Annotated in this window: 47 protein-coding genes, 1 pseudogene and 1 other annotated feature (2 of these 49 running past the window's edge); of the genes and pseudogenes, 17 read left to right on the top strand and 31 right to left on the bottom strand. The window is 34.5% G+C overall.

Going from position 1 to position 57,671, the window contains the following annotated elements; genetic code table 11:
- A protein-coding gene (locus H0I41_RS08115; protein ID WP_135014656.1) for a mucin-binding protein crosses the window boundary here: on the top strand, positions 1-3,355 show its 3' portion. 1,457 nt of this gene lie to the left of the window's left edge; 3,355 of the gene's 4,812 nt are visible here — the last part of the coding sequence; its start codon lies off the left edge, out of view; its stop codon occupies positions 3,353-3,355.
- Between the two features lie 122 nt (positions 3,356-3,477).
- Positions 3,478-3,852, top strand: a complete 375-nt coding sequence (gene mscL / locus H0I41_RS08120) for a large-conductance mechanosensitive channel protein MscL (RefSeq protein ID WP_004897950.1) — start codon at positions 3,478-3,480, stop codon at positions 3,850-3,852.
- A 188-nt stretch (positions 3,853-4,040) separates the two neighbouring features.
- On the opposite strand, the gene H0I41_RS08125 is transcribed toward mscL, so the two are convergent.
- From H0I41_RS08125 to H0I41_RS08150, 6 genes are all read right to left on the bottom strand, one after another.
- Positions 4,041-4,469 carry a PTS sugar transporter subunit IIA domain-containing protein gene (locus H0I41_RS08125; protein WP_086875157.1) on the bottom strand — a complete coding sequence of 143 codons (429 nt, stop codon included), beginning with the start codon at positions 4,467-4,469 and terminating at the stop codon, positions 4,041-4,043.
- Position 4,470: 1 nt separating this feature from the next.
- Complete coding sequence (agaD, locus tag H0I41_RS08130; protein WP_086875158.1) at positions 4,471-5,289, bottom strand: PTS galactosamine transporter subunit IID; 819 nt, start codon at positions 5,287-5,289, stop codon at positions 4,471-4,473.
- On the bottom strand, positions 5,279-6,088 hold the full coding sequence (agaC, locus tag H0I41_RS08135; RefSeq protein WP_135014658.1) for a PTS galactosamine transporter subunit IIC: 810 nt from the start codon (positions 6,086-6,088) through the stop codon (positions 5,279-5,281). The genes agaD and agaC overlap by 11 nt, the downstream gene beginning before the upstream one ends.
- Before the next feature lie 20 nt (positions 6,089-6,108).
- A complete protein-coding gene (gene agaB / locus H0I41_RS08140) occupies positions 6,109-6,588 on the bottom strand; it encodes a PTS galactosamine transporter subunit IIB (RefSeq protein WP_086875160.1) in 480 nt (159 codons plus the stop codon).
- Between the two features lie 11 nt (positions 6,589-6,599).
- Positions 6,600-7,328, bottom strand: a complete 729-nt coding sequence (locus H0I41_RS08145; protein WP_086875161.1) for a GntR family transcriptional regulator — start codon at positions 7,326-7,328, stop codon at positions 6,600-6,602.
- Between the two features lie 202 nt (positions 7,329-7,530).
- A complete protein-coding gene (locus H0I41_RS08150; RefSeq protein WP_061400226.1) occupies positions 7,531-8,265 on the bottom strand; it encodes a PAS domain-containing protein in 735 nt (244 codons plus the stop codon).
- Positions 8,266-8,501: 236 nt separating this feature from the next.
- Between H0I41_RS08150 and H0I41_RS08155 the strand changes: the two genes are divergently transcribed.
- The 4 genes from H0I41_RS08155 to H0I41_RS08170 all read left to right on the top strand — a co-directional run bounded on the left by H0I41_RS08155 (position 8,502) and on the right by H0I41_RS08170 (position 13,392).
- On the top strand, positions 8,502-9,551 hold the full coding sequence (locus tag H0I41_RS08155; protein ID WP_011161461.1) for an IS30-like element ISLjo1 family transposase: 1,050 nt from the start codon (positions 8,502-8,504) through the stop codon (positions 9,549-9,551).
- A gap of 325 nt (positions 9,552-9,876) precedes the next feature.
- Positions 9,877-11,265, top strand: coding sequence for an L-cystine transporter (locus H0I41_RS08160; RefSeq protein WP_023599949.1), 1,389 nt, complete (start codon positions 9,877-9,879; stop codon positions 11,263-11,265).
- Between the two features lie 62 nt (positions 11,266-11,327).
- Positions 11,328-11,580, top strand: a binding site (T-box leader).
- Between the two features lie 211 nt (positions 11,581-11,791).
- Positions 11,792-12,901, top strand: coding sequence for a vitamin B12 independent methionine synthase (locus tag H0I41_RS08165; RefSeq protein ID WP_086875163.1), 1,110 nt, complete (start codon positions 11,792-11,794; stop codon positions 12,899-12,901).
- A 14-nt stretch (positions 12,902-12,915) separates the two neighbouring features.
- Positions 12,916-13,392 carry an S-ribosylhomocysteine lyase gene (locus H0I41_RS08170; protein ID WP_086875164.1) on the top strand — a complete coding sequence of 159 codons (477 nt, stop codon included), beginning with the start codon at positions 12,916-12,918 and terminating at the stop codon, positions 13,390-13,392.
- 60 nt (positions 13,393-13,452) lie between these two features.
- Here the strand turns inward: H0I41_RS08170 and H0I41_RS08175 are convergent, their stop codons facing one another.
- The 10 genes and pseudogenes from H0I41_RS08175 to coaA all read right to left on the bottom strand — a co-directional run bounded on the left by H0I41_RS08175 (position 13,453) and on the right by coaA (position 29,304).
- A complete protein-coding gene (locus tag H0I41_RS08175; RefSeq protein WP_086875165.1) occupies positions 13,453-13,848 on the bottom strand; it encodes a hypothetical protein in 396 nt (131 codons plus the stop codon).
- Between the two features lie 84 nt (positions 13,849-13,932).
- Positions 13,933-14,736 carry a PTS system mannose/fructose/sorbose family transporter subunit IID gene (locus H0I41_RS08180; RefSeq protein ID WP_086875166.1) on the bottom strand — a complete coding sequence of 268 codons (804 nt, stop codon included), beginning with the start codon at positions 14,734-14,736 and terminating at the stop codon, positions 13,933-13,935.
- The gene (locus tag H0I41_RS08185) at positions 14,726-15,535 is read right to left on the bottom strand and encodes a PTS mannose/fructose/sorbose/N-acetylgalactosamine transporter subunit IIC (protein ID WP_135014170.1); all 810 of its coding nucleotides are present in this window, start codon (positions 15,533-15,535) and stop codon (positions 14,726-14,728) included. The genes H0I41_RS08180 and H0I41_RS08185 overlap by 11 nt, the downstream gene beginning before the upstream one ends.
- A 15-nt stretch (positions 15,536-15,550) precedes the next feature.
- The gene (locus H0I41_RS08190; protein WP_135014171.1) at positions 15,551-16,471 is read right to left on the bottom strand and encodes a PTS sugar transporter subunit IIAB; all 921 of its coding nucleotides are present in this window, start codon (positions 16,469-16,471) and stop codon (positions 15,551-15,553) included.
- A 279-nt stretch (positions 16,472-16,750) separates the two neighbouring features.
- The gene (locus tag H0I41_RS08195; RefSeq protein ID WP_135014172.1) at positions 16,751-18,505 is read right to left on the bottom strand and encodes an oligopeptide ABC transporter substrate-binding protein; all 1,755 of its coding nucleotides are present in this window, start codon (positions 18,503-18,505) and stop codon (positions 16,751-16,753) included.
- A 255-nt stretch (positions 18,506-18,760) separates the two neighbouring features.
- Positions 18,761-19,675, bottom strand: coding sequence for an EamA family transporter (locus H0I41_RS08200; protein WP_135014173.1), 915 nt, complete (start codon positions 19,673-19,675; stop codon positions 18,761-18,763).
- A 119-nt stretch (positions 19,676-19,794) separates the two neighbouring features.
- Positions 19,795-20,253: pseudogene (locus tag H0I41_RS08205) on the bottom strand (family 1 glycosylhydrolase); the annotation flags it as partial.
- 202 nt (positions 20,254-20,455) lie between these two features.
- Positions 20,456-27,598: a Rib/alpha-like domain-containing protein gene (locus H0I41_RS08210; protein ID WP_228099710.1), complete on the bottom strand. Its 7,143-nt coding sequence runs from the start codon at positions 27,596-27,598 to the stop codon at positions 20,456-20,458.
- Positions 27,599-27,867: 269 nt separating this feature from the next.
- Entirely contained in the window at positions 27,868-28,440 is a 573-nt protein-coding gene (efp, locus tag H0I41_RS08215; protein WP_135014174.1) for an elongation factor P, read from the bottom strand.
- A 12-nt stretch (positions 28,441-28,452) separates the two neighbouring features.
- Positions 28,453-29,304, bottom strand: a complete 852-nt coding sequence (gene coaA / locus H0I41_RS08220; RefSeq protein ID WP_004897971.1) for a type I pantothenate kinase — start codon at positions 29,302-29,304, stop codon at positions 28,453-28,455.
- Positions 29,305-29,393: 89 nt separating this feature from the next.
- Here coaA and H0I41_RS08225 point away from each other — a divergent pair, with 89 nt between their 5' ends.
- Complete coding sequence (locus H0I41_RS08225; RefSeq protein WP_135014175.1) at positions 29,394-29,966, top strand: SGNH/GDSL hydrolase family protein; 573 nt, start codon at positions 29,394-29,396, stop codon at positions 29,964-29,966.
- 36 nt (positions 29,967-30,002) lie between these two features.
- Here the strand turns inward: H0I41_RS08225 and H0I41_RS08230 are convergent, their stop codons facing one another.
- A complete protein-coding gene (locus H0I41_RS08230; RefSeq protein ID WP_004897973.1) occupies positions 30,003-30,725 on the bottom strand; it encodes a C39 family peptidase in 723 nt (240 codons plus the stop codon).
- A gap of 152 nt (positions 30,726-30,877) precedes the next feature.
- Positions 30,878-33,196, bottom strand: a complete 2,319-nt coding sequence (helD, locus tag H0I41_RS08235; protein ID WP_265589548.1) for an RNA polymerase recycling motor HelD — start codon at positions 33,194-33,196, stop codon at positions 30,878-30,880.
- Positions 33,197-33,340: 144 nt separating this feature from the next.
- Here helD and H0I41_RS08240 point away from each other — a divergent pair, with 144 nt between their 5' ends.
- Entirely contained in the window at positions 33,341-33,985 is a 645-nt protein-coding gene (locus H0I41_RS08240) for a matrixin family metalloprotease (RefSeq protein WP_135014176.1), read from the top strand.
- Positions 33,986-34,011: 26 nt separating this feature from the next.
- Here the strand turns inward: H0I41_RS08240 and H0I41_RS08245 are convergent, their stop codons facing one another.
- Positions 34,012-34,194 (bottom strand): hypothetical protein, encoded by a 183-nt coding sequence (locus H0I41_RS08245; protein WP_135014177.1) that lies wholly within the window; start codon positions 34,192-34,194, stop codon positions 34,012-34,014.
- A 198-nt stretch (positions 34,195-34,392) separates the two neighbouring features.
- On the opposite strand from H0I41_RS08245, the gene H0I41_RS08250 reads away from it, so the two are divergent.
- Positions 34,393-37,077, top strand: coding sequence for a cation-translocating P-type ATPase (locus H0I41_RS08250; RefSeq protein WP_135014178.1), 2,685 nt, complete (start codon positions 34,393-34,395; stop codon positions 37,075-37,077).
- A gap of 220 nt (positions 37,078-37,297) precedes the next feature.
- Here the strand turns inward: H0I41_RS08250 and H0I41_RS08255 are convergent, their stop codons facing one another.
- Positions 37,298-38,116, bottom strand: coding sequence for a MurR/RpiR family transcriptional regulator (locus H0I41_RS08255; protein ID WP_004897981.1), 819 nt, complete (start codon positions 38,114-38,116; stop codon positions 37,298-37,300).
- Between the two features lie 128 nt (positions 38,117-38,244).
- Between H0I41_RS08255 and H0I41_RS08260 the strand changes: the two genes are divergently transcribed.
- Positions 38,245-38,937, top strand: a complete 693-nt coding sequence (locus H0I41_RS08260; protein WP_182094534.1) for an N-acetylmannosamine-6-phosphate 2-epimerase — start codon at positions 38,245-38,247, stop codon at positions 38,935-38,937.
- A 27-nt stretch (positions 38,938-38,964) separates the two neighbouring features.
- Positions 38,965-41,031 (top strand): PTS sugar transporter subunit IIABC, encoded by a 2,067-nt coding sequence (locus H0I41_RS08265; protein WP_182094536.1) that lies wholly within the window; start codon positions 38,965-38,967, stop codon positions 41,029-41,031.
- Positions 41,032-41,105: 74 nt separating this feature from the next.
- Here H0I41_RS08265 and H0I41_RS08270 read toward each other — a convergent pair whose 3' ends face one another.
- Positions 41,106-41,870, bottom strand: a complete 765-nt coding sequence (locus tag H0I41_RS08270; RefSeq protein WP_004897983.1) for an exodeoxyribonuclease III — start codon at positions 41,868-41,870, stop codon at positions 41,106-41,108.
- 126 nt (positions 41,871-41,996) lie between these two features.
- On the bottom strand, positions 41,997-42,341 hold the full coding sequence (locus H0I41_RS08275) for a hypothetical protein (RefSeq protein ID WP_011162488.1): 345 nt from the start codon (positions 42,339-42,341) through the stop codon (positions 41,997-41,999).
- A gap of 103 nt (positions 42,342-42,444) precedes the next feature.
- Here H0I41_RS08275 and H0I41_RS09440 point away from each other — a divergent pair, with 103 nt between their 5' ends.
- Positions 42,445-42,660, top strand: coding sequence for a hypothetical protein (locus H0I41_RS09440; protein ID WP_012846669.1), 216 nt, complete (start codon positions 42,445-42,447; stop codon positions 42,658-42,660).
- Between the two features lie 42 nt (positions 42,661-42,702).
- On the top strand, positions 42,703-43,353 hold the full coding sequence (locus H0I41_RS08280) for a histidine phosphatase family protein (protein WP_135014180.1): 651 nt from the start codon (positions 42,703-42,705) through the stop codon (positions 43,351-43,353).
- Positions 43,354-43,387: 34 nt separating this feature from the next.
- Here the strand turns inward: H0I41_RS08280 and H0I41_RS08285 are convergent, their stop codons facing one another.
- Both H0I41_RS08285 and H0I41_RS08290 read right to left on the bottom strand, forming a co-directional pair.
- The gene (locus H0I41_RS08285; protein WP_182094538.1) at positions 43,388-45,250 is read right to left on the bottom strand and encodes an ABC transporter permease; all 1,863 of its coding nucleotides are present in this window, start codon (positions 45,248-45,250) and stop codon (positions 43,388-43,390) included.
- A 19-nt stretch (positions 45,251-45,269) separates the two neighbouring features.
- The gene (locus H0I41_RS08290) at positions 45,270-46,016 is read right to left on the bottom strand and encodes an ABC transporter ATP-binding protein (protein ID WP_023599967.1); all 747 of its coding nucleotides are present in this window, start codon (positions 46,014-46,016) and stop codon (positions 45,270-45,272) included.
- Positions 46,017-46,255: 239 nt separating this feature from the next.
- Here H0I41_RS08290 and H0I41_RS08295 point away from each other — a divergent pair, with 239 nt between their 5' ends.
- A complete protein-coding gene (locus tag H0I41_RS08295) occupies positions 46,256-47,698 on the top strand; it encodes an APC family permease (RefSeq protein WP_135014182.1) in 1,443 nt (480 codons plus the stop codon).
- 75 nt (positions 47,699-47,773) lie between these two features.
- Here H0I41_RS08295 and H0I41_RS08300 read toward each other — a convergent pair whose 3' ends face one another.
- Genes H0I41_RS08300 through H0I41_RS08315 form a run of 4 tightly spaced genes read right to left on the bottom strand, consistent with a single transcriptional unit; the run spans position 47,774 to position 51,137 of the window.
- On the bottom strand, positions 47,774-48,493 hold the full coding sequence (locus H0I41_RS08300) for an ABC transporter permease (protein WP_135014183.1): 720 nt from the start codon (positions 48,491-48,493) through the stop codon (positions 47,774-47,776).
- Positions 48,490-49,224 carry an ABC transporter permease gene (locus H0I41_RS08305; RefSeq protein WP_135014184.1) on the bottom strand — a complete coding sequence of 245 codons (735 nt, stop codon included), beginning with the start codon at positions 49,222-49,224 and terminating at the stop codon, positions 48,490-48,492. Before H0I41_RS08305 ends, H0I41_RS08300 begins: the two co-directional genes overlap by 4 nt.
- Position 49,225: 1 nt before the next feature.
- Complete coding sequence (locus H0I41_RS08310) at positions 49,226-49,996, bottom strand: ABC transporter ATP-binding protein (protein ID WP_135014185.1); 771 nt, start codon at positions 49,994-49,996, stop codon at positions 49,226-49,228.
- A complete protein-coding gene (locus H0I41_RS08315) occupies positions 49,977-51,137 on the bottom strand; it encodes a tetratricopeptide repeat protein (protein ID WP_135014186.1) in 1,161 nt (386 codons plus the stop codon). Before H0I41_RS08315 ends, H0I41_RS08310 begins: the two co-directional genes overlap by 20 nt.
- Before the next feature lie 1,039 nt (positions 51,138-52,176).
- Between H0I41_RS08315 and hflX the strand changes: the two genes are divergently transcribed.
- A complete protein-coding gene (gene hflX, locus H0I41_RS08320; protein WP_135014187.1) occupies positions 52,177-53,457 on the top strand; it encodes a GTPase HflX in 1,281 nt (426 codons plus the stop codon).
- 44 nt (positions 53,458-53,501) lie between these two features.
- Here hflX and H0I41_RS08325 read toward each other — a convergent pair whose 3' ends face one another.
- The 3 genes from H0I41_RS08325 to H0I41_RS08335 all read right to left on the bottom strand — a co-directional run bounded on the left by H0I41_RS08325 (position 53,502) and on the right by H0I41_RS08335 (position 56,746).
- Positions 53,502-54,710, bottom strand: coding sequence for a L,D-transpeptidase family protein (locus H0I41_RS08325; RefSeq protein ID WP_135014188.1), 1,209 nt, complete (start codon positions 54,708-54,710; stop codon positions 53,502-53,504).
- A 103-nt stretch (positions 54,711-54,813) separates the two neighbouring features.
- Positions 54,814-55,995, bottom strand: a complete 1,182-nt coding sequence (locus tag H0I41_RS08330) for a C40 family peptidase (RefSeq protein WP_023599974.1) — start codon at positions 55,993-55,995, stop codon at positions 54,814-54,816.
- Between the two features lie 193 nt (positions 55,996-56,188).
- The gene (locus H0I41_RS08335; protein ID WP_135014189.1) at positions 56,189-56,746 is read right to left on the bottom strand and encodes a guanylate kinase; all 558 of its coding nucleotides are present in this window, start codon (positions 56,744-56,746) and stop codon (positions 56,189-56,191) included.
- A 90-nt stretch (positions 56,747-56,836) separates the two neighbouring features.
- On the opposite strand from H0I41_RS08335, the gene H0I41_RS08340 reads away from it, so the two are divergent.
- On the top strand, positions 56,837-57,130 hold the full coding sequence (locus tag H0I41_RS08340; RefSeq protein ID WP_004896564.1) for a hypothetical protein: 294 nt from the start codon (positions 56,837-56,839) through the stop codon (positions 57,128-57,130).
- Between the two features lie 49 nt (positions 57,131-57,179).
- A protein-coding gene (locus H0I41_RS08345; protein ID WP_135014190.1) for an O-antigen ligase family protein crosses the window boundary here: on the top strand, positions 57,180-57,671 show its 5' end (the start). The gene runs 1,038 nt beyond the window's last position; 492 of the gene's 1,530 nt are visible here — the first part of the coding sequence; the start codon lies at positions 57,180-57,182; its stop codon lies beyond the right edge, outside the window.

Below are 57,671 nucleotides of genomic sequence, written 5' to 3' on the forward strand. Positions count from 1 at the left end.
TTCTGGTAGTACTGCTAATACTTTTACGCAAACCTATACTAACTTTAAACTAGATCCGACAGTAGACAGAATTATTAAAATTCGTTTTATTGATGAAAACACTAATCAAGAAATTCCAAACAGCGCTAAAAATATAATTACTGCAACTAATAGTTCAGTTCCTAATCCTACAATGGACATTATTAAAGATCTTGAAGAAAGACATTATGTTTTAGATCAAGAAGCAACTGAAGGAAAAAATGGTAGCCATAGTGAAAATTTAACTAACTATAACATTGCTACTCAAAACTTTAAGCTTGATAGTTTGAACAATAGCTACAACAGTGAAGAAATCAACGTTAAAAATACTTCACCAAAGTATTACGTTTATCTTTATCATGAAACAAAACCTCAATCTCAAACTAGTTCAGTAACTGAAACTATTAATTATGTTTGTGCTAATGGAACAAAAAAGGGCGAACTAGCTGCTTTACCATATACTCATACAGTTACTTATACTCGTAATGGTATCGAAGATCTTGTTACTAATTACATAGACTGGAATAGTTGGATGCCTGATTCTACCTTTAACGCAGTTAATTCACCAATTGCTTCTGATTCCGCCTATAGTCTAATTGATCCTCTAGTAGTTCCAGCAATTGAGACCAATATTAGTGAAAATGGAGAAATTACTACTCAAAATAGCATTCCACTATCTTATACTGTTAACTACTACGCTCCCGAAAAGGCCACTCTCCACTTCTACGATGACACTGACAAACAAGACTTAACAGCATACTTACTTCAAAACAATCAAACAGCTGTAATAAATGATATTTATGATAAATCAGATAATAATTCAACTAAACAAGCAATTTCATTTGCAGGTGTAGATAAAGTTATTGACTTTTTAAACAGTAAACACTATGTATTCAGTGGAGTTAGTGGAATCGGATCAACTAGTAGTAGTGACTATTCAAAAATTTCCTATGGAAATTTTGATGACGATGAAACCCAAGATCAAAACTTTGTGCTTCATTTCAAACATGAGACTGAGCCGATTTCAGATACTAAAGAAGTAACAGAAACAATTCATTATCTGTATGAAGATAATTCACAAGCTGCTAATGACGTAAAACATTCAGTTACCTTTACAAAAATTGGTACTAAAGATTTGGTAACTGGTAAGGAAAACAGTAAATGGTCTGCCGTCCAAACATTTCCTGAAGTAGTATCACCAGTAATTTCTGGCTATACTCCAACTCAAAGTAAAATTGCTCCAATTAGCGTTGATCATACGTCTAATGATATAGATAAAACTGTCATTTATACTGCTAATAAACAACAAGCTACACTTAGATTTTATGATGATAGTAGTAAGAAATTTATTGATTTTGCTAAAGATTTAATTGTGACTGGATCAAGCAGCAGCCCTATTTTATTCACTATTCCGAAAAGTTATGACTTTTCAAATTATAACTTCGTTGCTGTCAACAAAGGTGATAACCCTACTCAAACTACTGATAGTTTATCGGGTACTGCATTAAATGATGTAACTTATGGCAAGTTTGATACAGATAATACAACGGATCAATATTTTATTGCTCACTTTACTCATAAGATCAGTCCAGCTAATGAAAATAAATCTATTTCGGAAAAAGCAATTCTATATGCAGAAAATGGCCCACGAAAAGATAATATTTTTAAGACCTTGAATTTAGGAAATATTAACTTTATTAGAACTGGTCAAAAAGACTTAGTTAATCAGCAAATTACGTGGGATGCTTGGAATGTTGAAAATAAAGCACAAAATATTTCCATTCCTGAAATAATTTTCAATGTTTATAAGCTCAATTCACAAAATATTTCACAGCCTTCTTCAACACTTAAAAAGTTTGAACTTAATGGTCATGAAATTTCACCTATCGAATTCGATAAAAAACAAGATCAAGCTTTAATTATTACTCTTCCAAATAACTTTGAATTCTTAATAAAGGTACCTTATGTTCTTACCGAAAATATAACTGTAATTTATAAGGATGATACAACTAATGAAATTTTAGAGCGCCAAGTGTTATCCGGCCAACCTGATACTAGTTCTCAATATTCTACTAAGAATACAATAACTAAGTATCTGGCTAAGAACTATTTACTAGTATCCGATCCAACTAACCAACAAACACTTTCATTCGATAACACAGAAGATCCAGACGATCAAACTTACGTGGTTCATTTTAAACATCAATTTGAAGAAATAAATAATTCGAAAAGTATTAAGGAAACAATTAACTATATTTATGATAATGGTACAGAAGCAGCCCCTAGCTACACTAATTCGATTCAATTTGTTCAATCTGGAGAAGTAGATTTAGTAACTAACATTAGAAAAATAAAAGATTGGACACCAAGTATAAGTAGTTTTTCTGCTGTTAAATCACCTATTATTAATGGTTATACTACCGATCACAAACAAATTGACCAACAATTTATTACTCCAAATAGTAAGGATTTAGTATTTAACGTAGTCTATACTGCTGAGCCGGTGAAACCTACTAAGCCGGTTGAACCTACCAAGCCTGTGCAACCTACCAAACCGGTCGAGCCTACCAAGCCTGTTCAACCTACCAAACCGGTCGAGCCTACCAAGCCTGTGCAACCTACTAAACCCGTTCAACCTACCAAGCCGGTCGAGCCTACCAAGCCTGTTCAACCTACTAAACCCGTTCAACCTACCAAGCCGGTCGAGCCTACCAAGCCTGTGCAACCTACTAAGCCGGTCGAGCCTACCAAACCCGTTCAACCTACCAAACCGGTTCAACCTACTAAGCCTGTTCAACCTACTAAACCCGTTGAGCCTACTAAGCCGGTCGAGCCTACCAAACCCGTTCAACCTACTAAACCGGTCGAGCCTACCAAACCCGTTCAACCTACCAAACCGGTTCAACCTACTAAGCCTGCTCAACCTACTAAACCCGTTGAGCCTACTAAGCCGGTCGAGCCTACCAAACCCGTTCAACCTACTAAGCCGGTCGAGCCTACCAAACCCGTTCAACCTACTAAACCGGTCGAGCCTACTAAGCCTGTTCAGCCTACCAAGCCAGTCGAACCTACTAAACCTGTTCAACCTACTAAACTTACTATCTCGACTTCACTCCATAAATCATCTGATAAACTTACTCAACTAACTCATCAATCTTATCAGAATTCTAAGGTGAGCCGTCAAAACACTAATAATGTATCAGTTCAAAAGAAAAAGATTTTACCTCAAACTGGTACAAAAACAACGGATATAGGTATTCTTGGTTTAGCCTTTGCTACTGCAGCCTCTCTACTTGGACTTATTAGCGATAAAGTTAACAGAAAAAAGCATAATTAATTATCTTAAAAAACGTTAGATTAATTTCTAACGTTTTTTCTATAGGCATTTTTCTAGCGTTATCATTTCTACTTTCGATATAATTTTTAATTAAGTAAGTATTTTTTGAAAGGAGATCAACCATGGTTAAAGAATTCAAAGAATTTATTTCTCGGGGTAACATGATGGATTTAGCTGTCGGGGTTATTATCGGGGCTGCTTTTACAGCAATTGTAAATTCTTTAGTCAAAGATTTAATTAATCCTCTAATTGGATTATTTATTGGAAAAATTGACCTTTCCAACTTAAAATTCACTATTGGTGAAGCTACATTTAAATATGGTAGCTTCTTAAATGCTGTTATTAACTTCTTAATTATTGCTCTAGTTGTCTTCTTCTTAATTAAATTAGTTAACAAAATTACACCTAAAAAAGAAGTTGAAGAAGATCCTGCACCAACTAACGAAGAAATATATCTTCGCCAAATTCGTGACTTATTGCAAGAAAAGAATAAGTAGATCTTGTATCCCTTACTCTATAGGGATGCTTTTATTTTTCAAAAATCATTCTATTTTTACACAGTTGTCTTAATTTACCAATAAACCAAAAATAGCCTATGTGTTTCTATTTAACACATAGACTATTTTAAATTCATATAAAATAAATGCTTTTTATCTTTCCTAAACAACTAAATTCAAGAGTTTGCTTAAATACCATCAGACAATTTTTCAGTAGCTGTAGAATGATTAGAAACACCAAATTGCCGTATTCCTTTTTTAGTTGACTCAATCAAAGCTTGGGCTAATTCCGTAGAATCGTTAAATTTGTCTAATCCAGTTAAACCATTCTCTAATAATGAACCCACATTACAACCACAAATTACAGAAATATCTTTTTTAGATTTTGTAGATAAAATAGCTGCTTGTTTATACGGAGTTCCTCCTAAAAGATCACAGAAGAAAACAATATGTTCATTTAATTTTATTGCTTCTTCAAATTTTTTCATCAAACTCTCTTCATTCATATCTTCTGTGAAATCGATATATTTGATATTTTTAATACTTCCAGCAAGTAGTTTTACAGTAGACTCAATGCCGCTTGCGAAGTTTCCATGTCCGGTAACAATAATTTGCATTTTAAAGCACTCCTAACCATGATAGCAAAATTGCTAATACAAAAGTAATGACAATTAGAATTACTGGACTAATATTCTTTTTCTTAACTAAATAATATAGTAAAAATGTATATCCTAATGGAAGAATATTAGGGAAAATATTATCAAAGAAAGCTTTTTGAATAGAAATTGACTTTGTTGCTGTAACTGGTATTTTCCACTTTACGGTAATTTGAACATAAGTAGCAATTAATCCACCAATTACAGTACATCCCAATACACTAGCCGCATGAGAAACAATAGCTGAATCTTTTCTAATTTTAGAAACTGCTTTTGTTCCTGCAGAGTAGCCTAATTGTGCAATAGGCATTCTTAGTAAAAACATACCAACATATACTAAGAAGAATAGTAATGGTCCTAAAATACTTCCTTCTTTAGCAAATGATGCAGTAATACCAGCTACAATTGGTAAAATTGTAAACCAAGTAATCGCATCTCCAATACCAGCTAATGGGCCGAATAATGCGACTCTTAATCCGTCAATAGTTGATCTACTTTCACCATTTTCTTCAAGAGACATTTCCAATCCCATTAACAATGGAGCAGCATAGTTATTAGTATTCATGAACTCAAGGTTACCTTTCATAGCAGCACTTAAGCCCTTTTTATCTTTTCCATAAATTTTCTTTAAAGCTGGGAGAATAGCTAGTGTCCACCCACCAGCCTGCATTAACTGATAATTCATCTGAGATTGGTTAAAAATTGACATTAAACCAATTTTTCTAACATCATGCTTCGTTAGCTTTCCTCTCTTAGATGGTTGCGAAATATTAGATTCCATCATTATCGCCTCCACTATTATTTGAATTTTGCTCAATTTCTCTTAATTTTTCATTAGTATCACGATCTTTTTTAGCTCTTGCAAATTCAATCATTGCTAATGCAACCCCGATTACAGCGACGGGCATTAAATTACCAAATTTAATGAAACAAGCTGCTGTAAATCCAAGTAACAAATAAGGAACATATTTGTTCTTTAGCATATTCTTTAGAAGCATAGCAAAACCAACAGCTGGTAAAATACCACCAGCAATTTCAAATCCATGACTTAACCAACCAGGCATCGCATTTACTAAATTGCTCATTGGTGCTTGAGCTGCATATACACATAAGAACGTAAAAATACCATATGTAAGAGCAACAATAAATGTTGGAGCTAGTACAATCCAAGTAAATTTTTTAGTTTCTGCTTTTCCCGCGTATTCAATTGTTTTTCTAGTTAACAATGAAAATGCTGAGTAATAGAACAAAACAATATACTGCATCAAAATTGAAAATGGAAGTGATAATCCAATTGCAGTAGCTGGATTATGTCCTGTAGTGTACGCTAAAACAACAGTCATAATTCCAGCCATAATTGGGTTAGGTGGCTGCGTCCCACCAACAGGAGTTAGTCCTGCAAACGCTAATTCAGTCAATCCACCAGCAATAATTCCTAACTTTAAGTCTCCAAGTAATAATCCAGTTATGGTACAAACAATCATTGGTCGGAAAATATAGAAACCTTCTAGCCAAAAATCCGCACCCGCGATAATTGCAAAGAGAGAAATAATTAAACCTTGACCTAAACTAACAGTCATAATGATTACCTCTCACCAATTTAAAACTTACTCAAAACATCCTTTTTATCTTCTGGAACATCTTGAATATAGCATTCAACACCTGCATCAATTAACTCATTAAATGCATTTTTATCTTCTTCATTAACAAACACTTTCTTGGAAATTTGTTCTTTTCCCTCTGAAAAATGCATATTACCTACATTTACTGACTTTATTGGTACTCCACCTTTAACTAGCTTTAATACATCTTCCGGGGTTTTAACAACTAGAAAAATATGTTGACGAGGACTAGCTTTAGAAATTGTAGAAATTGTTTTATCTAAAGTCCAAAATCTAATACCTACCCCAGAAGTTTCAGCAGTCGCAGTCATTAATTCTTGCTGAAGTGGATCATTTGCAGCTGCATCATTAGCAACCAACAATAAATTAGCTCCAATAGCTGAAGTCCATACAACTCCAACTTGACCATGAACTAAACGATTATCAATTCTTGTTAAAACAATGTCTGGTGTTGACATAATATTTCCTCCTAAAACGGTTGAACGTCAACCTCTAAATACATTGGTAAGAAGCCTACAACATGATCTTGTTCAAAAAATACTAGTCGATCTTTATCATATCCCTCAATATTTATTATTTCTTCTGCATCATGAATTTCTGCATCAAGATACTTATGATCATTTTTATCCACTAAAGCCGCTTGAGCTTTTGATTTAAAAACTCCATTTACAAAATTATATTTTCCATTAAGTAAAGGAATGATCTCCTCATGCTCTAATTCATCAAGTTTTATTTCTGGAAAACGATCAAAGGCAATAAAAATATGCCTATACATTATCTTTTGACCATCTCCAGAATAAATTTTTTTAATCTCGTATAAATAGTCAACAGGTGCTAGACCCATTTTTTCTTTAATTTCTAGGTAGCGTTCATCAGCAATGATATTGAATTCTAAAATTTGACTAGAAGGTTTTGCTCCCATTTCCCGAATTTTCTCTTCAATACGAAAATATCTATAATATTTATTTCTTTTGCTGCGTCCAAGGACAAATGAGCCCTGGCCTTGCTTTTTATAAATAAAGTTTCTATTTTGAAGTTCTTCTAAAGCTTTTCGGACAGTAATTCGACTAATATTAAATTGATTTCCAAGCTCTTGCTCAGAAGGTAACTTATCATTCTCCTTCAAAGCGCCTATTTCAATTTTATGGATTAAAACCTGCATCATTTTTTGATAAAGTGGTACCGTATTTGTCTCCATAAAGTTAATTCACGCCCTCCAACTTGTTATGCTGTTATAACAACAACACAAGTATATACCCTAAAAGGCAACTTTGTAAACGGTATCATATTATAAAAATTATTATTTTTAAAACTAAGATGGATATTAAGTAATAAAAAGCCGCTAAATCAAGGTTTTCTACCAAGATTTAACGGTATTTTTATTTTCAACTTCTATTCAATTAATACTCTGAAGCACCGGAACTTGTATCAGTTTCCTCTTGCTTCTTTTCCACATGTTCTTCATGCTTAGATGCACCAGTTGCAGTATCAACTTCATCCCTCTTATAAGTTGCACCCGTTGTAGCATCCGGATCATCTACTAGCTTTTGACCAGTAGTTTCACAGAAGTACTTCACAAATGGATAAATATCTTGTACCCATTCATAAGTTCCCACGTAATTTCCTTCATCATCTTCAATTCGCTTGTAGTCATGAAGAATCAACTTATGGCGATTGCCATTAGGTACGGGCATTTTCACTTCATCATGGCCATCTATCTTGTTTCTTAAAGCATAAATAACTTTCTTGGCTTCAGGAATAACATTACGAATATCTGGATGAACAGCGCCCATTGTATCACCAACTTGATCTGGCGTACGTTTAGCGAGCATTTTCTTATTTGGATCAGTTGGTCTGTTATACCACAAGAATTGATTATTATCATCTACATAAGTTAATTCACCAAATGCACGACGAAGCATCCAGTTAATTTGGTTAACGGTAAGAAGACCTGCATCAAGCTTTACATAATCGTCGCCTTCGGCTGCATGTACTTTTTTAGCAGCTTTATTTAACCAATCTGGATCATTTTTATCTACACCTTCGACTGTGTAGCGTGATTTACCAGTAGCATCAAAATCCTCTTTAATATAATCTTCTTCTTTTAAGTCTTGTAACCATTTAGGTTCTGCCATTTTATTTCACCTCATAAATCTACGTCTCTTCAACCTGATTATACCCACTAACGAAAGGGCTTGCAATGATTATATGCAGTATTTTATATATAAAGTTGGCATAATATATATTTATGGAATATAAATTATTCGCTGATTGTAAAATTAAATTGAACACTTGATAAAAAATAAAAAGTCCATTCGGACCTGTTTGATAGAATGTTAATAACCACAAAAACTTTCTATTGGAGGTCAAAATGGACTCTTTACATTCTACCATGAACCAGCACGTTAAAGGCAAGCATTTATCATTTGAAGAGCGAGTTATTATTCAATTGCGTTTGAAAGATGGCTATTCTTTGCGTGCAATTGCCCGTGAACTTAACTGTTCTCCTTCTACTATCAGCTATGAGGTTAAGCGTGGCACTGTAAAACTGTATCATGGTAAAGTCAAAAAATATAAGGCTACTCAAGGGCATGATGCATATAAAGCTCATCGTAAAAATTGTGGGCGCAAATCAGACTTTCTCAGGAAAGCTCAATTCATGCGCTATGTCCACAAGCATTTTTTTAAAGATGGCTGGTCGCTTGATGTGTGCAGTAATCGTGCTACTGCTGTTGGCGAATTCGCTAGCAGCGATGTTGTCTGCACCAAAACTCTTTATAATTACGTTGATCAAGGCTTATTAGGAATTTATAATTACGACTTGCCAGAGAAGCTTAAACGCAATACTAAGCTTCATCGTATTCGCAAAAATAAGAAAAAACTTGGCAGAAGCATTGAAGAACGTCCTAAAGAGATCAATAAACGTAATGAATTCGGTCATTGGGAATGCGATTTAGTTCTCGGACATAAGAGCAAAGATGATGAGGTACTGCTAACCTTATCTGAGCGTATGAGTCGTGAGTTTTTAATTCTTCGTATTCCTGACAAGACTTCTGTCAGTGTCATGCAGGCCTTTAAAGAACTCCAAAGGCAATACAGCGAACATTGGAATGATATTTTTAAAACCATTACCACTGATAATGGCTCAGAGTTTGCAGATCTTTCCAACCTAGAAAAAGTATCCAATACACTGGTTTACTATGCCCATCCTTACACTTCTTGTGATAAGGGAACAGTTGAAAGACACAATGGTCTTATTCGCAGATTCATTCCTAAGGGAGAAGCAATAGCTAACTATTCTTTACAAGACATCATTAATATTGAAACCTGGTGCAATTCTTTGCCAAGAAAGATACTGGCCTATCATACACCAGATGAAATCTTTGAAAGAGAATTAGATCTAATCTATCAAGCAGCTTAACTAAAAGTGTTCAATTTATTATTGCAATTTGCGAATATAAATTATTTTTAAAATTAGATGTTGACTAAAAGTAAGTTATACGATAATATAACTTGTGAAAAGTAAGAAAGGAGCTAATGATTATGTTTAATGTACGTCAAGCAAATTCTTGTTGTTGCAATTGTCAAAAAATTTGGCAATTATTTGGCGTACAGTCATTAGTTCATTCAAGAATTTCTCTAGTTAGAAACTAGCTTTTCAAAGTTATAACTATGGTTTTTCTCAAGAGCTGTTGGCATTAGGCCAATGGCTCTTTTTTGTTTGCTTAGAATTGGAGTTGAATATAGTGCAAACTACTCTCGTTGTTTTAGTGGCCATCGCGATTCTAGCTGGTATGGCTTACTTACATAAAAAGAATTGGGGATTTACTAAATTAGTATTCCTCTCCCTTATCGTCGGAATCGTCTTTGGAGTTTCCCTTCAATTAATGTTCGGTGCTAATAGTAATATTGTAAAAAATAGTATCGACTGGATTTCTATTGTTGGAGATGGCTATGTTTCCTTACTACAAATGCTAGTAATTCCTCTAATCTTTGTTTCTTTAGTTGGTGCATTCACTCAACTAAAAATGACTACTAAGATTAGAAAAATTGCTACCAGTGTTTTAGCTATTTTGTTAGGAACTACAGCTGTTGCTTCCTTCTTAGGTTTCAGTAGTGTAGCTATTTTTAATTTAGGTGGGGCTGGCTTTGCTAAAGGAATGTCTGCATCCTCCACTGCTCTTACCTCTATTAAAGATCATCAAGCTCAATTAAAAGGCTTGACCCTTCCTCAACAAATAACATCCTTCTTCCCACAAAATATTTTTGCAGATTTTGCTGGAATGCGCTCAACTAGCACAATTGCAGTAGTAATTTTTTCTATTTTTGTTGGAATCGCCTTCTTACAAATTAAGAAAGAAAAAGCAGATGTAGCTGCTACATTTGCACGCGGTATTCAAGCCTTACGTGCAGTTATCATGCGCATAGTTAAGATTGTACTTGAACTCACTCCTTATGGAATTTTTGCTTTGATTGCTAGAACCACTGCAACTAACAGTTTTGCAACAATGAGTAAACTACTTGTCTTTATCGTTGCTGCTTACCTTGCAATTGCTGTTATGTTCATTGTTCATGCAGTTCTACTTTTAATTAACGGAATTAATCCAATCACCTACTTCAAGAAGGCATGGCCTGTCTTAGTTTTTGCTTTCACTTCTAGAACTAGTGGTGGTAGTTTACCACTTAACGTACGTACTCAACGTGAATCAATGGGAGTAAGTGATACCATTGCCGACTTTGCCGCTAGCTTTGGTTTAACTATTGGTCAAAATGGATGTGCAGGTATTTATCCATCAATGGTAGCAGCAATCACTGCCCCACTTGTTGGAGTTAACATTTTCTCATGGCAATTTGTCTTAAGTTTAGTTGTAATTGACGTTATTTCTAGTTTCGGCGTTGCCGGTGTTGGTGGCGGTGCTACATTTACTACTCTAATGGTCTTAGGTGCTCTTAACCTACCAGTAACAGTTTTAGGTGTTTTAATTGCTATTGACCCAGTTGTTGATATGGCTAGAACTGCCCTTAACGTTAACGACTCAATGGTTGCTGGTGTTATCACTGCTAAGCGTACCGGAGAACTAAACTGGAATACTTTTAATAATGAAAAATCTGATGTAGATGCTGAAGTTGAATAGCTTACTAAAAATTTTTATTGACATTATTTTTTAAGCGTTGTAATATTATGACAACAAAATTAATTAAAGCTTAGAAAAGATGAGTAATTACTTAAAGCATCCCCCAGAGAGTCGGATTAGGTGCAAGTCGATGTTGCTGATGTAATGAAGATGGTCTTGGAGCTAAATTAAAGTGCAAGCTAATTTAAGTAAGCAATTTACGATTGACGTTCGTTATCATGTCCGAGTCTTCCAAATGTTGGAGTACTTAGTGAGGAATTAATTGTAAGATTAATTCGAATGCAGGGTGGTAACACGCTATTAAGCGTCCCTAGTGTAGTGTAATAACTATACTTGGGGCGCTTTTTCTTTTGCTTAGTTAGTTTATTAAATTCAAAGGAGGGATTATTTTGCATATCAAAAAAGAATATTTTAGTGAACAGGTATTTAATCGAATGTGCAGCTTACATTCTATGATCCCTCTTGTCAGCGGATCTTCAGATAATATTTAAAAGACATTTTTAGTTAGAATCAAGAGGTAGATTTGATGACAAAATTAGCACATTACGATATTGTTGGTAGTTTCTTAAGACCAGAAGAATTAAAAGAAGCAAGAAAGAATTTCAACCAGGAAAAGATCTCACAAGAAGAGTTAACTAAAATTGAAGATCAAGAAATTAAAAAGCTAATTCAAAAAGAAGAAGAATTAGGATTAACAGCAGTCACAGATGGTGAATTTCGTCGTAGTTGGTGGCATCTTGACTTCTTGTGGGGATTAAATGGCGTTGCCAAATATGATTACAAAGAGAGCTATAAGTTCTACGGAGCTAAAACTAGGACCGATAATGCAGAACTATCTGGAAAAATTGCCTATAATCCTGACCATCCATTTTTTGATGCATTTAAGTTTGTTAATGCTAATGTAAAAAATGCAATTGCTAAGCAAACTATTCCTTCCCCAACTCTCCTATTTAGGGACAATCGCTCTGATAATTGGCCTAACTTCTACGATAATAAAAAAGATTACTTGGACGACCTAGCTACAGCCTACAATAAAACAATCAAACATTTTTATGATTTAGGTTGTCGCTATATTCAAATTGATGATACTACCTGGGCTTTTTTGATCAGTAAATTAAATGAAACGCAAAATGATCCCAAAGAACATGAAAAATATGTTCAATTAGCAGAAGAGTCTGTTTATGTAATTAATAAGTCAATAGAAAATCTGCCTGCTGATCTAACAATTGCTACACATATTTGTCGTGGAAATTTCAAGTCTACTTTTCTTTTTTCTGGTGGATATGAACCAATTGCAAAATATCTTGGTCAGTTAAACTATGATCGCTTTTTCTTAGAATATGACAGTGATCGTGCTGGTGATTTGAAACCAATTAAGCGAATTTGGAATAATCGTGATAATGTCACCATTGTTCTTGGCTTGATTACTTCAAAAAATGGCGAATTAGAAGATCCAGTTGCAATCGCAAAACGCATCACGGAAGCCGGCCAATTAGTACCCTTGGATAATCTGGCTCTAAGTACCCAATGCGGCTTTGCTTCTACTGAAGAAGGAAACATTTTAAGTGAAGCTGATCAATGGAAAAAGATTAAATTTGTTGTTAAGATAGCAAATAATATTTGGAAAAGTTTTTAACGGAGGGAAATATTATGGGTAAAGTTGAAAGTTTTGAATTAGATCATACTAAAGTTAAGGCACCTTACGTTCGTTTAATTACTGTTGAAGAAGGACAAAAAGGCGATAAAATTAGTAATTTTGATCTTCGTTTGGTTCAGCCTAATGAAAATGCAATTCCTACTGGAGGCTTGCATACCATTGAACACCTATTAGCTGGATTATTACGTGACCGCATTGATGGTTATATTGATTGTTCACCATTTGGTTGTCGCACCGGCTTCCACCTCTTAGTTTGGGGTACTCCATCCACTACAGAGGTAGCTAAGGCACTTAAAGAATCGCTTGAAGAAATTCGCGATAATATTACCTGGGAAGATGTTCCAGGAACTACGATTGAATCTTGTGGTAATTACCGCGACCACTCCCTTTTCTCAGCTAAGCAATGGTCAAGAGATATTTTAGAAAAAGGTATTTCCGATGATCCATTTGAGAGACATGTTGTAGAATAATTTTTCTGAATAAATATAAAAATGCATTATTACTAATTCAAACTAGTAATAATGCATTTTTTAATTATTTTTCTTATATCTATTCCACAAAACTATGTTGCCAATTACTAGCATACATATCCAAATAGCTGCTAGAACTAGGTTGTTTTGGTAACTTTGTTTATTTTGAATATTACCCCAAATCACACCAATATATATTCCACTTAGAATTGCACTTAATGTAATGCTAGTTAAGATAACTACTAAATTTGGTATTTTTTTCTTATAGTTTAGCAACTGAAGCCAATTATAGACCATCTCACAAATTACGATTAATACTACCAGTAAGTCATACCACCATTCCTGCCGCTTAACAAACATATTTATCGTCTCAATGAAATAGTAGCCACAAATCATTGCAAATAAATCTAAAGTAAGCAATTGTCCTACAATGGTGTTCTTTTCTTTTTCTTTCATAAAAGTCCCTTTATCAATCTTATTGTCTCTTTTAATTATAGAACAATAGCCTCCATTTCAGCATTAAAAATATTAAAGCGGGCTTTAGGCACTTAAGATATGGAAGTAGCTTAAAACAATTCCTAAAATTAGAACAAACCAGATCATCTTAGTAGACGTTACGTGTTTCTTTCCTAACAACCAGTAAACTAAAGCAACGAGTAATACAGGTACTAAGGATGGCATAATTTGATTTAAAATTGTTTGCATCTTTAATGTTACTTTACCTGCTCGATATACAAATGGCACTTTAACATTCACTACTGTTGGTATTAAGGCACCAACGACGGTAACCCCAAGTAAGATAGCAGAGTCGGTAATTGCATTTAACTTACCTGAAGCAGAATCAATTAATTTTGCTCCCTGTGAATAACCGAGGTTTAAAAAGCTAAATCTTGTGAATAAAACAATTAAATTAACGATTATCCACAAAAAAGCTCCAAAAGGATTTCCTCGTAATCCCATATATGCACCAATTGATCCACAGATTGTAGGAATAATAGCTCCAAAAATTGTATCTCCTACCCCAGCTAATGGTCCCATTAAACCTGTCTTTAAGCCGGCAATTGTTTCTTTGGCTTTACTTCCCTGCTTTTCTTCAATTGCTAAATCCATTCCAATAATAAAGTTTCCATCAAATGCATTCACATTGAAGAATTGTGACTGCATTTGCATCATTTCAACTAATTCTTCATCTTTGTACCAGCGTTTTAAAAATGGCAAAACAGTATAAAAGTAACCGGGAGCCATCATTTTTTCATAGTTCCAAGATAACTGACTAGCCCATAGCCAACGCCAATTTGCTCGAAAAAGATCTTTTTTTGTTAATTTATTTGAATTAGTTTTCATATTCTCCCTCTTCATTTGTATATTCTTCACTCTCAGTTACTTTTTCTGAACTATTTGGTTTTGTATTTAATTTTTCTACTTCACGAGTGTAGTGAAGATAAGCTAAAGCGGCTCCCAGCAAAGCTACCCCTAACATTGGCATTTTTAAGTAAGCTGCTGCAATGAAGCCTATTGCTAAATAAGAAATAAATCTTTTAGTTGGCAAGTATCTAAGTAAAATTGCAATACCAACAATTGGCAAAATATGCCCCGATACTTTTAACCCATCAGTCAACCAAGCTGGAATTATTCGTAGAATTGCTTTAACAACATCATTTCCTACTACAAGTAAGATAAAAACTGGGATTGCACGTGAAAAGCCCCAGGTAAAAGTTCCCCACAATGCATTTCTTGCTGCCGCATTTGGCTTATTTTCTTTAATAAAAGTATCAATTCGATGTTGAAAAATAGTATTAGCAAATCTGGCTAAAACATCTAGTTGGACCATTAAGAGTCCTACTGGAACGGCCAAACCAATTGCAAACTGCGCACCTTTTCCTGAAATAACGGCGTAAACTGTACCAACAATTGCACCAGTCATAAAGTCCGGCATTGAGGCTCCTCCATATGTTGAGACCCCTAAGACCATTAATTGGAGCGTTGCTCCAACTGCCAGCCCAGTTGTAATATCACCCATAATAATTCCTGAAATCATCCCAATTGCTAAAGGATTATTCACAATTGATACAGTCAATTGATCAATAATTGCCCAAAATGCTAGGCAAGTTAGTAATAGAATCTGCCACCATTGTATTGTCATTGTCTTATCTTTCCTTTACTTTTTTAATAATTCCATAAATTCTTCTTTGTCTTCTGCCGGCACCATTTGATGATAAAGATGACAACCATGCTCATTTAAATAGTTAAAATTATCAACATCTTCTGCCGTAACAGCCACACTCTTAGCAACTTGACGTGAATCAGCCTTAGTAGACATATTTCCTACATTAATTTCAGGCAAGTTCACACCATTATCAATCATTTGGCGTAAAACTCCAGGATTTTTAACTAACACTAAAACGGTTTGACCTTTATATTTTCCTTCATTAATTCTTCTGGCTGCACCTTTAGCAGTCAAAATACTTAAGTGAACACCATGCGGGCAGGCAGTCTTTAAGGCTGTTTTTTGAATATCGTTCTTTACAATATCATCCCCAACTACCATAATTCGCGTTAATCGCAATGCATTTGTCCACATGGTAGCAACTTGTCCGTGGATAAGTCTTTCATCAATTCGAACGTTATGCATAGTTTGTGGTTCTACTTCCGCATTTTTATTTAATTCGTTACTTTGATGAGACTCTTTCTTGGTTGGAGTGGGTTTATCTTTAGTTGAATTTCCAACAGGAGCTATATTTTCTTTAGCTTGTTTAATTGCTTCCTCCATCGGAGTTCCCATTACTCCTGCTAACAAAAGCGGCAAGCACAGACCGCTATATACTTTTACTTCAGGATGTTCGTGCTGATAGCGTAATGCAGCGTTAGCCGGAGTTCCTCCGGCAATATCCACAATAATAGTTGGCACTTGTTCAAAGCTTTCCGCAGTTTGAGCAATTTCATCAAGCAAATCATCTTGATTCATTGTTTGTTTAAAAGCAATCGCCTTTACATTTGATAATTTTCCTGCAATCATTTCACAGCTAGCTAGAGTTGCCTTAGCATATTCACCATGACTAACTATTAAAAAGTTATCCACATTTAATTCCTCCAGAATTCACAATGTTTATATTTTATCCTAATTGGTATATAAATTAAAGCTAAATATAGTAATGCTTGTAGCTAATTATCCAACATTGGTATAGTTCAATTATGACAGTTTGTACTTGTAATCGTTATCATTGCTGATACAAAAAGAAGACCCTACTAGGCAATGTAGAGTCTTCTTAAGGAATATAACTATGAAAATTTTATTTAATGAAATATTATTTAAGAATTGTGTTGAATATATGAGGATTTATAGGAAAATTTATTTTAATTACTTAGTAAAACCAACATCATACCATGAATTTGCAGATGGCTTAAGTGACCAGCCAGTTACCTTGTTGTTAACTGCAGTTACTGACCAACTGTTTGTGGTAGGTACAACATAGGCATTGTCATACATCCATTGTTGCCACTTATCAAATGCTTGTACACGGTACTTGTGGTTGAAGGCCTTAGTTGAATCAATGTTAGTAAGAAGTTTAGATTGAGTTGGAGAAACAAAACGAGCCATGTTGTATGGAGCGCCTTCACTGTAAAGGTCCATTGGTGATGGTTCAGATGATAAACTCCAGCCACCTTCAAAGACATCAATCTTAGGACTATCTGCTTGAACATCTTGTACCCAAGAGTTGAATTCCATTGGACGACCACCAACAAATTTAGCATCTAAGCCAATCTTTTGCCATTGTTGGATGTAGTTAGTCCAGATCTTTTCAGCGTTTGGTTGTGTATTACGAACAGCAACGTTAATAGTTAACTTCTTACCATTTGGTTGACGACGGTATTTTTCACCCTTACGCTTCTTGTATCCAGCCTTGTCTAACAATTCATTAGCTTTCTTCAAGTTATATGGGTATCCCTTGATGCTCTTATCAGAGAAGTCACCAAATTGTGCTGGGATTAATGTGTTAATTCTAAATGACAAACCATTGCTGTAACGCTTGGTAACAGCGTCAATGTTCATTGCATAAGCCATCGCTTTACGTAATGAGACATTGTTCATCTTAGCGTTCTTATCCTCAACGTTCTTGCCAGTCTTCTTGTCAAACTTACCTACCTTAAATCCTAAGTAGTTGTAAGATAGAGGAATCTTACCAATGAAGTTAACGCCCTTAGTATCCTTAACGTTGTTCCATTGAGAGTTAAGCACACCAGTAATATCAAACTTGTGACTCTTAATAGCTTGAGAAACAGAGTTAGTTCCGATTACTTCCATAGTAATCTTATCTAAGTTTGGCTTACCACGCCAGTAATGTTCATTTGGTACATAAGTAACTGATTGACCACGAACAACTTTTTGAACTTTGTATGGACCAAAGAAAAGTGGTTGTTTACGAACCTTGTCATCTGATAAAAGTTTATCAAACGGAACGTCTTTCAAGTAGTGGTATGGTTCTGCAGTTTCAAGAAAGTAACCATTACCAGATTGAAGCATACCTGGTTTCATTTCCTTAAAATGAAGAACGACCTTTCGGCCATTTTCACCATTTGGCATTTCGATACCAGAAATCTTGTCGCTCTTTCCCTTGTGGTATTCTTCTAACCCAACAAGGTTAGCTAAAGAATCTGTATATCTTGAAGTCTTAGTCTTAGGATTACCAACGATCTCGTAGGCATATTCAAGGTCCTTAGCAGTTACTTGCTTACCGTCTGACCACTTAACCCCATCTTTAACTTCGATAGTAATTGTCTTAGCGTTCTTATCTAACTTAAAGGTAGCTGCACCCTTATTATTAATCTTATAGCTATCATCAACACTAAATAATCCTTCTAAACCTGGACTTTGAATTTCTGTGTCAGTAGAAGTATCAGATAATTCTGGTAAGAAAATACCTGTGAACGGTGAGTCACTTTCAATGGCGTATTTTAATGTTCCACCCTTTTTAACTTGCTCCTTAGGAACTGCTTCCTTAAAGCTAACTTTCTTATCGCTAGCATTATTATTGTTGTTATTCCCACAAGCAGTTAAAGTTAATGCCGCACCGGACAATACTGTAATTGCTCCTAACCACTTAACTTTTTTCAATTTATTCTCCTCCTTTATGAGATGACTTAAATTTCTTGTTTTTGATTATATGATATTAAAATGAAAAAAACAATACAAAATTTAAATATTTTAGTGATAAATTTTATCTAGCTTAAAGTTACAATAGAATTTCTATTTTATTTATAATATTTAGGCTGAAAGCCATTAAAATAAAGCTAGGCAAATAAAAAAAGCTGATATACTTTCGTTATTTAAGCGAAAATATATCAGTTTCTTTCACATATTTTTTCTTAATTAATATTTCTTTTTAATATTTCTTTTAGGAGTAAAATTTAAAGCCAATACTGAACCAATTACTAATAAGGTTCCCAGCCAATCCATCCCAGACATCACTAAACCGAAAATCAAAACCGAACCCACTGTAGCGGACAAAGGTTCAAAGGCATCTAGTAAACTTACAGTCGATGGTTTCACATAGCGTAGAGCGTTAGCCATAATTTGAAATGGAATAATCGTTCCGATAATAATTATTGCACTTACGTCCAGCCATACCCTAGGTGTATTTGGAATTGCTGGAAACTGCGGATATACAATCATCAACCCAATTCCCACAAATAGCATCCCCCAGCCTGTTACAACCAAACTTGAGACTCTTTTAACAAGTTTAATCGGGATTAAAGTATAGCTTGCTTCTCCTAATGCCGATAGCAATCCAAAAAATAGGGCCAGTGGAGTAATTGCTAGTTGATTAAAATTACCATGAGTTGATAATAAGAATACGCCAATAAAAGCTAGGATAGCAGCTACTACATCCAATTTTCTTAATACTTGTTGATGGGTGACAGCCAAATATGTTAGGACAAAAAATGGCCCAATAAACTGCAAAATCGTGGCAATTGATGCATTTGCCATCTCAATTGCAATAAAGTAAAAGACTTGTACTGGTAACAAGCCAAAAACTCCATATGCAATAATGTGGAAAGTATTTTTCTTATCTTTTAAAACTGAAAATGGCTTTTGATGTAAGATTGTCGCAATAATTAATAAAACAATCCCAGAGATAATTAATCGGATTTGTGTTAACCAAATCGGCGTAATCTTACTACTCACTTTAAATAAAGATTCGGCAAATAATCCAGATATTCCCCACATTACTGCTGCTAAAGCAGCTAAAATTGTCCATAGCCTACTTTTTGCCTGTTTATCCATCCAACTTTTCCTCACAAATTAAAATTGATCTAAATCATCATAACATACTTCCTTTGTTACTTATTTCTCGCCTCATAAAAAATACTGCCCGAAAAATCGAGCAGTATTTTTTAATTCAACTAATTTAAATCTTTTCCATTGGATTCAATAACTTTCTTATACCAATAGAATGAATCCTTCGGCATTCTTTCTAAAGTGTCTTTACCATCATCATCACGATCTACATAGATAAACCCATAACGCTTACTCATTTGACCAGTACCAGCAGATACTAGGTCAATATATCTCCAGGTAGTATAACCAATAAGATCTACTCCGTCATTAATTGCACGCTCCATTGCTTTAATGTGCATTCTTAGATAGTCGATTCTATAATCATCGTGAATTTTACCGTCTTCACTAATTTCATCCACTGCACCAAGGCCATTTTCAACAACCATCATTGGAATATCGTAACGGTCATACATTAATTCAAGATAGTATTGTAAGCCATCTGGATCAGTTGCCCAGCCCCATTCAGAATACTTCAAATATGGGTTCTTGGCTCCAGCAGCAAAGTTACCACCTACTTTATCCTTTCTAAGTATATCATCTTTATTTGTAGTAGCTCAGACCTGATCACATCAGTAATCCGCTTATTTGCAATAGTTATAATTGCGCTTACATATGATTTTGTCAATAAGTATTTAAATAAAAATACTTATTTTTATGCAACAAAAAAAGAAGAGGCCTCTAGTCTCTTCTTTCTTTGTCTATATTTAGAATTAAACTTTACAATATTTACTTATCTCTACGCTTCTTACCAGCGCCTAAGCCGAACAAGCTACCTACTGCTGCAATAGCTAAACCTAAGATACCAGCTGTATTTTCAGACTTAGCACCTGTTTGTGGCAAAGTAGCCTTTTCAGAATGCTTAATTTGTTGTGCTGGAGTTGCGGAAGTCTTCTTTTCATTATTTTCTGCAACAGGCTTAGTAATAACTTGAGCAGTATTCTTACTGTTATTTTCCTTTGCGACAACATCGACATATACCTTAACTGTCAAGTCTACGCTTGAACCATCTGGGTAAGTTACTGTAATAACGCCAGTGTGTTCACCAACTGTATTGACATTCGGCACTTCTTTCCAAGTGTACTTAGTACCTGCTGGCATTTCATCCTTGTTCTTAATAGCATCTGCTGGGTTTGGAAGAACGCCTGGAGTAGTGTGAATTGGTTGTGTTTCTGGTGTTACATTGTTTGTATTAACAATTACCTTCACAGTTACTTCGTCCTTTGAGCCATCTGGGTAAGTTACAACAATCACACCAGTACTTTCACCTGGCTTAGTTACATCTGGGGTCTTCTCCCATGTGTACTTAGTTCCATCTGGTAAGTCACTCTTGTTCTTAATGCCTTCTGCTGGATTTGGTACAACACCGGTCTTAGTGTTTACATCTTGGCCTTCTGGAGTGTACTTGTCTGCATCAGTTGGAGTTGCTGGGTTTGTTACATGGATGGTTACTGGGACTTCATCCTTTGAACCATCTGGGTAAGTTACTACAATTACACCAGTACTTTCACCTGCAGTAGTTACATCTGGAGTGTCTTTCCAAGTGTACTTAGTGCCATCTGGTAAGTCACCCTTGTTCTTGATGCCTTCTGCTGGATTTGGTACAACACCGGTCTTAGTGTTTACATCTTGGCCTTCTGGAGTGTACTTATCTGCATCAGTTGGAGTTGCTGGGTTGGTTACGTGAATGGTTACTGGGACTTCGTCCTTTGAACCATCTGGGTAAGTTACAACAACAGTTGCTGGCTTGTCTCCTGCAGTAGTTACATCTGGAGTATCTTTCCAAGTGTACTTAGTACCATCTGGTAAGTCACCCTTGTTCTTGATACCTTCTGCTGGATCTGGTACAACACCGGTCTTAGTGTTTACATCTGGACCTTCTGGAGTGTACTTATCTGCATCAGTTGTTGGATTGGTTACGTGGATGGTTACTGGAACTTCATCCTTTGAACCATCTGGGTAGATTACAACAATAGTTGCTGGCTTGTCTCCTGCAGTAGTTACATCTGGAGTGTCTTTCCAAGTGTACTTAGTGCCATCTGGTAAGTCACCCTTGTTCTTGATGCCTTCTGCTGGATTTGGTACAACACCGGTCTTAGTGTTTACATCTTGACCTTCTGGAGTGTACTTATCTGCATCAGTTGGAGTTGCTGGGTTTGTTACGTGGACAGTTACTGGGACTTCATCCTTTGAACCATCTGGGTAAGTTACAACAACTGTGGCTGGCTTGTCTCCTGCAGTAGTTACATCTGGTGTGTCCTTCCAAGTGTACTTAGTGCCGTCTGGTAAGTCGCCCTTGTTCTTGATACCTTCTGCTGGATTTGGTACAACACCGGTCTTAGTGTTTACATCTTGACCTTCTGGAGTGTACTTGTCGGCATCAGTTGGAGTTGTTGGGGTTGTTACGTGGACAGTTACTGGGACTTCATCCTTTGAACCATCTGGGTAAGTTACAACAACTGTGGCTGGCTTGTCTCCTGCAGTAGTTACATCTGGTGTGTCTTTCCATGTGTACTTAGTGCCATCTGGTAAGTCACCCTTGTTCTTGATACCTTCTGCTGGATTTGGTACAACACCGGTCTTAGTGTTTACATCTTGACCTTCTGGAGTGTACTTGTCGGCATCAGTTGGAGTTGTTGGGGTTGTTACGTGGACAGTTACTGGGACTTCATCCTTTGAACCATCTGGGTAAGTTACTACTACTGTAGCTGGCTTGTTTCCTGCAGTAGTCACATCTGGGGTATCTTTCCAGGTGTACTTAGTGCTTGATGGTAAGTCACTCTTATTCTTGATACCATCTGCTGGATTTGGTAATTCGCCAGTCTTAGTATTAATTGTTTGGCCCTCTGGCTTATACTTATCAGCATCGGTCGTCTTAGATGGGTTTGTTACATGAACGGTTATGGGAACTTCATCCTTTGAGCCATCTGGGTAAGTTACAACAACTGTACCTGACTTGTCACCGGCAGTAGTCACATCTGGGGTATCTTTCCAGGTGTACTTAGTGCCTGATGGCAAGTCGCTCTTATTCTTGATACCTTCTGCTGGATTCGGTAATTCGCCAGTCTTAGTATTAATTGTTTGGCCCTCTGGCTTATACTTATCGGCATCGGTCGTCTTAGATGGGTTTGTTACATGAACGGTTACGGGAACTTCATCCTTTGAGCCATCTGGGTAAGTTACTACTACTGTAGCTGGCTTATTACCGGTAGTTGTTACATCTGGGGTATCTTTCCAGGTGTATTTGGTACCTGATAGTAAATCGCTCTTGTTCTTAATGCCGTCTGCAGCTGATGGTACAACACCGGTCTTAGTGTTTACATCTTGTCCTTCTGGCTTGTACTTGTCGGCATCGGTTTCTGGGCTTGTTACATGGACAGTTACTGGAACTTCAGTCGTTGAGCCATCTGGGTAAGTTACTACTACTGTAGCTGGCTTATTTCCGGTAGTTGTTACATCTGGGGTCGTCTTCCAAGTGTATTTGGTACCTGATGGTAAATCGCTCTTGTTCTTAATGCCGTCTGCAGCTGATGGTACAACACCGGTCTTAGTGTTTACATCTTGTCCTTCTGGCTTGTACTTGTCGGCATCGGTTTCTGGGCTTGTTACATGGACAGTTACTGGAACTTCAGTCGTTGAGCCATCTGGGTAAGTTACTACTACTGTAGCTGGCTTATTACCAGCAGTTGTTACATCGGGAGTTGTCTTCCAAGTGTATTTGGTACCTGATGGCAAGTCACTCTTGTTTGCAATACCTTCTTCTGCTGCTGGTACAACGCCAGTCTTGGTGTTTACATCCTGTCCTTCTGGCTTGTACTTATCTGCATCGGTTTCTGGACTAGTTACATGGACAGTTACCGGAACTTCAGTCGTTGAGCCATCTGGGTAAGTTACTACTACTGTAGCTGGTTTATTTCCGGCAGTTGTTACATCGGGAGTTGTCTTCCAAGTGTATTTGGTACCTGATGGTAAATCGCTCTTGTTCTTGATACCTTCTTCTGCTGCTGGTACAACACCTGTCTTCGTGTTCACATCTTGTCCTTCTGGCTTGTACTTATCTGCATCGGTTTCTGGACTAGTTACGTGGATAGTTACCGGAACTTCAGTCGTTGAACCATCTGGGTAAGTTACTACTACTGTAGCTGGTTTATTACCGGCAGTCGTTACATCGGGGGTCGTCTTCCAGGTGTATTTAGTGCCTGATGGTAAATCGCTCTTGTTTGCAATACCTTCTTCTGCTGCTGGTACAACACCTGTCTTCGTGTTCACATCTTGACCTTCCGGCTTATACTTGTCGGCATCGGTTGAAGTTGTTGGATTTGTTACATGAACGGTTACGGGAACTTCGTCCTTTGAGCCATCTGGGTAAGTTACTACTACTGTAGCTGGCTTATTTCCGGTAGTTGTTACATCTGGGGTCGTCTTCCAAGTGTATTTGGTACCTGATGGTAAATCACTCTTGTTCTTAATACCCTCTGCTGCACTTGGTACCACACCAGTCTTGGTGTTTACATCTTGGCCTTCTGGCTTGTACTTGTCGGCATCGGTTGAAGTTGTTGGATTTGTTACATGAACGGTTACGGGAACTTCGTCCTTTGAGCCATCTGGGTAAGTTACTACTACTGTAGCTGGCTTATTACCGGCAGTTGGTACATCTGGGGTTGTCTTCCAGGTGTACTTGGTATCTGATGGTAAATCACTCTTATTCTTAATACCTTCTGCAGCTGCTGGTACAACACCGGTCTTAGTGTTTATATCTTGACCTTCTGGTGTGTACTTATCGGCATCAGTAGTTATCTTAATTGAACTTGCTGGAATGTTAATGTTCAAGTAAGTTGGTTGACCATTTGCATCTTTATCAGTAAAGGTAATCTTGATAACACCGTCTTGACCTTGTGCATTAGGCTTAGTTGCCCATTCCGTCTTTGCAATTTCATCAGTTGGGATGTTGTTATCTACTAATTGGCTAAATTGTTCACTAGTCAAATCCGAACCAAGGACAATATTAACTGGAGCAGTTACAGCCTTAGCACCAGCCCCTTTAGCATCAATGGTAAATGGGTTAGTAGTTACAACACCATTCTTTGAGCCAAGTATATTCTTAGTTGCATCATTATCAGTAAAGTCAACATTAACACTAGTTGTGATGTCTTTACCGGATGCAATTGCGGTAGCAACATTAGTATCTGGAGTTGTAGTCCAGCTTACAGTCGATGGAGCAATAGTAATTGGAGTTGCTGTAGTTGAAAGTTTACCATCTGTTAATTCATAACCTTCTGCAGTTACAATACCAACTGGTGAGAGAACTTGTGAATTTTCAGTAGTTTCGTGAGCGTTAAGTTTAGAAGTGTCAACGCTAGTTACAACTGCACCATTATCACCCCAAGTTACTGTTTGACCAGCTTTAGTAACAATTACTGGAACAGTCGTTTCACTAGTACTAGTGTCTGGGTAAGTTACAGTTACTGGAATATTGTAAGCACCTGGAGTTACATCTGTACCTGGTTTAACAGTTACAGTACCAGTTGACGAATTAATAGTTGCCCAATCAGGTGTATCAGTATCTGTAGTAAAGGTCGTGCCAGCTGGAGCAGTAATATCTTTGCCATCTTGATTAGTAAATGACGGATCATCAATAGCAGTTTGACCTTGTTCAACATTTACTGGTTTATACGACGGAGTATATTGATTACTTTCATCTAAGTTTGAACCAAATTTAACTCCAGAGGCATTCCACCAACTAAAGTGGTTAATAAAACTATTCAAAGCTTTCGAAGCGGTAGTTTCATTTCCTTCAGGAACAACTGCACCATTAGAGAAGCTATTAGATCCTGAATCGGAGGCCATAGCTGTTAAGGTAACTTCATTAACACCTTTGGCTGGAGTATCGTCATTAACTGATCCATTCATATATTCAGAACCTGCATTGTTCCAATCACCAAAATCGCGATATGAACGAAAGGCATACGCATAGTCCCCACCTTGACTAGTATTATTCAAATATTTAACATTCCAAGTTACCGGTTTTGTTTCACCAGCTGGAATTATAGTCAATGGAGTATTGTAGGCACTATCAGGTGAATTAATTACAATGTGGGTCTGGTGATATGCATAGTCTCCTGCACCTTCAGTTTTAATTAAATATCCTGGTTTATTAAGTGCAGTACGCTGTAAATTAATTAACTTCGCATTGTTGAAATTAATGTAGTTTTGACTACTCGTTCCCCACATAGTCAAAATAGCTGGCCAGCCACCCCAATATTGACTCTTAGATAAAGTATAGGAAGAAGGCAGGTAAGATGAGTAAGCTGAATCTTGCAAATTCAAACTACCATCATTTACTTCAAGATGATAAATTTCACCATCTCCACTGCTTGGTCCCATTGCAAGTAAAGGAGCATCAGAATCAGTTACCTTGGTTCTAATGATAGAAAGAACAGCATTTGGACTAATTCTTACTGTACTGTCATTAGTGTCACCATCATAGTCCAATCCGACTAAGCCAGCGGAACGGAAGCCGGTACTATTCATCTTGCTAGTAGTAATTTTTAATGAAGCTGAATCTTGCAAGTCAAGGTTACTTGCATTATTGACTCCCATTGAATCGCCAGAACCTAATTCCATGGTTACTTGAGCATTAGGCATTAAACGCAATACCCCAGAAGTTGCATTGTCAATTGTTTGATTGCCAGCACCATTAGCAAATGAAACACCTGCCATATTTGAAGTAGCTTCACTGTTAAAATCAACTTGCGCACTACTATCAACAACAACATTACCTGAAGCTAGGATATCTGCTAAGTTACTTGAACTATTATTATTTGCAGTAAATACAGTAGACCCATTACTAAAGTTAACATTGTTTGCTTGAATTAAAGCTGAACTCGTAATATTCGAATTAGTTAAATTACCTTGTAATTTATTCTCTCCCTCAAAATTAACGTTAACATTAGGATACGAGGAAGCAGTTGAATTATTAAGTAATTGGCCGGAATCTTTACTTGTTGTAACTCCATTAAAGGTCAATGTACTATCATTAGAGGTTGCACTGTTAAACCAAAATGGGCCATATCCACTAGTTGTTTGAAGATTTAGATCCTTTAAAATGACATTCCAATTGCGAGTAGGATTGCTTGCGTTTGGCTCATAGTAGGTATTACTGTCAAGATCAATATAGTTTCCTCCCATGTTTAAAGAATATTGCTTTTGACCATCAATTGTTACTGTACGAGCAATTCCATAGTTATTTATATCCTGATAGCTACCATTATTTAAATTAGCATTACTAAAATCAATATTCTTATCTAAAGTAATTGTACTTACATTTTTATTTTGTAAAGCGTTTAAGAATTGAGAATAATCATTAACTGATTCTGTTTGATTATTAGTTGCTTGAACATTTGCCTTTTGAACAATTGGCTTTACTGCATTATTTTGATTACTTGCAGTCAGATTCGTTTTTTCTGAATTTTCAGTTTGACTATTTGCTACACTTTTATTTAAAGTTTCTTGTGAAGTATTATTAGTAGTATTGTTATTAACTTTAGTTTGAACAGCAGCTGGTGCTTTTACAGTATTAACTACAGTATTTTGTGATTTTACAGTACTATTAACTGCAGTATTGGTAGCATTTTTCCCCTTCTCATTCGAAAGTACTTCTGCTGTTTTGTTTACTTCACTCCCATTTTTTACATTTACACTATTTGGAGTAACTGTATCGGCTTTTACGCTTTGACTGTCTACGCCAATTCCAAAAAGAGTAAATCCAATTAAAACTGAAGCAGCTCCAATTGAAAATTTCCTAATTGAAAACCGCTCTTTTTTGTTCTCCATTTTACGAATTTTTTCTTGATAATTATTTCTGGATAACATTATTTGTCTCCTCCACAAATTAAGTAAGCCTTTTCACCACACAATATAGAACCTCATTTACTGATAGTCAAGAATTAAGTAACTTATCTTATTTAATAATTGATACCTTATGTTTCATAGCTAATAAAGTTCTATACTTTTCCAGTCAGATAATTATAAAAGCTAAAAACAGCCCTTATTTTTATAAGGACTGTTTAAAATCGAGTGAGACAAATTTAGCAAAATTTTTATATAGAAAAAGGAACTGCTTTTACACAGTTCCTTCTCGATTATCTAGTAATACTATCTGCACGGCCTTTATAATCACCATTTTCAGTTCCAATAATTAATTCTTCGCCTTCCTTAATGAAATCTGGTACAGTTACAACTAAGCCAGTATCCATTGTTGCAGGCTTACCACCACCAGCAGCAGTAGCACCCTTTATTTCTGGTTGAGTTTCTTTAACTGTCATCTTTACAGTGGATGGTAAGTTAATTCCGATTAATTTACCTTCATCAGTGAACTTAAGGTCTACTTCAATATTTGGCATCAAGAATTTAGCTTCTGAAGCTAAATGTTCTTTAGGAATTAAATATTGTTCATAAGTATCTGTATCCATAAAAATAAAGTTAGTGCCATCATCGTAAAGATATTGTGCTTTTTTCAAGGAAACATTAACTAAGTCTACTTTTTCACTTGGACGCATTGTTTTATGCACAACTGCACCACTCATAACACCACGCAAATCCATTTGCATAACTGTATTACCTTTACCGGGTTTGTGGTGATTACTCTTTAATACTTCAATCAACTTACCATCTTGGTTAAAAATCATACCTTTTTTTAATTCAATTGCTTGCATTAACAAATACCTCTAAAATTTCTTAATATACATATCACTAATTTCATGATTACCGTACTTTTTAATAATCATGTCTGCTCGTTTTTTAGTTGGTTCAATATACTCGTGTAAGTTCTTTAAGTTAACATCTCGCCAGACTTTTTTGGCAAAAATATCCGCTTGTTCACGTGGTACATGAGCCCATTGATAAAAATAATTGTCCGGATTATTGCGATTAATTTCTAACATTAAATGATAGCGATCAAGATACCATCTTTCTAAGTCTTCTTCACTAGCATCGAGATAAATCACATAATCTAAGAAATCACTTGGCGGTGCTTGGCCGTTAGGAGGAACTTCTAGTAAATTTATTCCTTCTACTACTAAGACATCCGGCTGTTCAACCGAGCCAACTTCATTAGGAACTAGATCAGAAATTTCCTGTGAGTATAGTCGATATGGTACTCTTTCTTTACCAGCTTTAACACTTGACAGAAAAGTAGAAAAGGCATCCCAATTAAATGATACTGGGAAGCCCTTTTGATCCATTAAGTTTTTAGCTTTAAGTTCTGCATTAGACATTAAAAATCCGTCAGTAGAAACTTGAGCAATCTTTTTATCCGGTTCAAGGCGTTCAAATAACCGCGTTATTTTCTTGGCAAAGGTGGACTTACCAACAGCAACAGATCCCGTCACTCCAATTATAAAAGGAATCTTTTGCCACTGTTCTTTATAAAATGTTTGTTGAGTATGATAAACAGCATTTTTTTGACTCATGATATATTGAAGATTCTTCATCATGAAAATTTCTGCACTAAATTCATCACTTGGAGGAATTAATGCCTGCCACTTATCAGGTGTCAAGTGTAAAAATTGCTCTTGCATAAAAAGCCCGCCTTCCTTCTGCCTTGTTCCTAGTATTTTTACATTGTTCAGCCTATCATATATATTGAGAGAAAGAAAAGAAGATAACTATGAAAAAAATTATTCTTTTTGGTGATTCCTTACTTGCAGGGTATATTAATGGACACGCAACTAATATTGTAACTCAAGGACTGCAAGAAAAATTACCTAAATTTACAATTATTAATAATTCTGTACCTGGAAGTACAACTGAGGAGGCAATTGATTTTTATGATTTAAGGATTAAACCTTTCAATTACGACTTAGTTATACTCGCCTTAGGTACTAATGACGCAAATATGCAATTTGGCTTAAGCGCTGGACGCTATGCACATAACTTGCAAGTTCTAGTAGATTTAATTGGTGTCGACAAAACAATTTTAATGGGACCTTCCTATACTAATTGGAAAATCGCCAAAGATCAAGCATGGCCAAAAACATTACAATTTGAATTAGTAGCTGAGCAATGTCATATCGAAAATAATATTCCATTCTTAAACTTTTCAAAAGTAATGCGTGAGACAGGTCATCCAAATGGTTTACTTCAGAAGGACGGTATCCATTTAAATCAAGAAGGTAATAAATTACTAATTGAAAAGCTTGCTAAATTAGTCAAAGAGAAAGAACCAGCTGCTATATCATAAAAAAGCATCCCAATAACGGGATGCTTTTTTACTACGCTATTCAATATAAAGTGCTTGTTTACCTTGCTGGTTATAACTTGCCTCTATCTTCTTTAAGCTTACCTTTTTATTTTTAACACCATAAGGATCATTTACATACACAATCCCCTTTTTCTTGTCGTAACCTGTAATCACACAAGCATGAGATGACGGCGTTACATGAACTTTTCCTTGCTTGGTAGACCAAGTCTGCATATCATTTACACGATCAAACTTCAAAGTTGTAATAATTACTACGGGATGTCCTTCAGAAACTAATTTCAATACTCGAACAAAGTTATTGCCTGTATAGTTGCGAATTCTATTAGTATATTTTCTTGCAACATTATACAAAGGTTCATTATAAACACACCAGCCTGCATTTTTGATACTCATATAGCCAACAAAACCAACATGTGGATTTCCACGATAATTATTGCCAACAAAAGATGATACATGCTTGATATTCGATGACAACTCTAATTTACTTACATTAATATCATAGTATTTCAACAACATTGAAAGTGAGGTAACCTCACAACCATTTGGTAAGTCTGGTAATTGATTTTCTAAGGGAACATTTAACTTCTGTTCTGGTTTTAAAGTAAGCCAATCATATTCATTTTGAAATCTTTTAAAATTAAATCCTAAGGCGATTACTCCAGCAGTAATTAACAATATAACTGTATACAGAATTCTTCTTCTACGCCGATATTTTCTAGCTCTATTTAATCTTTTCATGCTAAGTATTTTAACTATTATGTATTAAGTCTGTCAAAATGCATAAGAATTAAATAGAATTAACTTTAAATCCTTATCTGCTTACCTTAATAATAAAAAATCCCTCTAAATCAAGGTTTTAATGATACCAAGATCTAAGAGGGATTTTATTTTTACTTATTTACGTAAGTTTTTTCATCTAAATTATCAAACAAAGGGCTCTTCTCACCTGTATAAATTAAGTCTAATTTATACATTGCCCGCGAGGCAATGGTGTAAAGCAATTGAGTTTCATCTAATTGATGATAATTTTCTTTTGAAACACCCCAAGCAACTACTGCATCAAATTCTAGTCCTTTAGCAAGATAGGATGGCATTACTAAAGTACCCGGTACTAAACGCTGGTTTGCCGACCCAATTAAAGTTGCCTTAATCTTTCTTTCTTTTAATACTTTAGCAACTTCTTGAGCTTCAGCCAATGTCTTAGTAATAATTGCTGTTGTTAGCTTTTGTTCATCGTTTTCGGCCAATATATCTTCTAAGGCACTGTATTCTTTTTCAATACTATCGCGCTTGTAAAAGGCTGGCTTTGGACCACGTCTATCAAAAGCTTCAATCTTTTCACCTTGACGCAAAATTTGCTTAGTGAAGTTAGTTATTTCCTTTGTTGAACGGTAAGACTTGGTTAATTGAACAACATCCGTCTTTTCAGGATCAAACAATTTAGAGATTTGACTCAAAAGTGTTTTACTTTCATCTTTAGTAAAAATAGCTTGATTCAAGTCACCTAACATCGTGAACTTAGCTCTAGGGAAATTGTACTTAAGATATGCCAATTGGAATGGAGTGTAATCCTGAATTTCATCAATAAAGGCATAGCGCATTTCATAATCTGTTCTACGTCCAGTTACTAGATCATATAGGTAAAGGTAAGGAGAAATATCGGCCATCTTGATTCTTCCAGCCTTAAACCGCCCTTTAACATTTTCAATATGAGCATCCCATTCCTCTTGGGTAATATCCCATTTACTTAAGTCAATTATCTTAGGAACGGCACGTAAAAAGCGTAAGTATTGTGCACGAATATTTAAAAAGCGATTCTGACGAATCTTGCGACTAACTTGCTTTAATTGATTAATTACAATCTTACGAGCCAAAAAGTGTTCTTCTTTTGCACTAGATTCAAATTCTTGATCGGGACGATCATATAGTTTATTTAATTGTTCTTGATCCAAAGATTCAATAGTTTTATCAACCCATGCCTTCTTAGTTTCAGGTTCAATTCTGCGGTTTAAACTATTAATCAAAGCTTCTTTTGTAGCTTCAATTCTATTTCTTAAGTGGTAGTTTTCATTAAAGCCGTAGTAAATTTCCTTGATCTTTTCCTTATCAAAAAATGGCTTTTCTTTACTCTTAAAGTAAATGTTCTTAAAAATCAAACCATTCTTTTCAAGATGTTTAGCATAGCGAGTTACTGCATTAAAGAATTGGAGTGAGTTCTTCAAGTTAACGATCTTATCGTTTTGCTCATTATCTTCGAATTGTTCAAATAAGTTTTCAACGTTCATTCCGGGAACACGGCGAGAAACAAACTGCCAGTAAGTCATTTGAACCATATTCTGTTCTCCCATTTCCGGAAGAACATTTTTAACATAATCATTAAATAATTGATTTGGGCTGAACATAATAACATCGCTAGAAGTCAAATTACCACGGTAGCGATATAGTAAGTAGGCCACACGCTGCATAATGGCAGATGTCTTACCCGAACCAGCAGCCCCTTGAACAAATAAAAGATCAGCACTAGTATTTCTAATAATTTTATTTTGCTCACGTTGAATGGTAGTCACAATTGACTTCATCTGTGTAGATGATTTTTCATTCAAGACATTTAAGAGCATTTGATCCCCAATGGATTCATTGGTATCAAACATATTAGTAATCTTGCCATCTTTAATTAAAAATTGACGCTTCTTAGTCATATCAACAGTTTGCACACCATCTGGTGCATTATATGATACTTTTCCTAATTTTCCATCATAGTAAATAGAAGATATTGGTGCACGCCAATCATAGATTAAAAAATGATCTTCTTTATCTGCAAAAGAACCTAATCCAATATAAATAGTTTCTGGTTCTTCATTAGGTTCTTGAAAATCAACTCTTGCAAAATATGGCTTCTTTTCTAAACGCTGCAAGGTTGATAATTGCTTAGCTGAATGTTGCCAGGCATTTTGTCTTTCCGCTAACATCTGTTGTTGCTGGTGAATAGACAAAGCAGTATCCATTGAAGTGGAGTAGCCATCATAATCTAATTTCACATCATCAAAAAAGTGTGAATTGATATTTTGAGCTTCATTTTGTGCATGTTCGATTGAATGATCAAGCTCTTTTTCTTTCTTCTTAATTAAGCCAAGAACATCATCTAGATGCTTTTGCTCTTTTTGTTGTTCAGTTTCTTTTACCAAAATTACGTCACCTATTTCTAGCATTAGTAAAAACGTTGCATATTATTTTATCATATGTATACGCTTTCTAAAAGAATTTATAATTTTCAGAAAGTCTCAACTGTTATTTAGTCTTTTCTTAAATAATTAGTTTTATAATTAAATAAAATTACATTGCGAGATGAGAAAGTGAAACGATTTTTTAAAACAATTCTAGTTCTAGCCCTCCTTTTTGTGGGGCTTGAGTTCGCCTATCAAAAAGCTGCTCCAGAAATTAAAAAAACATTTGGAACTAGAAATCCCCTCCCATATCTAACTGCAAAAGTACAACAATTTATTTCACCTGAAAAAATCCAAAATGATGATAAGGATGGAGATAATTCTAAAGGACATACTTTTGACTCTAATACAGCCACTGTCTACATCGATCTTTCTGATCCAACGCTAAAACAAGCTGCGCTTGATGGAATTAACGTTTGGAATAACACAGGTGCCTTTAATTTTAAAATCACAAATGATAGAAATAACGCCAAAATTATTATTAAGTCAATGAATGACGGTGAAACAAATGCAGCCGGACTAACCGATACTCAATACAACTCATTAACTGGGCATTTACTTAAGGCTACGGTTCGCTTAAATTCATATTATCTTTTAAATCCAAGCTATGGCTACAATAATGGACGAATTGTGAATACCGTTGAACATGAATTAGGTCATGCAATAGGATTAGGTCATAAAGATGGGATTTCAGTTATGTATCCCCAAGGATCTTTTTATACAATTCAACCAAGTGACGTCCAAGATGTTAAAAAATTATATCAAGAACAATAAGAGCGACTCAATGCTGAGAGTCGCTCTTATTTCATATTTTTCTTTTTTAATTGACTTTGCTTTTTAAAATATGGAATCCAAAATGTTATCACGTAACCAACTGCAATTCCAACAAAAGTCCAGACCATAATGTTTTTGACAAATAGGCCAATAAACAAACCAATTAAGCCAAAAATCCCAATAATAAATGATTGCTCAAGTTGTTTCATATTCCTTCCCTCATTTCTCTCTTAACTATAGCAAAGGTATATTATTATAAGCATATTTTTAGACTTAAACTGTCAGTTATTTTATACTATATTTCATAAATATAATTAGCTTTAAATGTATAAATAGCAATATTTCATAAAGCTATACAAATTAAAATTATTCATTTTTAATAATAAGAAAGGAATGGTATATCCTTTATGGATAGTCAGAAACAACCTCCCGCGTATTCTCAAACAAAAGACGAGTTATTTTCAAATCTAGAAACAAGCTCAGCTGGTTTAAGCGAGCCAGAAGTTGACAGACGGTTAAAAAAATATGGACATAATGTTTTAAATGAAAAGCCCCCTAAGTCAATTTTAAACATGCTCAAAGAGCAAATCTTTGATCCAATGATTTTAATTTTATTAGGGGCAGCTACTTTTTCAGCCCTTTTAAATGAATGGGTAGAAGCTGGTGTAATTTTCTTCATTGTGGTAATCAACTCTATTATTGGTATTATCCAAGAAAAGAAAGCCCAAGCTTCTCTTGCCGCTCTAAAAACAATGAGTGCTCCAACTGCAACAGTAATTAGAAATGGATCTGAAAAAATTGTTTCAGCTAGTGAATTAGTAGTCGGCGACCTAGTTATCTTAACCAACGGTGATATGGTGCCTGCGGATTTACGCCTAACTCAATCCAATAACTTGAAAATTGCTGAAGCTTCTTTAACCGGAGAGTCAATTGCCAGTGAAAAGAATGCAGCTGCTGTTCTTTCTCCTGATTGTCCCTTAGGCGATAGAAAAAATATGGCCTACACTTCTTCAATTGTTACTTATGGTCGAGGAAGTGGAATTGTAACTAAAACTGGGATGAATACAGAAATTGGTCAAATTGCTGGAATGCTAGAAGACGATGATACTAGTGATACTCCACTGAAGCGGAAACTTAACGCTGTGGGTAAAATTCTAACAATTATTGGTTTAATCATTTGTGTTTTAATTTTTGCCATCGGCGCTTTTTATGGACGTCCTCTTCTACCACAATTTTTAGTAGCAATTTCTTTAGCTATTTCAATCATTCCAGAAGGACTTCCAGCAACTGCAACCATCATTATGGCACTTGGAGTACAGCGAATGGCTAAGGAACATGCCTTAATCAAAAATCTACCAGCAGTTGAAACACTTGGAAACGCAACAGTTATTTGTTCTGACAAAACAGGAACTCTAACGTTAAACAAAATGACAGTAACTCATTTAGCTAACGGAGATGATTTCCTTAACAAAAAGATCTTAAAGGCTCAAAAAGCAGTAAAAAACAATAATGCTTATAAAGACTTAATGTATGCTGCTAGTCTTTGTAATGATGCTTCTCTTAGTCCTGCTAGTCCAGAAGAAATTATTGGTGACCCTACAGAAGGGGCCTTAATTCCACTAGCACAAGATTTTGGATATTCCGTTTCTAGCTTAAGAAAAGAATATCCAAGACTTGGCGAATATCCTTTTGATTCAATTAGAAAACGTATGTCTACAATTCATGAAATAAACAATGAATATGTTGCCTATACTAAAGGAGCACTGGACGAATTACTACCACTCTGTGACTACATTGCTACAAGCAATGGAATGCAGAAATTAACTAAGACTGATAAAGAAAACATTTTAGCCTTATCATATAAGATGTCTGACCAAGCCTTGAGAGTTTTAGGTTTTGCCAGCCGAACCATTTTGAATTTACCGCAAGAAAATGAAGATATTGAACAACATTTAGTTTTCTTAGGAGCTGTTGGGATGATTGACCCAGCTAGAGATGAAGTTAAAGCATCAATCAAAATGGCTCGCGAAGCAGGCATTAAAACTATTATGATTACTGGTGACCATAAAAATACTGCGGTTGCTATTGCTAAAAACTTAGGCATTTATGCTAATGGAAATACTGTTATTTCTGGTACTGAACTAAACGAGATGGCAGATAGCGAATTAGATCAAGCAGTTAAGTCAACCACAGTTTTTGCTCGTGTTTCACCTAATGATAAGTTAAAAATTATTCAAAGCCTAAAGCGAAATGAAGAAGTAGTAGCTATGACAGGTGACGGAGTTAATGATTCTCCCGCTTTAAAAGCAGCTGATATCGGAGTTGCGATGGGAATTAGTGGTACTGACGTTGCTAAAGATGTCTCAGACATGATTTTACTTAACGATAGTTTTACAACTATTACTGCCGCCATTAAAGAGGGACGAAAGGTTTACCGCAATATTCAGAAAGTAATTCAATTTTTACTAGTCGGTAATATTGCAGAAATTACTACTTTATTTATTGCTACCCTCTTTAATTGGGATGCACCACTACTTGCTGTTCATATTCTTTGGGTCAATTTAGCTACCGCCAGCTTACCGGCTCTAGCTTTAGGAGTAGATCCTGCAAGTAAAAATATTATGAAACATAAACCAGTGAAGACTGGAACCTTATTTGAAAGAGATCTAGTCTGGCGCGTTATCAGCCAAGGAATCTTTGTTGCCTTAATGACACTATTAGCTTACTGGATTGGAGACACTTTTGATAATCCGATTGCTGGTCAAACAATGGCCTTCTGTGTTCTAGCTTTATCTCAAATGTTCCGCGCATTTAATCAACATTCTAATACTGATCCGATTTGGATTAGAGGAAACAAAATTAATATTTGGTTAATTGTATCCTTTATCGTTTCAGCAGTTTTAATGGGAGTTATTCTCTTTACTCCTAACTTACAATCTCTCTTTCATTTGACTAACCTGACATCAAGACAATGGCTAGTAGTCATCATTCTTTCTCTATTCTCAATCTTACAAGTTGAATTAATGAAGCTAATCAAGCGATCTGTTAAAGCTCGTCAACAAAGCCGAGCATTAGAATCAGTCACAGATTAGCACATTATATTAATAGAACTTTAGCAAGCATATTTTTAGACTTAATAGCAAATACCTTGTACAATGAAAATATAAATTTAACACTTACATAAGCATAAAGGCATAACTAACTTTATGCTTTCTACTTTTCTGTAATCAAATAACTAACACATTTTAAATATAAAAAACAGCCAAATTACTCTATCTTGAGTAGTTTGGCTGTTTTTATTGTCAGATTATGCTAAATAGATTTTTTCATAACTGCTGCAAGTGCCTGCTCCTTAATTTTATCTACATCAACTTTATTAAGCTTTTCATATTCTCGCGCTAAAACATCGCATAAATATAATTGTGATACCTGACCAGCTACGGTACCAATATTCATAAATTCACTAACGGACGTCTGCAAGCTTACATCCCCTAATTGAGCAATCGGTGACGTAAGATCGTTAGTAATAGCAATAATTTTAGCGCCGTATTCTTTAGCAACTTTGAGTGAATCATAAGTGTCTTTAGTATGACCAGAGAGTGATAAGCCAACTACTAGGTCATCTTTACTTAATAAGGTCGCAACTTGAACTTGAATATGCGGATCAGACTCCGCATTGGCAATCAAACCAATTCTAAGCCAGGTTCTTTCATAGTCTCTAGCTGATTCGCCTGAGTGACCCAAACCAAAAATATGGATTCGGCGTGCTTTAGCTAATAAACTAACTGCTTGTTTTAAAACAGAAGGATTGATCAATTCTTCTGTTTTTTCAATTGAAGAAATTAAAACTTTACTACTTAACTCTGAAGATGTTTGAGCTTCGTCATGACCTTTTGAGGTAGTCATCATTGAATCTTGTGCTAAAGCTATTTTTAGATCCGAGAAACCTGAATAGCCTAATTTTTTACAAAGTCTAACAATTGTGGCATCTCCAGTATTAGTTGCAGTCCCTAGCGACTTAATCGTGTCATAAATCACATGTTCAGTATGACTCGCAATATAGTTAGCCAATTTATTTTCTGACTTAGTTAGCTTGTCTTTATTTTGATTGTATCGCTGTATAAATTCCATTGTCTCACATCCTGATTATAACTATATCATGCTTTTATAAGAAAACGCTTGCACAAAAATAAAATTCATTATATTATTTCTTTAGGAGGAAAACTCCAAAATAATATTTATTTGGAGTATATTTACAAATGAATAAAGAAGAATTTATTAACAAAATCCATGGTGGCTTAATTATTTCATGTCAAGCTTTACCAGGCGAACCATTGTATACAGAAGAAGGCGGAATTATGCCCCTAATGGCTAAAGCGGCCCAAGAAGCAGGCGCAACAGGCTTAAGAGCAAATTCCGTTAGAGATATTAAACAAATTAAAAAAATTGTTGATCTTCCAATGATTGGAATTATCAAACGGGACTATCCACCAGAAAAGCCCTATATTACTCCAACTATGAAAGAAGTAGATGAATTAGTTGAAACTGGCGTAGAAGTAATTGCAATTGATGCAACTTTGCGTCCAAGACATGATGGTAAGACAGTAAATGAATTCATTAAAGAAATAAAAACTAAGTATCCAAATCAACTTTTAATGGCTGACACTTCAAATTTTGAGGAAGCAAAAAATGCTTATGAGGCAGGCGTTGATTTTGTTGGTACTACGCTTTCTGGCTACACTGAAGAAAGTCCTAAAACTGATCACCCAGACTTTGATTTAATTAAAGATCTAGTTGATGCAGGTCTTCCAGTAATTGCTGAAGGGAAAATCCATACTCCAGAACAATTAAAGCAAGTTATTGACATCAACCCAGCAGGAATTGTAGTCGGAGGAGCAATCACTCGCCCATTACAAATTGCTAAAACTTTTACTTCAGTTTTCGAAAATTAACCGAGCGTAACGAAACGAGGCGTAATCATGTCTAAGAAATTTTCTCATATTGGCCAAGCCTTCTCACAACTGAGGCAAGCCTTTATGCTTCCAATAGCTATTTTACCTGTAGCCGGCTTACTCCTAGGACTAGGCGGAGCCTTAACCAATAAAGCTGCCGTTACCTCTTATCCTTGGCTTAATCAAGAATGGCTTCAAACAATTCTAAAGATAATGAATTTTGCAGGAAGTGCTGTTTTTAATAACTTAGCTCTTATTTTCTCAATTGGTTTAGCAGTTGGCTTAGCAAAAGGGGATAAAGGAACAGCTGGCTTAGCGGGTGGCGTTGCCTATCTAGTATATACAGCCACAATCTCAGGACTACTCCAACTATTTTCACCTAAAAACACTATTGATACAGGAGTATTAGGTGCAATTGTGATTGGCTCAGTTGTTGCCTACCTACATAATCATTATCGCAAGGTAGAATTACCACAATTCTTAGGCTTTTTTGGTGGTTCAAGATTTATTCCTATTATTTCATCTTTAGCTGCGATTGTTATTGGTGCTATCTTCTTCATTATTTGGCCACCAATTCAAAGCGGTTTAACCAGTGCAGGTTATGCAATAGCTAAAATGGGAAGTTTGGGAAGTTTTCTATATGGCTTCTTGCTTCGCTTAACTGGAGCAGTTGGTCTACATCACACAATTTATCCAATGTTTTGGTACACAGCCCTAGGTGGAACTGCAGATGTAGCTGGTAAAACTGTTGTTGGTGCTCAAAATATTTTCTTTGCTCAATTAGCTGATCCTAATCACCATGGTTTGTTTACTTACGGTACTAGATTTTTTGCTGGTCGTTTTGCAACTATGATGTTTGGTCTTCCAGGGGCCGCTTTAGCAATGTACCTTTGCTTACCTAAGAGAAACCGGAAGACTAACGGTGGTCTATATCTTTCAGGTGGTTTAACCTCATTTTTAACTGGTATTACTGAACCAATTGAATATACTTTCTTATTCGTAGCACCTTGGTTATATGTTATCCATGCTTTTCTCGATGGATGTTCATTTTATGTTGCTGATATCATGAATATTAGAATCGGAAATTCATTCTCTGGTGGTTTAATTGACTATCTTCTCTTTGGTGTCTTACAAGGAAAAGATAAAACTAATTGGCCGAATGTCTTAATTATGGGAGTTATCTGGTTCTTCCTTTACTTCTTTATTTTTACTTTTTGTATTAAAAAATTCCATGTTGGTATTCCAGGAATGGTTGTAGAAGAAAATCAAGATGCTGAAAAAATTATGTCAAACAGCCCCAAGACTGACGACAAACTATACAATGAATCTTGTGAGATTATCACTGCTCTTGGCGGTTTAGAAAACATTGAAACTGTTTCAGCTTGTGCAACCAGATTGAGAGTTTCTTTAAAGAATAATAGTTTAGTTAATGATGATGTATTTAAAATGTTGGGCGCTCCTGGGGTATTAAAAGTTGCCGGTGGTGTTCAAGCTATTTTTGGTGGAAAAGCCGATCTATATAGTCAAGAAATTAATGACATTATCGCCCATCCAGATATGCAGCCCGCAAATAATCCACAAGTGGATAAAGTTTCTAATCCTCAATCAAATTCTGTGCATAAGTCAGAAAAGATTATTTTCAAGGCACCTGTCAAGGGAACTTTTGAAGATATATCTCAAGTTAATGACGAAGTATTTTCACAAAAGATGATGGGTGAAGGATTTGCAATTAAACCGGAAAATGGAAAAATTTATAGTCCGGTTAACGCTACAGTCGTATCAATCTTTAAAACAAAACATGCTGTAGGCCTTAAAACCGAATCTGGTTTAGAAGTTATGCTTCATCTTGGAATAGATACTGTTGAACTAGAAGGTAAGCCATTTACCTTAAAGGTAAAAGAAGGCGATCAAGTAACTTCAGAGACACAGTTAATTGAAATGGATCTAAAACAAATTGAAACTGCTAAAAAAGATCCAACAGTTATGACTCTTATTACTAATAGTAGTGATAGAGTTGAACAAGTCGAAGATATCGTTACAAGTGGACAATTAGTCGAGGCACATAATGAGGTCTACTCCGTAACTACTAAATAACTTTAATCCCTCTATAAACAAAAAATGTACTCAAGTTTCCATTTTCTTGAGTACATTTTTTATGTTCTTTTATTTTATCTAGTAGTAATATCTACATCTAGTTCAATTGGACAGTGATCTGAGCCCATAATATTACTTAAGATTTTAGCATTAGTTAATTTATCTTCCAAATTATTCGATACTAGGAAGTAATCGAGTCTCCAGCCAAGATTTTCTGCCCGAGCTTCCTTATCACGATAGCTCCAATAAGTATACTTAGCTTCATCTGGGTGGAAGTAACGGAAAGTATCAATAAAACCAGCATTTAATAATTCAGAAAATTCTTTTCTTTCAATACCAGTAAATCCTGGACGATGGTGATTATCATCTGGTTCAGCTAAATCGATTCTCTCGTGAGCGACACTCATATCTCCGCCAATAATTACTGGCTTGTATTGCATTAATTTAGTAACGTAATTTCTAAAAGTTTGTGCCCATAATTCTCTGAAGTCTAATCTTTGAAGCTTTTCTCCAGAAAATGGTACTTGAACATTAATAAAGTAAAAGTTTGAAAACTCTAAAGTAATGCTTCTTCCTTCACCATCAACTTCTGGAACACCGAAGCCATTAGCCACAGTAATTGGTTTTTCTTTTGTAAATACTGCAGTGCCGGCATAGCCCTTTCTTTCAGCATAATTCCAATATTGATAATATCCTGGTAAATCAATTTTTACTTCATTTGGCTCAACACGAGTATCTTGTATTCCAAAAATATCTGCATCTAAATCAGTAAACGTGTTAACAAAGCCATGACGTAAAGCAGCCCGTAAACCATTTACATTCCAAGACATAAATTTCATAATAATTCTTCTTTCCATCACAAAATAATAGGTCTTATCAACTCAATTGTACAAACTTAATCCCCATAGATGAAATATTTCGACCTAAAAAATCGGATTAACTATTTAAGCTAATCCGATCTTTTCTTATCTTGTCTTTAAATGCCAAACAAAGAATCCAATTCCAATTACTAATGCTAAAATTCCGGTCCAAATTAAACCAGCATAAAAGCCGCCAATAATTCCTAGAATTCCAGCAACAATCATCATCGCTAAGCCAGCAATATCACCGCCTAGCCCATCACTATTTTCAGTTGAAACATAAACAATGCCGCTAGCCATAAACAGACCGCAAAGGAGAACTCCAATAATTCCTGCTACCATGTTTTTCTCAGCAATTATCCCCAAGAATCCACCTAGTAGTCCCTGAATAAATAGCCAAACTGAATAGACAATCATTAAAATTCCAATTACTAATTTTGTAACTCTCATAAAAACCCCTCTTCTTTCATCTATTAAGTTAATATACTTAGACCGAATATTCAAAATTTTTGATACAATACTTCTATGCTATAAATGAAAGACACAAAACATAATGAAAATATTTGAGTTTATTGGATTAAGTATTTATTTAGTGCTAATTGCGATTTTAATAGTTCGTCAAGTTAATGTAAGTCGTAATTTTAGAAATAATAAAATTGATGAAGAAACACATCAGAAATTAACTAAAAGAAACACAATTTTATTAGTTATAGTAGGTATTCTACTGATTTTATTTTTATATACACCGTTTAAAATTTTGATTTTTTAGATTTGTTATAATGTAAATTAGTGTTATTCAAGGAGTTTACAAATGAAGAGAATTTATATTGTTCGTCATGGTCAAACTTATATTAACCGCTACGATAAAATGCAGGGTTGGTGTGATACACCCCTAACCGATGAAGGAATCCAAGGTGCAAAAGATGCAGGTAAAGCTTTGAGTGAAGTTCCTTTTGATATTGCTATCTCAAGTGACTTAAAAAGAGCTAGTGATACTTGCAATTATATTATTAATGAAAATTGTAACCGAGATGAGTTGCAACACATTGCAACACCATTTTTTAGAGAACAATTCTATGGCTTCTTTGAAGGGATGAATTCAGACGAAGCATGGCGTATGATCGGTGGACCTCACGGTTATCCAAGACGAGATGAACTACTTAAAGAAGTGGATATCAACACGATTAAGGACTACATGAAAGAAGCAGATCCATATCATGAAGCTGAAAATGCAGAAGAATATTGGAATCGCGTCGATGAAGGTTTTGATTTAATTAGTCAATTAGATGGTGCTGAAAATATTCTTCTTGTTACCCATGGCTTTACAATCAGAAGTATTGTTTCTCGTTTTGCTCCTGGAGAATATAATTTAGCCCATGGTCCAAGAAATGCGTCAATTACAATTATGAATATGACTGACAAGGATATGAAGATTACTTCCTATAATAAAATGTCAGTATAGAAAAAAGGCTTATCATTTTGATAAGCCTTTTTTCTTAATCTTCTTTTTGTAAAACAATATGTTGATATAAAACTACCGTTAATAAGTAATAAAGTACGTAAAGAACTCCGAAAATAGTAAATGGAATCCAAAGTTTGTCGTAAGTGTTCATCCCTAAAATAGACTTGAATAATTGAAGTCCAAATAAAACGTCAACTACTCCTAAGGCAGCAGGTAAAGCAAATAAAATTCCAATTTCTTTTGCAATAGATGCTTTTAAGAGGCTCTTTCTTGCTCCAACCTTCCAAAGCATTTGGTATCTTGGTTTATCGCTGTTTGCTCCAGATAAAACTTTAAACATCAATGTTGAAGCAAGCATTTCTAAAAATGCTAAACCTAAGAAGAAGCCCATAAATTCAAAACCAGAGGTCATACTTGAAACTAAGCGATATTGTGCTGATTTAGAATTAGAGAGATTTACATTAATTGCGTCTTTATCAACTTCTGGTGAACTCATCATTTGAGTTGCTGATAGTTTTTGGAGTTTCTCAATATTATTAAAGTTACTTCTAAAATTGTTAACTCTTAAAAGCTCAATTCTATTTACTTTAGCCTTAACTTGATTATATTGAGTTTCTGGCACAACTTTAGCTTGAGCATCAATATATGGAGTTAAAGATACTAACTGATATTGTGCTTCATTAGCATCAGTCTTATTATTAAAATCACTTGCTTTAATACGTCTAGTATCATAATGATTCATATCATTTTTTCTTGAATAATGTTGATACATGATCTGATTATTCTTGATTTGATTTTCTGGAATATAAAGTACTCTCGCTTTTTCTTTTCCTTTACCTTCTACCACCATCTTATAGTCAAACGTTGTAGTAGATTTTACAGAAACTTTCTTTAATTGATTATCTACCTTTTTATTATGACCATACAGAACTACATCATAATAGGTACTTTGCATTGACTGTTCAGTCATATTATTAAAGTTCAATCCAACAGTAATTGCTCCTAAAGCAAGAGCAAACAATAATGAGACAGTAGATAAAATTCGAGTATAATCACTTAATCTAAATTTAAGTTGTCCTAAAGTGAAGGAATGTAATTTCTTATATTTGTAAGCTAAGTTCTTACGAAGTAAATCAATAATTGCTGTAAAGAAGGAATCAAAAGTAAAGTAAGAACCAAAAACAATTGTAAAGAAAGCTATTGGAATAGTTTTTGTTCCTAATTTTGCTGCATGCATCATTGCCCAATAACCAATAGCAAGTAAGGCAATTCCTAAAATAGCTTCAATAAATTTCCATAATTTATTTCTATGTAATTTAACCGGTTTTTGATCTTCATGAAGTAAGTTAATCACGTTTGACTTAACTAATTTATGACGATTCCAAAAAGCTGCTAGGAAGAACAGAATCGCAAAGAAAGCTATTGTCCAAAGTAAGGCTGGTAAGTAAAAACCAACAAATTTATGAATTTGCAATCCTAGCTGGGAAATCAACACACTAGAAACTCCCTGTGTTAATCCAACCCCTAAGACTGTACCCAATAAGGTAGCTAATAAGCCAACAACAAGAGTTTCGGTAAAGATTAATCTTCCAATTTTACTTGTTCTAGCTCCTAGCATCATATACATCCCATAGTCTTTTTGTCTCATACTAAGCAAAAAACTATTGGCATATACAATATAAACAAAAGTAATAATAGAAAGTAATGCAATCCCAAAACCAAAAACAATTTGGGTAATTTTAAAAGCAATACTTAGTGAACCCTTTAAGAAAGCTGGGTTTGTAGCTAGAGTCATGAACATATAAAAGATCGCACTAGCAAAAGTTAAGCCTGAAAAAAGGACTAAATAGTCTTTGAACCGGCTTTTAATCCCGGTTAATGATAATTTCCAAAGCATAATTATTTCCTTTCCATTCTTAACGTCTACCTAATTCAGCAATAATTTCTTGATAAAATTCTTCTCTACTTTTACCATCTTTTTTAATTTCTTTTCCGATCTTACCATCTTTAATGAAAAGAATTCGACTAGCATATGAAGCAGAATATGGATCGTGAGTAACCATTAAAATAGAAACTCTATCATTTTCATTTAGACCTTTCATTGTTTCAAGTAATTCAGTAGCACTCTTTGAATCAAGTGCCCCAGTTGGTTCATCTCCATAAAGAATAGCTGGTTCATGAACTAATGCACGCGCTGCTGCAACACGTTGTTTTTGTCCACCAGAGATTTCTGCCGGATATTTATTTAAAATATGATCAATTCCTAGTCGCTTAGCAATTTTATCCACTTTAGGATTAATCTGACTGCTCTTTACATTTTGAAGTGAAAGAGGAAGAGCAATATTTTCACGATTTGTTAGATTTTCTAATAGGTTAAAATCTTGAAAAATAAACCCAATTTCTTGACCGCGGAAATCTGCCATTTGATTTTTATTTAAGCCAGTAATATCGCGACCATTAATATATACATTTCCAGTTGTAGGTTGATCTAATGTAGATAAAATATTTAACAAAGTGGTTTTACCAGACCCAGATGCACCCATGATTCCAACAAATTCACCACGTTCCACATCAAAGCTGACGCCCTTTAAAGCTTGGTATTGTTTTTCACCTTTTTTACCATAAGTCTTAGTAATATTTTGAACTTGAACTACTTCACTCATTTTGGCTCCTCTTTTCGTTATAGTGCATTACTTACCTGTTACACTATATAATAAAGACACCGTGTAAAAAAGTAAAGCTTGTTTTTCAATTTTTTTATCTTTTCTTCTTGTATAATAGAAATCGTGATTATAAATAAAATATGAAATGAGGTACAGAATGCAGGGAAGCTACTTCTTCAACCCACCTCCTAAATTTAGATAAATGATAATAGTATAGGATTTTTAGGGGGAAAATATTTTTGGATACTTTTGATGAGGCACAAAAACGTAAAAAACTAACTTGGCCCGTGATTGCCTTAATGGACTTTGTTACAGTTATTGGTTTTGATGACATTATCTATAACTTTCAAAATCAAGGATTAGCTGTAGTTAGTGACTGGATATTACTGTTAATTCTATTTGTAGTTCCATACGAATTAATCGTCGGACAACTAGGAGCTACTTTTTCAGATGATGGCGGAGGCTTATCTTCTTGGTTAAGACACACCTCTGGCGATCGAATGGGATATATTACTGCTTGGTGCTACTGGGTAGTTTCACTACCATATTTAGTTGATGTAGCTAATTCAACAGTTGTTTCTTTTGCATGGCTTTTTAAAGGACATGCATTAAGTGACAAAGAAATGAGTAATTGGGCTTTTGCTTTATTTACGGCAATTATTTTTGTCATCTTTATCTTTTTCCAACACCGATTTGCTAACTCGCTACAATGGTTATCTATCATCGGTGGTGGTGCCATGTTTATCATGACCATTCTTTTTGTAATTATGACTATCGTATATTTGGGTGAAGGCCGCAGAATTGCTACTCAACCTTTCCACTTTAAGAACTTCTTGCCAACGTTTGATATGAAATTCTTAATGTCATTAGGTTTATTGATTTTTGCCATGAATGGAGCTGAATTTGTTGCTCCTTACGTTACTGAAATGAAAGATGGCCCTAAGAATTTCCCTAAAGCAATGTACATGCTAGCAATCATGACTGGATTTTTAACTATTTTTGGTTCCTTTGCATTGGGCGTATTCTTTAATGCACATCACTTACCAGATGACTTAAAAATGAATGGTTCCTACTATGCTTTTCAAGCAATGGGAGAAAAATTCGGAATGGGTAAATTCTTCTTATATACTTTCATTATTACCCAAGCTCTCTACATGCTTGCCCAACTAGCTGTTTTAGTAGATGGCGGAGCTAGAATTTTCCTATCAGACACTGCTAAAAAATATCTACCCAAGCAATTAACTAAGACTGATAAAAATGGTCTACCAATTAATGGTTACTGGCTAACAACTGGAATTTGCTCAGTTTTACTATTTTTAAGTGCTACTCTTCCTTCAGTTAATGACATTTTCAATCAATTACTTAATTTAAACGGAATTGTATCACCATATGTTACCGGTCTACTCTTCTGGGCCTTTATTAAGATCAGACTTCACCCAGAAAAATTCCCATCACAATATGTATTTATCAAGAACAAAACCTTCGCTGTTATTGTTGGTTGGTGGTGTTTAATCATTACAGTTACCGGTGCAACTTTTGGAATCGTTCCAATTGATGCAAAAGCTGGCTCAGCTACTTGGTGGCATATGTTAATCCTAAACATTGTCGAACCTCTTTTAATGATTGGATTAGGAATTGTTTTACCATTAATTGCTAAGTGGCAAAGATCAAAGGAAAATTAATCTATAACATAAAAATGCTATTGACTCTCGGTATATGTACTTGAGCCAATAGCATTTTTTATTTATTGCAATTAATTATCGTTCTTGCCTTCTAGAGAAAAATATCTTAGTACTTAATAAACAAACTAGATACCAAACTAAAATTTTGATTAATAAAATTAACATATCTTGATTAAAAAAACTATTTGCCTCTATCCAATCTATTAAATTACTAATTGGAAGTAGTTCTGCAAAAAATTTTAACCAAGTAGGATATTCACTTACTGGAATAATCATTCCAGCTAAAATAATCAAACTACCCGTTACAATATTAGAAAGCCAGTAAGGATTCTCTTTTTTCATTCCCCATACAGCACAAAAATAAGCTAAGAGAACACTTATAAAGATTTCAAAGGGTAAAGCAAGAAAAAGCCTAGGAATAATATTTACTTTATTAAGCACTATTAAACCTATTACTCCCAAAAGAATTGTTTCCAGAGAAAGGACAACTGCCGCAATTACAAATTTTACTAGCCAATAGTTTTTAAAAGTAGGTCTAATTGAAAAAATATCGTCCAGTAAATTAATATTTTGATCATAAACTGTGGACGCTACCACAATGCCAGTACCTGTAGTAATACCTGTAGTAATCACGCTTCCGACCAAAATACGAGAATAATCTTGACTCGCTCCAAAGGCAATCAACAAAAACATAATTAAGGATACTAATGGCAACAGTAAATAATTAACTAAAATCACGTTAACACTGTCAAAAGTTCCAATCGAACGTAGAGTAACACGATAGGCAGCTTTCAAAATATGCTCAATCTCCCCTCTTTAAAAGCTCGTTTAATTACAATATTAGTCATTAATTTAGATAAAACTCCAAAGACCACTACAACTAAAATGTAGCTCATTATCCAATTCCATTGAATAGATTCATGATAGATAATCCTAATTGGTAAAGTTAACGGACTTAGCATTTGAAAAGGTTTGATACTTATTCTAATTGCGTCTGGAATACTTAAAAGTCCAGATAAAAGCAAAATTGGTAATAATAAAAGCTGTTCATAAACAATTGCATTCTTGCTTAAAACAAAAAATAAACTAATAAAATAGCTTAAAACTGCAGCTGCAATCCATAATAAGATGATCCCTACTAATAATTGAAAATCTAAGTAATTAACTGGCATTTTTAATAACCAAGCTTCTAATCCTGCTAAAGGAAAAGCAATTAAACCATACACAGAAGCTGGAATCAGAGTAGCCAGTAAAACTTTTTCTCTAGCTACACCAGTATTTAATAGATACGGTAGAGTCCCTTGAAATCTCTGAAAGCCTAATGCACCAGCACTAGTAGTACATGATGCCCATGTTCCCATTACTCCCGCAATTAACCATTCTTTCCCGTTATAAGTTTGCAAAACATAGTGAGCCAAATATTCATAAAGTAGCATTGTAGTTGTTTCAATAATCACTAAATTTACAAAATAAGTATTTTTTATATATAAACGTACTTGAAATAATGCTAATTTAATAAAAGACATACTACACCTGCCTTCTTTTCAACTGATCAGCTACTGCTAAATAGGCATCAGCTAAACTTGCATTATTTTCCACACCAGCAAATTTCTTTACTTCTTGAATTGACCCTTCAAAATGAATCATCCCACCGCCGATTAAAAAGATCCTATCAGCCAAGCTTTCAATATCTGACATGTTGTGACTAGTTAAAATAATACCTCGTTTTTCTGATGCTATTCTTTTAACTAATTGCCTAATCGAAATAACTGATTCAATATCTAAGCCTGCTGTTGGTTCGTCTAACATTAATATTTTGGGATGATTTACTAATCCACGAGCAATATGAAGTCGCTGCAACATGCCTTTAGAATAAGCAGATACTTTCTTTTCAGCTACATCGACTAAATTAACAGTTTTCAAAGCTTCTTGAACATTGCTTTTAATATTTCTTTCTTTAACACCTACGACTCGAGCAAAAAATTCTAAATTTTCTCTCGCAGTAGCGCCGTAATAAAATCCACGATCACCACCAAAAACAATACCCATCTTCTTCCTAGCTTTTCGTGGATACTTAATCAGATCCACACCCTCAACTTCAACTTGTCCTGAAGTAGGAACTAAGTAATTAGAAATGGATTTAATGAGTGTTGTTTTGCCAGCTCCATTTGGTCCAACAAAAGAAATTACTTCTCCTGCATGTAACTCAAAACTAATATTTTTTATTGCATGAAAAGTTTTTTTCTTATCTTTATAATCACGTGTAATGTTGTCAGCTTTAAATATAGTATTTGTCATAATTTTCTAAAATTCCTATTGGATCAGATTTTATCGTTTTCAAAATTTGCTTTGCTTTTTCTTCCTCTCCCATCTTATAAAAAGAAGCAGTAACAAGTTTTTTAGTTTCATTAATACCAATAATATTGCCTATCTTTATATGCTCATCAATTGCACTAAGCGCTGTGTTTACCGCTTGGTCATACTGTTTATCAATATAGTAAATATAGGCTAACGAAGATAATGCTTCACTTAAATATTCATCATTATATTTATGAACCATTTCTACATCTTGCAACATAATTTTTTTAGCAATATCTATATTATTTAATTCAATTTCTATCTGAACTTGGTTGATAGCTATCTGACTATAATACCTTACAAGCTCGGTAAGTTTCATATTAATATGTGTAAATTTGTTTATAGCATTATTAAGAATAATTTTCCCATTTGCAAGCAAAAGTCTAGCTAAAATTAAATTATTATGGTGATTTTCTTGATTAGATAGTATTAATTGAAAGGCGACGAGATTATTCAGTAGCGCTGCTATTTCACCTAGATCATTACTCAAATTTATATCAGTAATTAAGCTATTACTATGTTTAAAAAACTCATCAATATTTTTTTCTCTTTTTAATAGAGTTACATCAATTCTATGTAAAATAACTTCTTTAGTTTCTCTATCAGTACACTTAGTATGTGCTTGATTAAATAGTTTCAAAGCAGTTGATGCATCATTTTCAATACCACATAAAGTAGCCATCTTTATTAAATTATCAACCGTGAATTCTTTTAAAACATCAGCCATTCTTTCTTTTAATACTTCATAAGAAGAATCATAATCTCCCAGTACCAAAACTACACCATCAATCCAATCACCTAAATCGCGAATATCTAATTCTAAGAGTTCTTTTTTTACTTCCAGTACCGATGGCATTTGTTTATCTAATTTTTTACAATATTCTTTTATAAAAATTCGTGGGCTATCCGTTTTTCTTAAACCAAAATCTGTTAAATATTCTGGTGCTTTTATAGTTCTTTTATTTGAATAAATTCCTTTAATAATATTTTTAGCAATATGAATACGTTCAAATAAAACAGGAGATTCTTCCCATGAAGCATCTCCTGTTTTAAATGAACCTATAAATTGAGTAAAATTCAATTTTTAGACTCCCTCTTTAACCTTTTTGAGGTCCGTGATTCCAACCGGACAATACTTTTGCAAAATATGAAATCAAATTTTTATCCATTTCTTTTGCTACTTTTTCTACTGACATAGTTATTCTCCTTTCTTATTTTTTATTATTTTATCATTGGATATTTCAAATTCCAATAATATTTTTATGATATTCTAATTTTATTTTATTATTATCGCTATTCTATAGAAACTTGTCTAGCATTTAAATACTTTCTCCCATTACTCTACTCAAATACTCCGGCTCATTGAGAATTTTGTTATACTTCAATAACATAACAATTTATGAAAGCTCTTTTATTTGCTATTATTTTTATAAGGTCTTATATTTATAAATGAAGGCAGTCTTCATAGAGAAGCAATAAATAACATATATTTATTGCTATTACTTTATATAAATATTTAGTAATTATATCAAGAAGAAGTTTTTGACATTCTGAATCATAATAATCATTCACTATTTTCACTACTTTTTCCCATCTATAGTTCAATAAAATTAAAAATAGTGAAAGTTATTGTTAGTAAAAATACAGTTTAACTAAATTCTTCAGGAAGCTGAAATATATTTTAATGTATAGCTTCAGTTTAAACTATGTATTACAAAGATAATAAATTTGTCACCCTATATACCCTTAAGTCGTGAGCTTTCCTATTCCCCCATAATTGTATGGCTTAAGTGATTTTCTTAATTAACTACCTTTGATACAGTCAGTTTAATTTCATTTACAAGTATAAAATTTATTATGATTTCAGGATAACAACTATATACTCCACTCATATTTATGTGCACGGTTAATTAAAGTAATTATCTCTATTCGGATATTACCGTGTTCAAATATCCTAAAGGTCACTTCGTTTTTCGGAGTGGCCTTTTTTGTGTCAAAATTGATTTTTATTTAAAAAGAAATTATAATTTTCATACTATCAAATAAAGGAATGGTTATGATGATTTTTTAAGTTATTAACTCTACGTAGAAATACTATTTTTTGAAAGCAGGTGAATTATTTGATCGACAATCAACCAAAAAAAACTAAAGCATTTATTGCGGGCGTAAATTTAAATGATCCTAATTTTGACTATTATATGACTGAACTAAGAGAATTAACACTTGCCAACAACCTAGATGTTGTTGGTCAAGCAAGCCAAAAGGCTGAAAATATCGTTGCGGGAACATATTTTGGTGTTGGTAAACTTAATCAAATTAAAGATATGGCTCGAGAATTACATGCTAAAATTTTAGTCATTAATGATGAACTTTCGCCAACTCAAATTAGAAACATTGAGAGCATGACAAAACTTAAAGTGCTTGATCGAACTGAATTAATTTTAGAAATTTTCTCTAATCGAGCACGTAGTAGACAAGCTAAACTACAAGTTCAACTTGCTCGATTACAATATGAACTACCTCGGCTTCATCCATCAGAAAACAATCTAGACCAACAGCGTGGTTCTGGTGGTGCAAGCGGTGGTTTTGCTAACCGTGGTTCTGGTGAAACTAAGCTTGAATTAAATAGACGAACCATTGGTAAACAAATTAGTGCAATTAAAAAGGAACTAAAAGACATTAGCAAACAAGAAGAAATAAAATCTGCTAGACGAAACAATTCTCGTCTACCACAAGTCGCCCTCGTTGGCTACACTAATGCTGGAAAATCAACAACGATGAATGAGTTGTTGAATGTCTTTAGTGATGAAGCTTCTAAAAAGCAAGTATTTGAAAAAAATATGCTATTTGCGACTTTAGATACTAGTGTTAGAAGAATTGACTTAAAAGATGACTTAAGTTTTATCCTTTCAGATACCGTTGGTTTTATCTCCAAGTTACCTCATAACTTAATTGAATCATTTAAAGCTACTTTGCAAGAAGCTAAAGATGCTGACTTGATAATCAATGTCGTAGATGCTTCCGATCATAATATGGTTCAAATGATTAAAACGACCCAAAAAGTTTTAGATGAGTTGAAAATTACCAATGTACCAATGATTACTGCTTATAATAAAGCCGACTTGACAGATCGCAATTATCCACAAATTGAGGGAAATGATATTTTATATTCAGCGAAAGATCCCGAGTCAATTAAGCAACTAGCTGATTTAATTGTTAAGAAAGTTTTTGATAATTACGAAAAGGTAAACTTGGTCTTACCTTTATCAGACGGTAAAAATTTAGCTTATCTTCATGAATATGGTCAAATTTTAAATGAAGATTTCAAAGATGACGGCGTTCATGTTACAGTAAGACTATCACCAAAAGATCTAGAAAAATTTAAAACTAAAACTGTTTAGCAAACAAAAAGACGTAGATTTTAAAATCTACGTCTTTTTTCATATTATTTATAAATAATTACAGCTTCGTTTTTCTCTACATTATCCCAAACTTTGGGAGCATCACTTGGTCTTAAGTTAACACATCCATAAGAACCATCATTTAGGTAAGCTGTTTTTGACCAATTCTTTCGCCAGCTATTATCATGGAAGCCGCAACCTGTTAAGGTAAATGGCATCCAGTATTTAACATCAACCGAGTATTTCGAACCATCATCATTTGTTCCCTTTAAAACACTTGGAGATTCTTTATAGTGAATATACCAAACTCCAGTAGGTGTTTCTAGGTTCTTATGAGCAAGCTTAGTCTCCACTGTACCAGTAACAATTGTATCTAATGTTAATACACATTTGCCATTCTTATAGACCCACATCTTTTGATCAGTTAAAGAAACAACAACATAATTATTACCAATTCCATTATTGCTTAACCCATAGCCAGTTCCATAGGTACTAAAACCTTCCCCATAGATATAATTCTTTCCATTAAGTGTTTGAACATCATTAGATAATGCATTCTCAACACCAGCTAATAATTTCTTTTCATTAATAGCCCAGCCATAGCTTTCATTCTTAACCTTCGTAACTTGACCATTTGGAAGCTTGAAGTCATAAGATTTGTGAAGAGTAGATACTTCTTTGTTAATGCTGTTAATTTTATCTTCTAGAATTTTTGTATCTAAAAATACATACTTATTATTTCTATATGATACATTTGGAAATACTTCTGCTCTTTTAAATACGAAAGATTTGCCATTTACAGTATATTTTACTTGACGATCTTTAATCTGATTTAATTTATCCTTTGCCTTTAATAAGGCATCATTTTGAAAATTCCATTTCTTTCGGCTAGGGTAGCGAGTATGTTGAGTTTCAAAATATGATTGAACTTCTTTACTCGTAATTACTTTATTACCGGTCTTCTTTAATACGACTTTATCTCCCTCTAAAATCGCATCATTTTTTGCTTTTTCATTTATTTTTGCAGTAGCCTTTTTGACCGTTAGCTTTCCGACAGGAATATCATAAATTACAACATTCGAATTAAAGTGGGTAGAATTAAATTTTTCTGCTTCAGCATTTCTTTTAGACTGAATATGACCAAAAATTAACCAACCTATTAAAATTATTATTAAGCCAATTAAAATACCTATTAGCCACTTACGATAGTTATTTGTGGGATGGGTATTTTTTTCTTCGTTTTTATTATTCATTAAAAATACCTATTTCCTTAAAAAAGTTCTTTTAATTATATCATAAAAAAGAAGGTTAATCTTCTGATTAACCTTCTAAAATAACTATCTTTATTTCAATTAATTAGTTTACACGGATTGCGTAATCTGGCATGAAGTAACTTGAGATAGAAGCTTGAGTTACATTTTGACCTGGTTGTGGTGCGTGTACGTATTGGTTGTTACCTACGTAAATAGCATCGTGGTAGTCACCCCACATTAAGATGTCACCAGCTTGTGCTTGGCTAACAGAAATGTGTTGACCTGCACCAGCTTGTTGGTAAGTAGTACGTCCAACGTTCTTACCAGCTTGGCTGTATGCGTATTGAACTAAACCAGAGCAGTCGTATGCATTAGGACCAGTTGCACCCCATACGTAAGGCTTACCAATTTGTGATTGTGCTGCGCTAACTACAGTTTGTGCAGTACTGCTGTTTGATTGAGTTGAAGCTTGTGGCTTAGCAGTTTGAGTAGTTGCTGCTTGACTTGAAGCTTGTTGAGTTGGTTGAGCTTGTTGTTGTGCAGGCTTAGCAACAGTGTTGTTTTGTGCAGGTGCAGTGTAAGTAGTGTTTGATTGAGTTGAAGCAGTAGATACTTGCTTAGTAGTTGCTGCAGTATTAGTTTGTACGTAATTAGTTTGTGCTGGAGCAGCTTGAGTGTTAGCTGAAACAGTTGTAGTTGCAGTTTGTTGTACAGGTGCTGAAGCTTGTTGTACGTTTGCTGCAGTATTAGTTTGTACAGGTGTAGTAGTTGCAACAGATGCAGTGTTAACTGAAGCAGTAGTTGCTGCTTGTTGTGCGTTGTTAACGTTAGCTGCTGGAGCTTGTGCAGCATTATTGTTTGCAACGTTAGCTGCAGGAACTTGACTTACAGTAGTAGCAACTGCAGATAAGTCAGCAGTAACTGCGATTGGAGCTTCTTCTTCAACGTTGTCAGATGAAATCCATTGATTTCCACCTAAGTTGTACCAAGTTTCACCTTTAACAGTCTTAACTTTCTTGTATGTCTTCCAGCTTGATTGGTGTGGTAAGTACTTACCAGTTTGTTGCTTACCATCTTCGTAGCTGTTCCAAACAGCAACACTTTCACCAGTCTTAGAGTTTACCTTTACAACACCAATTTCTTTTGCAGGTGCTTGAAGAGTAGAAGCTTGAGCAGTACCGTTAAAAGATAATGAGTTTAATTTAGCTGCACTTAAAGTTGCAATACCTGCAACAGCGAATGAAGCAGCGGTTGTAAATTTGATTACTTTAGATTTGATAGTCAAGGGTTATTCCTCCATAAAATTCATTTTCTTAATTATCAACATAGCCGTCATTAATTAACTAAAAAGTTATACTATGTGTTTCTTTGTTTAATTGACAATGGTTATTGTAGGGTATAAATATTACAGCCCTGTTACAAAACTAAATCATTGTCATTACATTTAGCTTATTATCAACCTTTTTCATATTCAAAATCTATTTATTTTCTAGCTTTTTTACGATCTTATCTAGTTCTTTAGCTGTCTTTTCCCAGTTGTCATTATTTAATACATGTGCTTTTTCAGCAAGTTCATCTGACAAATGTAAATCACGCTTAAATTCAAAACTATTTAATCTTTTATCAATTTCACTAGCTTTATCCCCGCGTCCTAATAATCGCTTTTTTAGAACTGAAAAATCTGAAACAGTTAAATAAATAAAATATGCTTGCTTTCCTAATTTTTCTAAATAGGACTTAACTCCGTCAGTCTCAACAATCAAAGAAACCAAGTCATTCTTTGCCCATGCTTTTTCCAAAGCTTCTTTACTTGAGCCATATTGATATTCCCCATATTTTACATGTTCAAAGAAATGAAGTTTTTTAAAACTCTCATCAGTTTCAAAATAATATGACTTCCCCGGAATTTCTCCTTGTCTCATTGGCCTAGTAGTATGTGTTACTACACGCGGAATATTATATTTTTCCGTTAAGTATTTTGAGACTGTTGTCTTTCCTACTCCACTTGGTCCCGCAATTATGATAATTCTTTGCAAAATATTACTCTCCCGCTTGAAATCGACTATTATATATAATAGTATTTCACTATTGTAAAACATTTCTGTACAGAAAAGGGAGTTTTTTAAATGAAAAAAGCTGATGTAAAAATTGGTCAAATTTTAGCTGCTACTTCTGAGGAAGAACTTAAGCATCCTTTTCAAGGAAAAGTAGAAAAAATTTATGAAAATTCTGCTTTGCTAGCTATCACTTCATATGACCCAGAAGATGAATCTTCAGTTAATGAATTAAACAATAAAATGGTCATTAACTTCAAGAGCTTAAAGAAGGTAAAATCACCTGCACGTGGAAAGACTGCCGCAACAAACGATGTAAAGATTTCTAAAGTTGAACCTGACAAAAAGGATAAAGAATCAAAATAAAAATTAAGCCTAAATATTTTTTTGTTTTATCAAAGGAACCTAAAATCACATGAAAAAACGGCTTCAAACATTCTTATTTTGGTTTATTTTAATTCAGCCATTTTTAGATATTTATTGGTTATCTAGGCCACCACTTCTAAAATTTTCAATCCCCACTATTTTGAGAGTTTTAGGAGTTTTTATTGCCTTTATCTTATTCTTTAGTATTAAAAATAATTGGCAAAGATTCAGAAAACAATGGTGGATTATTGCTTATATTGGAGTTTTAATCTTATACTCAATTTTTCACCTAATTTCGGTAAGAAATTTTACTGGTGTGGACGCAACAGGTTTCCATTACTCACCTAAAGTTGAAATTTTTTATCTAGTAAGAGCTTGTCTGCCACTAATTGTTATCTATATTACCTCATACAGCGGTTTTAAGGAGAAATACTTTTTCCGCGTAATTCAAGGTATCTCAGGCTTATATTCTTTAACAATCGTTATCTCAAATCTATTTCTTTTCTCATTAACTTCATACCATACTACTGAAGCTAAAAGA

It is taken from the genome of Lactobacillus johnsonii, from assembly GCF_014058685.1.
Taxonomy (GTDB): domain Bacteria; phylum Bacillota; class Bacilli; order Lactobacillales; family Lactobacillaceae; genus Lactobacillus.

What these genes read in the sequence shown, in the direction of transcription:
- mscL (WP_004897950.1), top strand. Translation starts at nt 3,478, where the DNA reads ATGGTTAAAGAATTCAAAGAATTTATTTCTCGGGGTAACATGATGGAT.
- H0I41_RS08125 (WP_086875157.1), bottom strand. Translation starts at nt 4,469, where the DNA reads ATGCAAATTATTGTTACCGGACATGGAAACTTCGCAAGCGGCATTGAG.
- agaD (WP_086875158.1), bottom strand. Translation starts at nt 5,289, where the DNA reads ATGGAATCTAATATTTCGCAACCATCTAAGAGAGGAAAGCTAACGAAG.
- agaC (WP_135014658.1), bottom strand. Translation starts at nt 6,088, where the DNA reads ATGACTGTTAGTTTAGGTCAAGGTTTAATTATTTCTCTCTTTGCAATT.
- agaB (WP_086875160.1), bottom strand. Translation starts at nt 6,588, where the DNA reads ATGTCAACACCAGACATTGTTTTAACAAGAATTGATAATCGTTTAGTT.
- H0I41_RS08145 (WP_086875161.1), bottom strand. Translation starts at nt 7,328, where the DNA reads ATGGAGACAAATACGGTACCACTTTATCAAAAAATGATGCAGGTTTTA.
- H0I41_RS08150 (WP_061400226.1), bottom strand. Translation starts at nt 8,265, where the DNA reads ATGGCAGAACCTAAATGGTTACAAGACTTAAAAGAAGAAGATTATATT.
- H0I41_RS08155 (WP_011161461.1), top strand. Translation starts at nt 8,502, where the DNA reads ATGGACTCTTTACATTCTACCATGAACCAGCACGTTAAAGGCAAGCAT.
- H0I41_RS08165 (WP_086875163.1), top strand. Translation starts at nt 11,792, where the DNA reads ATGACAAAATTAGCACATTACGATATTGTTGGTAGTTTCTTAAGACCA.
- H0I41_RS08170 (WP_086875164.1), top strand. Translation starts at nt 12,916, where the DNA reads ATGGGTAAAGTTGAAAGTTTTGAATTAGATCATACTAAAGTTAAGGCA.
- H0I41_RS08175 (WP_086875165.1), bottom strand. Translation starts at nt 13,848, where the DNA reads ATGAAAGAAAAAGAAAAGAACACCATTGTAGGACAATTGCTTACTTTA.
- H0I41_RS08180 (WP_086875166.1), bottom strand. Translation starts at nt 14,736, where the DNA reads ATGAAAACTAATTCAAATAAATTAACAAAAAAAGATCTTTTTCGAGCA.
- H0I41_RS08185 (WP_135014170.1), bottom strand. Translation starts at nt 15,535, where the DNA reads ATGACAATACAATGGTGGCAGATTCTATTACTAACTTGCCTAGCATTT.
- H0I41_RS08200 (WP_135014173.1), bottom strand. Translation starts at nt 19,675, where the DNA reads ATGGATAAACAGGCAAAAAGTAGGCTATGGACAATTTTAGCTGCTTTA.
- H0I41_RS08210 (WP_228099710.1), bottom strand. Translation starts at nt 27,598, where the DNA reads ATGTTATCCAGAAATAATTATCAAGAAAAAATTCGTAAAATGGAGAAC.
- efp (WP_135014174.1), bottom strand. Translation starts at nt 28,440, where the DNA reads ATGCAAGCAATTGAATTAAAAAAAGGTATGATTTTTAACCAAGATGGT.
- coaA (WP_004897971.1), bottom strand. Translation starts at nt 29,304, where the DNA reads ATGCAAGAGCAATTTTTACACTTGACACCTGATAAGTGGCAGGCATTA.
- H0I41_RS08225 (WP_135014175.1), top strand. Translation starts at nt 29,394, where the DNA reads ATGAAAAAAATTATTCTTTTTGGTGATTCCTTACTTGCAGGGTATATT.
- H0I41_RS08230 (WP_004897973.1), bottom strand. Translation starts at nt 30,725, where the DNA reads ATGAAAAGATTAAATAGAGCTAGAAAATATCGGCGTAGAAGAAGAATT.
- helD (WP_265589548.1), bottom strand. Translation starts at nt 33,196, where the DNA reads ATGCTAGAAATAGGTGACGTAATTTTGGTAAAAGAAACTGAACAACAA.
- H0I41_RS08245 (WP_135014177.1), bottom strand. Translation starts at nt 34,194, where the DNA reads ATGAAACAACTTGAGCAATCATTTATTATTGGGATTTTTGGCTTAATT.
- H0I41_RS08250 (WP_135014178.1), top strand. Translation starts at nt 34,393, where the DNA reads ATGGATAGTCAGAAACAACCTCCCGCGTATTCTCAAACAAAAGACGAG.
- H0I41_RS08255 (WP_004897981.1), bottom strand. Translation starts at nt 38,116, where the DNA reads ATGGAATTTATACAGCGATACAATCAAAATAAAGACAAGCTAACTAAG.
- H0I41_RS08260 (WP_182094534.1), top strand. Translation starts at nt 38,245, where the DNA reads ATGAATAAAGAAGAATTTATTAACAAAATCCATGGTGGCTTAATTATT.
- H0I41_RS08265 (WP_182094536.1), top strand. Translation starts at nt 38,965, where the DNA reads ATGTCTAAGAAATTTTCTCATATTGGCCAAGCCTTCTCACAACTGAGG.
- H0I41_RS08270 (WP_004897983.1), bottom strand. Translation starts at nt 41,870, where the DNA reads ATGAAATTTATGTCTTGGAATGTAAATGGTTTACGGGCTGCTTTACGT.
- H0I41_RS08275 (WP_011162488.1), bottom strand. Translation starts at nt 42,341, where the DNA reads ATGAGAGTTACAAAATTAGTAATTGGAATTTTAATGATTGTCTATTCA.
- H0I41_RS09440 (WP_012846669.1), top strand. Translation starts at nt 42,445, where the DNA reads ATGAAAATATTTGAGTTTATTGGATTAAGTATTTATTTAGTGCTAATT.
- H0I41_RS08280 (WP_135014180.1), top strand. Translation starts at nt 42,703, where the DNA reads ATGAAGAGAATTTATATTGTTCGTCATGGTCAAACTTATATTAACCGC.
- H0I41_RS08285 (WP_182094538.1), bottom strand. Translation starts at nt 45,250, where the DNA reads ATGCTTTGGAAATTATCATTAACCGGGATTAAAAGCCGGTTCAAAGAC.
- H0I41_RS08290 (WP_023599967.1), bottom strand. Translation starts at nt 46,016, where the DNA reads ATGAGTGAAGTAGTTCAAGTTCAAAATATTACTAAGACTTATGGTAAA.
- H0I41_RS08305 (WP_135014184.1), bottom strand. Translation starts at nt 49,224, where the DNA reads ATGTCTTTTATTAAATTAGCATTATTTCAAGTACGTTTATATATAAAA.
- H0I41_RS08310 (WP_135014185.1), bottom strand. Translation starts at nt 49,996, where the DNA reads ATGACAAATACTATATTTAAAGCTGACAACATTACACGTGATTATAAA.
- H0I41_RS08325 (WP_135014188.1), bottom strand. Translation starts at nt 54,710, where the DNA reads ATGAATAATAAAAACGAAGAAAAAAATACCCATCCCACAAATAACTAT.
- H0I41_RS08340 (WP_004896564.1), top strand. Translation starts at nt 56,837, where the DNA reads ATGAAAAAAGCTGATGTAAAAATTGGTCAAATTTTAGCTGCTACTTCT.